General features: G+C 59.6%; 53 protein-coding genes, 1 pseudogene and 1 riboswitch (2 of these 55 cut by a window edge). Of the genes and pseudogenes, 27 read left to right on the top strand and 27 right to left on the bottom strand.

The window, feature by feature from the left end; genetic code table 11:
- From treZ to ASC96_RS24220, 3 genes are all read right to left on the bottom strand, one after another.
- Positions 1-372: the 5' end (the start) of a malto-oligosyltrehalose trehalohydrolase gene (treZ, locus tag ASC96_RS24230; RefSeq protein ID WP_082512239.1), read on the bottom strand. Its footprint begins 1,419 nt before the window's first position; only the first 372 of its 1,791 coding nucleotides appear in the window; it begins with the start codon at positions 370-372; the stop codon falls past the left edge of the window.
- Positions 369-1,145 (bottom strand): SDR family NAD(P)-dependent oxidoreductase, encoded by a 777-nt coding sequence (locus ASC96_RS24225; RefSeq protein WP_060505608.1) that lies wholly within the window; start codon positions 1,143-1,145, stop codon positions 369-371. Before ASC96_RS24225 ends, treZ begins: the two co-directional genes overlap by 4 nt.
- Before the next feature lie 70 nt (positions 1,146-1,215).
- The gene (locus ASC96_RS24220; protein ID WP_060505607.1) at positions 1,216-1,875 is read right to left on the bottom strand and encodes a DUF6766 family protein; all 660 of its coding nucleotides are present in this window, start codon (positions 1,873-1,875) and stop codon (positions 1,216-1,218) included.
- Between the two features lie 838 nt (positions 1,876-2,713).
- On the opposite strand from ASC96_RS24220, the pseudogene ASC96_RS34115 reads away from it, so the two are divergent.
- The 3 genes and pseudogenes from ASC96_RS34115 to ASC96_RS24205 form a co-directional block, all read left to right on the top strand.
- Positions 2,714-2,958, top strand: a pseudogene (locus ASC96_RS34115) (hypothetical protein); the annotation flags it as partial.
- Positions 2,959-3,538: 580 nt separating this feature from the next.
- Positions 3,539-4,898 (top strand): OmpA family protein (locus ASC96_RS34105; protein ID WP_244482288.1); only part of this gene is annotated, 1,360 nt, incomplete at its 5' end.
- Between the two features lie 340 nt (positions 4,899-5,238).
- Positions 5,239-5,961, top strand: coding sequence for a polysaccharide deacetylase family protein (locus ASC96_RS24205; protein ID WP_060505605.1), 723 nt, complete (start codon positions 5,239-5,241; stop codon positions 5,959-5,961).
- Positions 5,962-5,970: 9 nt separating this feature from the next.
- On the opposite strand, the gene mobB is transcribed toward ASC96_RS24205, so the two are convergent.
- From mobB to ASC96_RS24190, 3 genes are read right to left on the bottom strand one after another with little or no spacing between them, the layout of a single operon-like run.
- Complete coding sequence (mobB, locus tag ASC96_RS24200; RefSeq protein ID WP_060505604.1) at positions 5,971-6,504, bottom strand: molybdopterin-guanine dinucleotide biosynthesis protein B; 534 nt, start codon at positions 6,502-6,504, stop codon at positions 5,971-5,973.
- Entirely contained in the window at positions 6,501-7,160 is a 660-nt protein-coding gene (mobA, locus tag ASC96_RS24195; protein WP_060505603.1) for a molybdenum cofactor guanylyltransferase MobA, read from the bottom strand. Before mobA ends, mobB begins: the two co-directional genes overlap by 4 nt.
- 25 nt (positions 7,161-7,185) lie before the next feature.
- A complete protein-coding gene (locus ASC96_RS24190; protein WP_060505602.1) occupies positions 7,186-8,091 on the bottom strand; it encodes a DMT family transporter in 906 nt (301 codons plus the stop codon).
- 451 nt (positions 8,092-8,542) lie between these two features.
- Between ASC96_RS24190 and ASC96_RS24185 the strand changes: the two genes are divergently transcribed.
- Positions 8,543-11,095, top strand: coding sequence for a HAMP domain-containing methyl-accepting chemotaxis protein (locus ASC96_RS24185; protein WP_060505601.1), 2,553 nt, complete (start codon positions 8,543-8,545; stop codon positions 11,093-11,095).
- A gap of 70 nt (positions 11,096-11,165) precedes the next feature.
- Here ASC96_RS24185 and ASC96_RS24180 read toward each other — a convergent pair whose 3' ends face one another.
- Positions 11,166-12,086 carry an aminoglycoside phosphotransferase family protein gene (locus ASC96_RS24180; RefSeq protein WP_060505600.1) on the bottom strand — a complete coding sequence of 307 codons (921 nt, stop codon included), beginning with the start codon at positions 12,084-12,086 and terminating at the stop codon, positions 11,166-11,168.
- Between the two features lie 34 nt (positions 12,087-12,120).
- Positions 12,121-13,170: a GTP 3',8-cyclase MoaA gene (gene moaA / locus ASC96_RS24175; protein WP_060505599.1), complete on the bottom strand. Its 1,050-nt coding sequence runs from the start codon at positions 13,168-13,170 to the stop codon at positions 12,121-12,123.
- 209 nt (positions 13,171-13,379) lie between these two features.
- Here moaA and ASC96_RS24170 point away from each other — a divergent pair, with 209 nt between their 5' ends.
- Positions 13,380-13,754, top strand: coding sequence for a DUF971 domain-containing protein (locus ASC96_RS24170; RefSeq protein ID WP_060505598.1), 375 nt, complete (start codon positions 13,380-13,382; stop codon positions 13,752-13,754).
- 19 nt (positions 13,755-13,773) lie between these two features.
- On the opposite strand, the gene ASC96_RS24165 is transcribed toward ASC96_RS24170, so the two are convergent.
- Complete coding sequence (locus ASC96_RS24165) at positions 13,774-14,259, bottom strand: MarR family transcriptional regulator (protein ID WP_060505659.1); 486 nt, start codon at positions 14,257-14,259, stop codon at positions 13,774-13,776.
- A 47-nt stretch (positions 14,260-14,306) separates the two neighbouring features.
- Between ASC96_RS24165 and ASC96_RS24160 the strand changes: the two genes are divergently transcribed.
- Together ASC96_RS24160 and ASC96_RS24155 are read left to right on the top strand one after the other, a co-directional pair.
- Entirely contained in the window at positions 14,307-15,233 is a 927-nt protein-coding gene (locus tag ASC96_RS24160) for an alpha/beta fold hydrolase (protein WP_060505597.1), read from the top strand.
- Positions 15,234-15,298: 65 nt separating this feature from the next.
- On the top strand, positions 15,299-15,907 hold the full coding sequence (locus tag ASC96_RS24155) for a pyridoxamine 5'-phosphate oxidase family protein (RefSeq protein WP_060505658.1): 609 nt from the start codon (positions 15,299-15,301) through the stop codon (positions 15,905-15,907).
- Positions 15,908-16,071: 164 nt separating this feature from the next.
- Here the strand turns inward: ASC96_RS24155 and ASC96_RS24150 are convergent, their stop codons facing one another.
- The 3 genes from ASC96_RS24150 to ASC96_RS32985 all read right to left on the bottom strand — a co-directional run bounded on the left by ASC96_RS24150 (position 16,072) and on the right by ASC96_RS32985 (position 19,183).
- Entirely contained in the window at positions 16,072-17,139 is a 1,068-nt protein-coding gene (locus ASC96_RS24150; protein WP_060505596.1) for a GGDEF domain-containing protein, read from the bottom strand.
- Positions 17,140-17,322: 183 nt separating this feature from the next.
- Positions 17,323-18,735 carry a class II fumarate hydratase gene (gene fumC, locus ASC96_RS24145; protein ID WP_112834666.1) on the bottom strand — a complete coding sequence of 471 codons (1,413 nt, stop codon included), beginning with the start codon at positions 18,733-18,735 and terminating at the stop codon, positions 17,323-17,325.
- A 22-nt stretch (positions 18,736-18,757) separates the two neighbouring features.
- The gene (locus ASC96_RS32985) at positions 18,758-19,183 is read right to left on the bottom strand and encodes a hypothetical protein (protein ID WP_156393858.1); all 426 of its coding nucleotides are present in this window, start codon (positions 19,181-19,183) and stop codon (positions 18,758-18,760) included.
- Positions 19,184-19,278: 95 nt separating this feature from the next.
- Between ASC96_RS32985 and ASC96_RS24140 the strand changes: the two genes are divergently transcribed.
- Positions 19,279-21,156, top strand: coding sequence for a murein L,D-transpeptidase (locus tag ASC96_RS24140; RefSeq protein WP_060505595.1), 1,878 nt, complete (start codon positions 19,279-19,281; stop codon positions 21,154-21,156).
- A gap of 68 nt (positions 21,157-21,224) precedes the next feature.
- Here the strand turns inward: ASC96_RS24140 and ASC96_RS24135 are convergent, their stop codons facing one another.
- Complete coding sequence (locus ASC96_RS24135) at positions 21,225-21,902, bottom strand: HAD family hydrolase (RefSeq protein WP_060505594.1); 678 nt, start codon at positions 21,900-21,902, stop codon at positions 21,225-21,227.
- Positions 21,903-22,122: 220 nt separating this feature from the next.
- Here ASC96_RS24135 and rpiA point away from each other — a divergent pair, with 220 nt between their 5' ends.
- The 5 genes from rpiA to ASC96_RS24110 all read left to right on the top strand — a co-directional run bounded on the left by rpiA (position 22,123) and on the right by ASC96_RS24110 (position 27,297).
- Complete coding sequence (rpiA, locus tag ASC96_RS24130) at positions 22,123-22,815, top strand: ribose-5-phosphate isomerase RpiA (protein WP_060505593.1); 693 nt, start codon at positions 22,123-22,125, stop codon at positions 22,813-22,815.
- 160 nt (positions 22,816-22,975) lie between these two features.
- Positions 22,976-23,527: a DUF2059 domain-containing protein gene (locus ASC96_RS24125; protein ID WP_060505656.1), complete on the top strand. Its 552-nt coding sequence runs from the start codon at positions 22,976-22,978 to the stop codon at positions 23,525-23,527.
- A gap of 207 nt (positions 23,528-23,734) precedes the next feature.
- A complete protein-coding gene (gene gor, locus ASC96_RS24120) occupies positions 23,735-25,126 on the top strand; it encodes a glutathione-disulfide reductase (protein WP_060505592.1) in 1,392 nt (463 codons plus the stop codon).
- Between the two features lie 276 nt (positions 25,127-25,402).
- Positions 25,403-26,776 carry a 3-deoxy-7-phosphoheptulonate synthase class II gene (locus ASC96_RS24115; protein WP_060505655.1) on the top strand — a complete coding sequence of 458 codons (1,374 nt, stop codon included), beginning with the start codon at positions 25,403-25,405 and terminating at the stop codon, positions 26,774-26,776.
- Positions 26,777-26,898: 122 nt separating this feature from the next.
- Complete coding sequence (locus tag ASC96_RS24110; protein WP_060505591.1) at positions 26,899-27,297, top strand: GFA family protein; 399 nt, start codon at positions 26,899-26,901, stop codon at positions 27,295-27,297.
- A 29-nt stretch (positions 27,298-27,326) separates the two neighbouring features.
- Here the strand turns inward: ASC96_RS24110 and ASC96_RS24105 are convergent, their stop codons facing one another.
- From ASC96_RS24105 to ASC96_RS24085, 5 genes are all read right to left on the bottom strand, one after another.
- Positions 27,327-28,247 (bottom strand): hypothetical protein, encoded by a 921-nt coding sequence (locus tag ASC96_RS24105; RefSeq protein ID WP_060505590.1) that lies wholly within the window; start codon positions 28,245-28,247, stop codon positions 27,327-27,329.
- A gap of 216 nt (positions 28,248-28,463) precedes the next feature.
- Entirely contained in the window at positions 28,464-30,197 is a 1,734-nt protein-coding gene (locus ASC96_RS24100; protein ID WP_060505589.1) for a pilus assembly protein TadG-related protein, read from the bottom strand.
- Between the two features lies 1 nt (position 30,198).
- Complete coding sequence (locus tag ASC96_RS24095) at positions 30,199-30,621, bottom strand: TadE/TadG family type IV pilus assembly protein (RefSeq protein ID WP_060505588.1); 423 nt, start codon at positions 30,619-30,621, stop codon at positions 30,199-30,201.
- A gap of 209 nt (positions 30,622-30,830) precedes the next feature.
- Positions 30,831-31,382: a DUF1003 domain-containing protein gene (locus ASC96_RS24090; RefSeq protein ID WP_060505587.1), complete on the bottom strand. Its 552-nt coding sequence runs from the start codon at positions 31,380-31,382 to the stop codon at positions 30,831-30,833.
- An 87-nt stretch (positions 31,383-31,469) separates the two neighbouring features.
- The gene (locus ASC96_RS24085) at positions 31,470-33,416 is read right to left on the bottom strand and encodes an LTA synthase family protein (protein WP_060505586.1); all 1,947 of its coding nucleotides are present in this window, start codon (positions 33,414-33,416) and stop codon (positions 31,470-31,472) included.
- 272 nt (positions 33,417-33,688) lie between these two features.
- On the opposite strand from ASC96_RS24085, the gene ASC96_RS24080 reads away from it, so the two are divergent.
- Both ASC96_RS24080 and ASC96_RS24075 read left to right on the top strand, forming a co-directional pair.
- Positions 33,689-35,368 (top strand): NAD+ synthase, encoded by a 1,680-nt coding sequence (locus ASC96_RS24080; RefSeq protein WP_060505585.1) that lies wholly within the window; start codon positions 33,689-33,691, stop codon positions 35,366-35,368.
- 22 nt (positions 35,369-35,390) lie between these two features.
- Entirely contained in the window at positions 35,391-36,248 is an 858-nt protein-coding gene (locus ASC96_RS24075; RefSeq protein WP_060505584.1) for a TolB family protein, read from the top strand.
- A 146-nt stretch (positions 36,249-36,394) separates the two neighbouring features.
- On the opposite strand, the gene ASC96_RS24070 is transcribed toward ASC96_RS24075, so the two are convergent.
- A complete protein-coding gene (locus ASC96_RS24070) occupies positions 36,395-37,423 on the bottom strand; it encodes a LacI family DNA-binding transcriptional regulator (RefSeq protein WP_060505583.1) in 1,029 nt (342 codons plus the stop codon).
- Between the two features lie 105 nt (positions 37,424-37,528).
- Here ASC96_RS24070 and ASC96_RS24065 point away from each other — a divergent pair, with 105 nt between their 5' ends.
- From ASC96_RS24065 to bluB, 3 genes are all read left to right on the top strand, one after another.
- A complete protein-coding gene (locus ASC96_RS24065; RefSeq protein WP_060505582.1) occupies positions 37,529-38,722 on the top strand; it encodes a phytanoyl-CoA dioxygenase family protein in 1,194 nt (397 codons plus the stop codon).
- 88 nt (positions 38,723-38,810) lie between these two features.
- On the top strand, positions 38,811-39,632 hold the full coding sequence (locus tag ASC96_RS24060) for an SDR family oxidoreductase (RefSeq protein ID WP_060505654.1): 822 nt from the start codon (positions 38,811-38,813) through the stop codon (positions 39,630-39,632).
- A 42-nt stretch (positions 39,633-39,674) separates the two neighbouring features.
- Positions 39,675-39,888: riboswitch (cobalamin riboswitch) on the top strand.
- Positions 39,889-39,931: 43 nt separating this feature from the next.
- The gene (gene bluB, locus ASC96_RS24055; protein ID WP_060505581.1) at positions 39,932-40,624 is read left to right on the top strand and encodes a 5,6-dimethylbenzimidazole synthase; all 693 of its coding nucleotides are present in this window, start codon (positions 39,932-39,934) and stop codon (positions 40,622-40,624) included.
- Here bluB and ASC96_RS24050 read toward each other — a convergent pair whose 3' ends face one another.
- From ASC96_RS24050 to ASC96_RS24035, 4 genes are all read right to left on the bottom strand, one after another.
- Complete coding sequence (locus ASC96_RS24050; protein WP_156397712.1) at positions 40,625-41,710, bottom strand: DUF2865 domain-containing protein; 1,086 nt, start codon at positions 41,708-41,710, stop codon at positions 40,625-40,627.
- Positions 41,711-41,909: 199 nt separating this feature from the next.
- Positions 41,910-42,554 (bottom strand): acyl-homoserine-lactone synthase, encoded by a 645-nt coding sequence (locus ASC96_RS24045; RefSeq protein WP_060505580.1) that lies wholly within the window; start codon positions 42,552-42,554, stop codon positions 41,910-41,912.
- A 171-nt stretch (positions 42,555-42,725) separates the two neighbouring features.
- Positions 42,726-43,460, bottom strand: coding sequence for a LuxR family transcriptional regulator (locus ASC96_RS24040; RefSeq protein WP_060505579.1), 735 nt, complete (start codon positions 43,458-43,460; stop codon positions 42,726-42,728).
- 171 nt (positions 43,461-43,631) lie between these two features.
- A complete protein-coding gene (locus ASC96_RS24035) occupies positions 43,632-45,944 on the bottom strand; it encodes an NADP-dependent malic enzyme (protein WP_060505578.1) in 2,313 nt (770 codons plus the stop codon).
- Positions 45,945-46,150: 206 nt separating this feature from the next.
- Here ASC96_RS24035 and ASC96_RS24030 point away from each other — a divergent pair, with 206 nt between their 5' ends.
- Complete coding sequence (locus ASC96_RS24030; protein WP_060505577.1) at positions 46,151-46,984, top strand: UDP-2,3-diacylglucosamine diphosphatase; 834 nt, start codon at positions 46,151-46,153, stop codon at positions 46,982-46,984.
- Positions 46,985-47,077: 93 nt separating this feature from the next.
- Complete coding sequence (locus tag ASC96_RS24025) at positions 47,078-48,298, top strand: MFS transporter (protein WP_060505576.1); 1,221 nt, start codon at positions 47,078-47,080, stop codon at positions 48,296-48,298.
- On the opposite strand, the gene dgcA is transcribed toward ASC96_RS24025, so the two are convergent.
- Entirely contained in the window at positions 48,250-49,233 is a 984-nt protein-coding gene (gene dgcA / locus ASC96_RS24020; RefSeq protein WP_060505575.1) for an N-acetyl-D-Glu racemase DgcA, read from the bottom strand. The genes ASC96_RS24025 and dgcA overlap by 49 nt on opposite strands.
- Positions 49,234-49,373: 140 nt before the next feature.
- Here dgcA and ASC96_RS24015 point away from each other — a divergent pair, with 140 nt between their 5' ends.
- The 4 genes from ASC96_RS24015 to ASC96_RS24000 all read left to right on the top strand — a co-directional run bounded on the left by ASC96_RS24015 (position 49,374) and on the right by ASC96_RS24000 (position 53,643).
- On the top strand, positions 49,374-50,516 hold the full coding sequence (locus ASC96_RS24015; RefSeq protein WP_060505574.1) for an ABC transporter permease: 1,143 nt from the start codon (positions 49,374-49,376) through the stop codon (positions 50,514-50,516).
- A gap of 35 nt (positions 50,517-50,551) precedes the next feature.
- The gene (locus tag ASC96_RS24010) at positions 50,552-51,358 is read left to right on the top strand and encodes an ABC transporter ATP-binding protein (protein WP_060505652.1); all 807 of its coding nucleotides are present in this window, start codon (positions 50,552-50,554) and stop codon (positions 51,356-51,358) included.
- 87 nt (positions 51,359-51,445) lie between these two features.
- The gene (locus ASC96_RS24005; protein ID WP_060505573.1) at positions 51,446-52,816 is read left to right on the top strand and encodes an MlaD family protein; all 1,371 of its coding nucleotides are present in this window, start codon (positions 51,446-51,448) and stop codon (positions 52,814-52,816) included.
- Positions 52,817-53,028: 212 nt separating this feature from the next.
- Entirely contained in the window at positions 53,029-53,643 is a 615-nt protein-coding gene (locus ASC96_RS24000) for an ABC-type transport auxiliary lipoprotein family protein (RefSeq protein ID WP_060505572.1), read from the top strand.
- Here the strand turns inward: ASC96_RS24000 and ASC96_RS23995 are convergent, their stop codons facing one another.
- Positions 53,644-53,907, bottom strand: coding sequence for a BON domain-containing protein (locus tag ASC96_RS23995; protein ID WP_060505571.1), 264 nt, complete (start codon positions 53,905-53,907; stop codon positions 53,644-53,646).
- A gap of 156 nt (positions 53,908-54,063) precedes the next feature.
- Here ASC96_RS23995 and ASC96_RS23990 point away from each other — a divergent pair, with 156 nt between their 5' ends.
- Entirely contained in the window at positions 54,064-54,315 is a 252-nt protein-coding gene (locus ASC96_RS23990) for a hypothetical protein (protein ID WP_060505570.1), read from the top strand.
- 72 nt (positions 54,316-54,387) lie between these two features.
- Here ASC96_RS23990 and hemF read toward each other — a convergent pair whose 3' ends face one another.
- A complete protein-coding gene (gene hemF / locus ASC96_RS23985) occupies positions 54,388-55,299 on the bottom strand; it encodes an oxygen-dependent coproporphyrinogen oxidase (protein WP_060505569.1) in 912 nt (303 codons plus the stop codon).
- A gap of 209 nt (positions 55,300-55,508) precedes the next feature.
- Between hemF and ASC96_RS23980 the strand changes: the two genes are divergently transcribed.
- Positions 55,509-55,769, top strand: a complete 261-nt coding sequence (locus tag ASC96_RS23980) for a hypothetical protein (protein ID WP_060505568.1) — start codon at positions 55,509-55,511, stop codon at positions 55,767-55,769.
- Positions 55,770-55,773: 4 nt separating this feature from the next.
- On the opposite strand, the gene soxR is transcribed toward ASC96_RS23980, so the two are convergent.
- A complete protein-coding gene (gene soxR, locus ASC96_RS23975) occupies positions 55,774-56,286 on the bottom strand; it encodes a redox-sensitive transcriptional activator SoxR (protein ID WP_060505567.1) in 513 nt (170 codons plus the stop codon).
- Between the two features lie 74 nt (positions 56,287-56,360).
- On the opposite strand from soxR, the gene ASC96_RS23970 reads away from it, so the two are divergent.
- A protein-coding gene (locus ASC96_RS23970) for an NAD(P)H-dependent oxidoreductase (protein ID WP_060505651.1) crosses the window boundary here: on the top strand, positions 56,361-56,540 show its 5' end (the start). The gene runs 390 nt beyond the window's last position; only the first 180 of its 570 coding nucleotides appear in the window; it begins with the start codon at positions 56,361-56,363; its stop codon lies beyond the right edge, outside the window.

The raw sequence follows: 56,540 nt of genomic DNA, 5'->3' as shown, positions 1-56,540 counted from the left end.
GATTTCATAAAGTATTGTCTCTTCCCAAGGCCGGCCCATCCAACGGATATGCTGCCAAGCAAAACTGTCGGGGTCCGTCAGAATGGACGGTCCATCAAGAGGGCCGGCCTGTTGTCTTGAGGCCGGATCGCCGACAACTCGCCCGTCTCCAAGGGCAAAGGCGTATGCGCTGCCGATCGCCGCTTTCGTCTCTACGTGGTGCCAGCCGTCTTCTGTTCTCGCCATCGGTACCTCAATCCCGTTGAGAACAAGGCCGATCTGTTGTTCCGCAGGAGCCCAAAGTTGGAACCGGTGGTTACCTCCTGAAAGAGCGCGCGGCCCCCAATGGCGTTCGTGCTTATTTGCTGCAAAACTAAGCATATCCGCGTTCATCGCAGCAACCCCTGCCCGCCATCGACCCAAATTGGGGATCCAGTGATGTGCCGGGCCTGGTCCGACGCAAGAAACGTTATGACGTCGGCAACGTCTTCGCTGCGGCCGGGTCGCCCCCCTGTTATGGGCACCTGTCCTTCGGGCCAGACCACAGGGATCGCGGTTTCGTGTTCGTGTCGTAACAAGGTGTTAGACTCGATATTCGTGTCGATCTCGCCGGGACAGACGGCGTTGATACGGATATGATGGCGCGCCAGTTCCAGAGCGAGCTGTTGAACCATGGCTACCTGTCCTGCTTTGGTCGCCGTGTATGCGGTCGCACCAGGTGTTGTGAACGTTCTGGTTCCGTTAATCGAGGATACTACGATGATAGAACCTCCCCCTGAAGCCTTCAAAAGGGGAACAGCGGTCGCGATCGTCAGAAAGGTCCCGGTGAGATTGACAGCGATCGTCTTGTTCCATTCTTCCAAGCTGAGGTCGTCAATCGGTGCCCAGACGCCGTTGATTCCGGCGTTCGCAACAACAACGTCCAGACGGCCATACTGTTTGACGAGCGTGGCAACGGCAGTCCGCATCTGGTCCTCGTCGGAGATGTCTGCATCGAGCGAAATCGCTTCATGGCCGTTGGCCTCGATTTTCAAGACAACTTCTTGAAGTTCATCGCCGCTATGCCCGAGGACGCCGACCGCGTAGCCGTTGGCGGCGAGTGAGACAGCGCAAGCTCGCCCAATCCCGGATCCTGCTCCTGTTACCAACGCAACCCGATTCGCCATTGAGCTTTTCCCCCTCGTGAAGATCAGGGAAACTAACTGGTTTAAGTTTGGTTCCGAGGCGTGAGGTTCATCAAGAGCCCGTCTGCCCGTGGGGCGCGGCGACAGCCTTGGATTCTGGCGATCCTCTGAACCGCAGGAAAATCGACAGCACGACGATGACGGCAGTCGACAGGAACTCGCTTTGCCAGTTCTGCAAGGACTCGAACCAGAATTGCGCGCTCGCTAGGTGATCTATCATCGAGCTCGTAGGTTGACCGTGGATTACTGCTTGGACGTTCTCGGCCTCGGCGCTGTACTTGAGGTGCAAGACGAATGTCAGAACGAATAGGGACGCCAACGCGGTGCCCAGCGAGTAGGAATAAGCCGTCCGCATCCATCCTCCAATTCGCACGGGCCACGGTGCCTCTGGGTCGGCAGCTTTATCCGCTGGGTTCCTGTCCACCTCGGAGGGCCCGTCCGGATCCTTGGATTCCGCCGAGCCCCGCTGGAACAAGAATGCGGTTAGCATCACATACGCCGACATTTGCAAAAATTCGGATTCCCAATTCTCGAACAAAGATGACAGGAAGTGGCCGGATGCAGCGTAAGCACCGAGACCGATCTGCGCCGCCCCGTGCTCGGTCAGCTCGTGATTGTAAACGGACCAGCCCGTCAGCACCATTCCCGACACGGTCGCGACAGACAGGACAATCAGCACGATGGTGAGGCCGTTATCTTTTAAAAATTTCATGGTTCTGCCTGCAAGGTAAGATGCAATCTTGACTGTAGATATGGCCGCTAACGCTCTCGGCAAGAGCGCGGTAGCACCTCTGGAACTAATGTCGCTTCGTAGACTTTCGGTGGCGGAGCCATCAAATCGGGCGGCTCGACGCAATATCGGACCAAGGTCCTATACAAATTGCGCAAAGGTCCCAAACCATGGATTTGCGGAACAGAAGTGCATCTGGGTAGTTGATGTGGCTAGGAAGCAATCGGCAAGCACAGAGATTACAACAATGCAAATGTTTAGGCGCGAAGATCGCGCCCATGGCGCTTTCGGTCGTAATGTTGGCGACCTTATTCGCCCCCGGCAGAAGCCTTTACGGGAGCTCACCTCACAATTCGCTCAACGCGGCCCTGAGATGAAAGTTGCCGACAGCTTGGCGACGATTGGCGCAGGGCCTGCGCCCTCATTTGGAGAAGCCGTTTCTGATCAGCCGGTTTGCGACGGCGGGAGTCACGTTGAATGGTGCGCCACCGGAGCTACCGAGCCTACACAACGGTCACGACGTTAATGCAGTTCCCACACTAAACGCCATAAATATGCAAAGGACGAGGAATCGGCATCGGAGTGAACTCCGGCAAGAAAATTGCAGGCCCGACCTGCGGAGAACGTCATTCAAAACTGGTTGCGTCCCGTGAGTACGATTGATTGCGGGCTTAGGTGACCGCCACTTGGAAAGCCTTTATCTCTGAAGGAGGAGACATTTATGAGCATCCGATCCAAACTTTTCGCGACCGTGGCGTTTCCCATGCTGTCGATATCGATCGCCGTCCAGCCGGCTTTGNCTCTGAAGGAGGAGACATTTATGAGCATCCGATCCAAACTTTTCGCGACCGTGGCGTTTCCCATGCTGTCGATATCGATCGCCGTCCAGCCGGCTTTGGCCGATAGCCTGATGAAACCGTTCGTAGTCGCGCAGGAAGATAGCGTCGCGCAGGCGGATGGTGGTGAACAGGCACCGGAAGAGATCATCAAGAAGCGCCGTCCGCGCGGCGAGCAGTCCGAAGAGCAGCCCGCCCAGGAAGAAGAGCAGCAACCGAGCCGCGCCGANCAGGCACCGGAAGAGATCATCAAGAAGCGCCGTCCGCGCGGCGAGCAGTCCGAAGAGCAGCCCGCCCAGGAAGAAGAGCAGCAACCGAGCCGCGCCGAACGCAGGAAGCAGCGGGCCGAACAGCAGCAGCAAGAGGAGCAGGCCCAGCCGTCCGGCGACGACGAGGCGGCAAAGGCTGCGGAAGAGAGGGCCAAGGCTCGCGCAGAGCGTCGCAAGCAGAAGGCTGAACAGCAGCAGCAAGAAGAGCAGGCCCAGCCGTCCGGTGACGACGAGGCGGCAAAGGCTGCCGAGGAGAGGGCTAAGGCTCGCGCAGAGCGTCGCAAGCAGAAGGCTGAACAGCAGCAGCAAGAGGAGCAGGCCCAGCCTTCTGGCGACGATAAGGCGGCAAAGGCTGCTGAAGAGAAGGCCAAGGCTCGTGCCGAGCGCCGCAAGCAGCAGGCYGAACAGCAACAGCAGGAAGAGCAGGCTCAACCGTCCGACGATGACGAGGCCGCGCAAAAGGCTGCCGAGGAGCGTCGTCGCATCCGTGCCGAAGAGAAGGCCCGGGCACAGGCCGGCCAGCAGGACGACGGCCAGCCNCGATGACGAGGCCGCGCAAAAGGCTGCCGAGGAGCGTCGTCGCATCCGTGCCGAAGAGAAGGCCCGGGCACAGGCCGGCCAGCAGGACGACGGCCAGCCGCCGGTCGCAGAGGAYGAATTGCGTCCCGCAATCGATRGTGATGGTGAACCAGCCAAGCGTCCCGACCGCCGTAAGCCGATCCCGGAAGTGGTCGATACGCGCAGTCAGGAAGAAAAGCAGGAGATTGCCCGCGACCCGTCCAAGAGTGACGAAACGGTGGTGCTTCCTGTCGATAATGGCGCAGCTGTTCTCGATAGCGACAAGGATGCCGACAACGCAGACAGCAATGCCCGTGAAAAGCGCCGCAAGCAGCGTGAACGCGCYCGCGCCGARGACGACAATGTCGAGGTTCCAAAGAGCGATGCCGAAGCCCAATCGAGCCGCAGGGATCGCCGCCCGAGCCGAGAGGAGCTGGGGGCTAATCTGCGGGAAGAGGGCCGCCGYGTCGAGCGCGTGCCGGAATTCGGTGTCAACGACCTGATCGAKGCGTTCACCGGCAAYAACGGCCGGCGCCCGCGTATCGACGAATCCCGCGACAACCGAACGGTTCTCGATTTCGGTGACCAGATCATCGTTCGCAGCGACGACCGTCCGCGTCTGCGCCGCAACGCCCAGGAAACCTATTATGAGGARCTGTCGCGCGGCCGRTCCCGCGAGACGATCGAACGGCCGAATGGCGTGCGCATCGTGACCATCTACAATCGCTATGGCGACATCCTGCAGCGGTCGCGAATCGATCAGGACGGCCGCGAATATCTGATGATCTATGCGCCKGAAGCCGACGAGGGGCCGCGSCCGCCAGCCTATGACGTCGGTGAGGATCTGCCGCCGATGCGTCTGCGCGTGCCTGTTCGTGATTACATCATCGACACRTCGAGCGAGCCTGACCGCGACTATTACGACTTCCTGGCCGAACCGCCGGTAGAGCGGGTCGAACGGACCTACACGATCGACGAGGTGAAGAACTCGGCCCGTATCCGCGACAAGGTGCGCCGTATCGATCTCGATACMATCACTTTCGCCACCGGCAGCGCTGAAGTGCCGATGTCGCAGGCCAAAACCCTGCGCAAGGTGGCGGATGCCATGCTRGAAGTGATCGAGAAGGATCCCGGCGAAACCTTCTTCATCGAAGGTCATACCGACGCGGTCGGCAGCGACGAGTCCAATCTGGTGCTTTCCGACGAACGCGCCGAATCGGTCGCCTCACTGCTGAGTGAAGTCTACGACATCCCGGCCGAAAACCTGGTGACCCAGGGTTATGGCGAGCGCTTCCTCAAGGTCCGCACGCAGTCTGCCGAACAGGAAAACCGCCGCGAATGAGCCAGGTGATCAGCGTGTTCTCACTCTGGGCGGCGTCGAACATCNCGCCTCACTGCTGAGTGAAGTCTACGACATCCCGGCCGAAAACCTGGTGACCCAGGGTTATGGCGAGCGCTTCCTCAAGGTCCGCACGCAGTCTGCCGARCAGGAAAACCGCCGCGTGACAATCCGCCGCGTGACGCCGCTGGTCCGTCCGGTGGCCCAGAAATAGCCATAGTCCAGTCTCTCTGATGGAGATGCCGTTGGAGACGGCCCGGTGCGCAAGCGCCGGGCCGTTTTGCATGGTCTTCACGTCCCTCCGGTATTGCTGCCGGACTGCCTACAGTATTGTGAGTTTCCGATGAAAACCCTTCTCGCCGCCCTTCTGATCAGCGTTTCGGCCGGTCATGCTTCTCTCGCCGCGACCCGGCTGGTGGAACCGCAGTTGCGGCTTGAAAGCCAGGAGAAGGGGGCAGCCCCGCGCGTCGCCCTGACCTTCGATGCCTGCAGCGGCAAGACCGACGAGCGCATCCTGTCCACGCTGGTCGACAATCATATCCCCGCAACCATTTTCGTGACGGCCCGGTGGGTCAAACGCAATGCCGCGACGATGGCCGTCTTCAAGGCCCATCCGGATCTGTTCGAGATCGAGAATCACGGCGCGATGCATGTTCCCGCTGTCGATCGGCCCGTGTCGATCTACGGCATCGCGGCGGCCGGGAGTGCGCAGGCCGTCGAGGCGGAGGTCGCTGGCGGCGCAGCGGCAATCGTGGCGCAGGGATTGCAGCCGCGTTGGTTTCGCGGCGCTACAGCGAAATACACCCTGTCGTCGATCGGACAGATCCGGCAGATGGGATTTCGTGTTGCCGGCTATTCGGTGAATGGCGATGGCGGGTCGCTGCTGGGGGCAGGGGCTGCGCAAAAGCGGTTTGCGTCTGCCCGGGATGGGGACGTCCTCATCGCCCATATCAACCAGCCCGCGCACGCAGCCGGTTCCGGTGTCGTGAAGGGTATCCTCGACCTCAAGGCCAGGGGCTACACGTTCGTTCGCCTGAATGATGGCAGCGACGAAACCACCAACTGAGTCTGTTCGTCAGTTCTGTTTTTTCAGCCCGGTTGTGCGTTCTATGAAATCGGCGATGGCCAGCGTGTCGTTGAGGTTGAAGATGACGAGACTGCTGTCCTCGACCGGATGATCGGCAGCAATCGCCACGATGTGCGGGTCCGTGGGAGCAAGGGGCTCGCGGTTCTGCGCCTCCAGCCGCCGCGCCTCGATCTTCGGGATCGGTTCGCGTTTGTATCCTTCGATCAGTACGAGATCGCACGGTGCGAGGCGGGCAAGGATTTCCGGAAAGCTCGGTTCCGGTGCGCCGCGCAATTCGTGCATGATGGCGTAGCGCATGCCGGAGACGATCGTCACCTCGTGAGCACCGGCTTCACGATGGCGAAAACTGTCGGCGCCGACCTTGTCGATGTCGAAATCATGGTGGGCGTGCTTGATCGTCGAGACGCGGTAGCCGCGCCGTGTCAGTTCTGTGACCAGCCGGACGGCAAGGCCTGTCTTGCCGGAATTTTTCCAGCCGGCGATGCCAAAGATTTTCGGGCTAACGGTCTCTGGCGCTGTCATTTTTCACGTCCCTCGATAAGCTGCAGCCAGCGTTCGGCCGCTTCAAGGTCGGCCGGCGTGTTGATGTTGAAGAACGGATCGATCGGTCCGTCCACGGTTTCAATCACGGGAAAATCGACCCTCCCAACCGGATGACGCTCGATGAAACCGCGCACCCGGCGCTTGCCGTCGGTCAGCAGCCAATGTTCAAGTTCATCCGCAAGGGCAACCGGCCAGAGCGCAAAGACGGGGTGCATGATATCGCCCGAATAGGCAACGGCGATCTGGTTGGGTTCCGTGATCGCCGCCTGAAGGCGCGCCACGAGGTTCCGCGGAAAGAATGGCGTATCGGTCGGGACGGTCGCGACGTGGCTTGCCGCAGGGGAATGCCTTGCGGCATGGCGCATGCCCGAAAGTACGCCTGCCATAGGCCCGACATGGCCTGGAACGGTATCTCCAAAGACGGCAATCGCGGCAGCGAGGTCCAAGCCGGTGCCGATGTTGCTGTTGACGCTGAGACCGGCCGTCTGCGGGGCGAGGCGCTCAATGACATGGTGAACCAGCGGCTTGCCGCCAAGCATCACCGCCGCCTTGTCCTGACCCATGCGCGAAGACAGGCCACCGGCAAGGACGACGCCGCGGGGAAGATGTGCCGATGGGGTCGCCTGTGTGATCATCGCATCTCCTTACGCTTCAATCCCGTCATTTCGGCGATCCCGGTTCCGATCGTTGCGCGAGCGCCATCCGCCGTTTGTTTTCACGGGCGAATGTATAAAGCCCCGACGCGATGATGATCGCCACGCCAGTCACCATCCAGATATCCGGTTCTTCGGAGAAGAACAGGATGCCGATGCTGATCGACCAGAGCAGGCTGGTATAGCGGAAGGGAGCGACGATGGCGATTTCACCATTGCGCATGGCCAGCACGATGCACTGGTAGCCGACAAGAAGCAGCAGACTGGCAGCCGCCAGAATGCCGATCGAAGCCATCGACATTGGCTGCCAGCCGCCGAGCGGCACGATCAAAATCGCCCCGGTCAATGTTATGACCGTTGCCGTGATGACGGAGATGAACAGGGATGGAATGGCGGGATCGATCCGGCGGGTGCAGAGATCCCGGATCGCCGCGAAGACCACCGAGGCCACGACGCTGAGTGCTGCGCCGTTAAACCCTTCAGGCCCGGGCCTGAGAACGATCAGTACACCGGCGAAACCGACAAGAATTGCCACCCAGCGCCGCCAGCCAACCGGTTCACCCAGGAACAGCGCTGCTCCGAGCGTGACGGCCAATGGCAGGGCCTGCAGAATCGCCGAGGCATTGGCGAGCGGGATCTGGCCGAGCGCGTAGATATAGGAAATGGAGGCGCCGACTTCGGCAGCTATTCTGAGCGCGATGATCGGTGAGCGAATCAACCGGAATGAGCGCAGGGCGCCAAAATGGCGGGCGAGCAAGAGGACCAGAACGGATGTGAAGAAGCCGCGCACCAGCATGATCTGGCCGGCATTCATGACGCCGGTGACGGATTTGATCAATGCGTCATTGCAGGTGAAGCCAGCCATCGCCAGACACATGAAGATGGCGCCGCGGAAATTGGCAGTCGGTTGCATTATTTTTGATTGTCCGTTCTCATCGCTATCCGTTTTATCATTCAGCGATGCGGCGTACTGAAAGTCTGCGCTGCTGGTCTTGCCCAAGTCTAAAGCATCGGCACTTCTTTTATGCAACTGCAATCCTTCGCCTGTTCGAATTGATAGCAGAAATGCAAGAATAGCTATTTTCATCAGCGCTGTAGAACCGTGAAATATCGCCTTGCCGTTTTTTTGAGCGCAAGATTAGCCGATTTATCTTTGGCGAAATATTAAGTTTCGCTGCCTATCGTGCCGACATTCCGCTGCCCATCGCATGATGCGAACAAGGTTGACGTAACGGAAAGTATTTCCGCCAAAGTCAATCGGATGACATTCCGGCAAGCGCCATGGATGCGCCCCGGTACGTTCGTTCTCAACCAGAGAGCAATCTGGCGGAAATGTCAGATTTGCTCAATATCTGGAGTTCGGAATGTCCCTGATCGATCGTTCTTTGCAGCGTCTGCGCATCGTCACCAAAGTTTTGCTGTTCGTCGTGCCTCTGGTGGCGCTGATCGCCGGTATTGGCCTTGTCGGTTACTTCACCGCAAGCACGCTGAACGGGCATATGACTGTGACGCGCGAGACGATCAACAATCTCTCTGATTTCCAGTCACTGCGCAGCGGGCTGCAAAGTTTCGTCGATAATCCCACCGATGAGGCGCGCGCGACGCTTGCGAGCCGCATCGACGAACAGGAAAAGGGTATCCGGACGTTGGACGGCCTGCTGACTGCAGGCGAAGACAAGGCCAAGATCCACTCGGTGGTTTCGCTCGGTGAGGCGATGCGAGGACAAGAAAACAAGCTCTGGTCGATCAAGACTGAGCGCGATACCGTCACGGTATCTCTTGATGCGGCCCTTGCGGAGATGACGGCGCAAGGCAATACCGCCTTCAAGCAGATCGATATCCTGCGCAAGGAATCGGGCGAGAAGGAATCCTTTGCCAAGGCGCTGCTGTTTGATGCGGCTGCCTACCAGGGCCTTGCCGAACGGATCAAGAAATTCCGCCTGCCGGTCACCATGGCAATCGCGCCGGATGCCAAGGTCCAGCAGGCCACCACGCTGATGCCGCATCTTTTGAAACAGATTGCCGAGGCCGAAAAGATCGCTTCCGACAAGGTTGTGAAGAGGATCGCCGAGGTAAAGGCCGATACCAAGGTCATTCAGGATATTCTGGCCAGCAGCGATCCGAACGACGTCAAGAAGACGCAATTGAGTTCGGCACTGATCAAGTTTTCGAAATATGAATCCGACTTTGCCAAGGAGGCTGCCACCAATTCAGACACGGCGGCCAAGCGATTCGTCGGCATGGACAACGAAATTTCCACTTTGAAGACGCTGATCGGCCTGATGAACGAGACCTTCAAGGGGCTTGATGACACGCGCCTGCATATCAGCGAACTGCACCGCAGGCTGGATACCGCAAGCCGCGACAATGTGATGACCGATATTGCGGCCGTGCGCGCAAGCGTGACGAAGCTTTCAGAACTCGGGGCGAAGAATGCGGCACTGCGCGATCTGGCCGGCAAGCTGGCGCCATCGCTCGAGCAGATCGACACCGGCACCGCCCAGCTGATCGATGTCGGCGCCCGCTGGCAGGCAGCCAAGGCTGAAGCGGCATCGCTGGTAGCCGATGCCAGCCAGACGCTGGAGAATTTCGTTTCCAGCGCCCAGGAGGCCGGCAAGAAAGACAGCCAGCGTTCCGCCGATGTGTCGATCATCGCCATGGTGGCGGGTACGTTGCTGGCCATCGTCGGTGGTCTGATGCTGATCGAGACCCTGCGCGGTCCGTTGAAGCGCGTTACCGAGACGATGACGCGGCTTGCCAATGGCGACCTTGAGGTCTCTATCGAAGGCCGCAACCGCGGTGACGAGATCGGCGACATGGTGCGTTCGGTTGCCGTGTTCCGCGATAATGCCGTCGAAAATGTCCGGTTGGGACAGGAAGCCGAAGCCGCCCGCACATTGTCGGCTGAGGAAGAAGCCCGCCGCCGCCATGAACGTGCCCGCATCGAGGCCGAACAGATGGAAGCGCTGACGGCTTTGTCCGATGTGCTTGCCAAGCTTGCCGACGGCAATCTGGAAGAAGGCATGGCGGAAGACTTGTCCGAAGATTACATCGTCATGGCCCGGACCTATAACAACGCCGTCGAGGCATTGCGCGCAACCCTGATCGACGTCCGTTCCGTGACCGATGAAATCACCAGCGGAACCGGTAACCTGTCGACCTCGGCCGACGATCTCGCTCGCCGGACCGAACAGCAGGCGGCCGCGCTGGAAGAAAGCTCTCGTGCTCTCGGACAACTGACGGAGATCGTCCGCTCGACGGCCGAAAGTGCGCACAAGACCACTGTATCGGTCGACCAGACCCACAGCTATGCCAAGCATTCCGGCGAAGTCGTCGCCAAGGCGATCGACGCGATGGCGGCGATCAACAAGTCGTCCGACAAGATTTCGACGATCATCGGCGTCATTGACGAAATCGCATTCCAGACCAATCTTCTGGCGCTGAACGCCGGTGTCGAGGCAGCCCGCGCCGGCGAGGCGGGCCGTGGCTTTGCCGTCGTCGCGCAGGAAGTGCGCGAGCTTGCCCAGCGCTGCGCCGGTGCCGCCCGCGAGATCAAGGGGCTGATTTCGGAGAGCTCTGTGCAAGTGCGCGGCGGTGTGGAACTGGTGCAGGAAACCGGCAAGGCGCTGACCGTCATCAACGACCATATCTCGACGATCCATCAGCTGGTCAGCAATATCGAAGCCGCCGCCGCCGATCAGTACCGCGGCCTCAACGAGGTCAATCAGGCGGTGCGCGAGGTGGAACTGATCACCCAGCAGAATGCAGCGATGGTCGAGGAAAACACCGCCGAAATCCACGGCCTGCGCCATCAGGTCGATATCCTCAACGAGAAGATCGAGCGCTTCAAGACGGGCACCAGCCGCTCAATCTCGGGCGGGCGGGTCGAGCAGTATGGCAGAAGTTACGCTGCCTGAGCGAGTAAAACGCTGGAAAAATTCAAGGCCGCCCGACGACAAGTCCGGCGGCCTTTGCCGTTGCAATGGGTCAATTGTTCAATCTGTCCGCATGATCGGCAAGGACCCGGCTGATAGCATGACGCGATATCCCGACCAGGGCCGGGTTTGTGTGAAGATAATAAGGCAGGGCGACGATGGCGACGGACAATGCCCAGCCTCTGGCTCTGCCCCATGTCGCGCCATCCACGGTCTGTTGCAAGCGGAGCGTCGCGCGGGCTTCGGCGGAGAGCAGATTCCAGGCAAACATCAGGTCGCAGGCAGGATCACCGACACCGAGGCCGCCGAAGTCGATGACAGCGGTGATGCGTCCCTGTGCGGTCAGCAGGTTCCCGGCATGGATATCGCCATGGAGCCAGACGGGCGGCTTGTCCCACGGTTCTATTTCAAGGGCGGCATCCCAGGCCTGCGTCAACGGAGCCGTTTCCATGGTGCCGCCCAGGTTTTTGATGGCAGCGCGTGTCTGTGCGTCCCGGCTTGCCAGAGAGGCACCCCGGGAAAAATTGTGCGCGCCGGGTGGCGGGCCGCCCGTGGCGTCGATTTTCCGCAGGGCAGAGATGAGCCGGGAAAGACTGACGGCAGCTTCGTTCAGGTCGAAGATCGGGGTGGTAACAGCGTCTTCGCCTGGCAGCCAACGGCAGACGGACCAATGGAAGGGATAACCGGCGGTGGGCGTGCCAAGCGCCAGCGGAACGGGTACTGCGAGCGGCAGGTCTGGCGCGAGGCGCGGTAGCCAGCGGCTTTCCTTCTCCACCTGCAGGGCGGCGTCCATGCGGCGCGGCAGACGCACCACCATGTCGCTCCCTAACCGGTAGAGAGCATTGTCTGTGCCGGCCGACTGGACGGGTTTGAGCGGAAGGCCGGCCCAGGCCGGAAACTGTTCCGCGATCAGGCGGCTGACAAGGGGCCTGTTGATATCAAGCTCGTCGTCATGCATCCTTGTGGTCGGCATTGATAGCCCGCGCCTATCCGTAAAAGGTTGCCGCTCAGCCGCCGGTAACACTCATATGGCGGGCGACAGCCGGTTTGTTGCGGGTGCGGTCGATGATGAAGTCGTGGCCCTTTGGCTTGCGGGTGATGGCTTCGTCGATGACGGTTGACAGGTAGGCGTCGTCATCGGAGGCGCGGAGCGCCGTGCGCAGGTCGGCGGCATCGTTCTGGCCAAGGCACATATAGAGTGTGCCGGTGCAGGTGAGGCGCACACGATTGCAGCTCTCGCAGAAATTATGGGTCATGGGCGTGATCAGGCCGAGCCTGCCGCCGGTTTCCGCCACCTGCAGATAACGCGCCGGTCCGCCGGTCTTGTAGGGGATGTCTGAGAAGCTGAACTGTTCGGCGAGGCGCTCGCGCATCTCCGACAGCGGCATGTAATGGTCGGTACGGTCCTCGTCGATCTCGCCCATCGGCATGGTTTCGATCAGCGTCAGATCCATGCCACGGCCATGCGCCCAACGCATCATGGCGGGGATTTCCGCGTCGTTGAAGCCTTTTAGCGCCACGGCATTGATCTTGACGTGAATGCCGGCAGCCTGGGCGGCGTCGATGCCTTCCATGACCTTGGAAAACTCACCCCAGCGCGTGATCTGCTTGAATTTTTCGGGGTCCAATGTGTCGAGCGAGACATTGATGCGGCGGACGCCGCAATCGGCAAGCTCGGCGGCAAACTTCGACAGTTGCGAGCCGTTGGTGGTGAGCGTCAGCTCATCGAGCGCGCCCGAGTGCACATGCTTGCCGAGTTCACGCACCAGGAACATGACGTTCTTGCGGACCAAAGGTTCTCCACCGGTCAGCCGCAGTTTGCGTACGCCCTTGGCGATGAAGGCGGAACAGAGCCGGTTCAGCTCTTCCAGTGTCAGGAGGTCCTTTTTGGGCAGAAAGGTCATGTTTTCCGCCATGCAATAGGTGCAGCGGAAGTCACAGCGATCCGTCACCGAAACCCTGAGATAGGTCACGGCCCGCCCGAACGGGTCGATCATCGGTGTTTGGGCGTCTTTCAGCCTCTGGGCGCCGATCCGGTCGATGGTGACGGTATTCAACACAATTCTCCCTGTTTCATCAATGTCGTGACCAAAACGGGCTGCGTCAAGGCGAAAGCGTTCAAAAGCACGAGAAACGGGCGAGAAACACTTTCTTATGATCGGGGGAAGTGCAGGCTATGATCAAGGGAAGGGGCTTTGCTTGCAGACAATTCCATCCGGCGGGAAATTGCGCTAGTGCTCCCATGCACCAATGGAGACTGCAGGACATGAGCGATATCTGGCCGACCGAACTGCGTGTATCAAAAGACCGCCACCGGCTGACGATTGCCTTCAACGATGGCACGTCCTTCGATCTTTCGGCGGAGATGCTGCGGGTTCTCTCGCCGTCTGCGGAAGTTCAGGGCCATGGGCCGGGGCAGGGATTGACGGTGCCCGGCAAGCGCAATGTCTCGATCATTTCGATGACGCCGACCGGAAACTATGCCGTGCGCATCGGTTTTGATGACGGCCACGATACCGGGATCTTCACCTGGACGTATCTGCGTGAACTGGGCGCCACCGGCGAGACGTTATTTGCTGCTTACGAACAGGATCTGGCCGCCAAGGGCATGACGCGGGACAAGGCGGAAAAGCCGCGCTGACCGCGCGCATTTCCTCCGGCTAGTCGAGAACATCTTCCTCCTCCAACAACCGCTGGATCAGCCGCTCCATCGACTGGGCAATCATCAGGCATTCCTCGATGGGTTCGTTTTCCAGCGACTTGTCGATCAGCGCTGTCTGGATCTCCATCGCCTGTTCGGTCAAGAGGCGGCCGCTTGCCGTCAGCGACAGCCGCAACACGCGCTTGTCCTTTTCATCGCCGCGCCGCTCAATCAACCCACGATTTTCAAGTTGCGGCAGAAGCATGCTCATGTTGGAGCGGCCGACCAGCAGCTTTCGCGCCAGTTCCTGCTGCGAAATGCCTTCAAAACGATAGATGTTGACCAGGATATCCAGATGCGGCGGCTTGATGCCGAGGCCGGCGAGCTTGCGGGTCAGTGCCTGCTGGGCCAGTTGGCAGGCGCGGGCAACGGCGATCCAGCTGCGGAAACGGGGATGATCCCAGGGAAAATGATGCTGTTCGATTGTCTCTTGCTTTTCGTTCATCGTTGTACAATATTGTTCATCATTGAACATTTTGTGGGAATCCTACTATGGCATCCTTTGCGATCAAGGTCACTCGCCTTGCGCTCAAAGCGGTTTCGGCTTTCTCGCCGGAGAAGGCAGGGCGTCTGGCGTTTCGGCTGTTCAGCATCACGCCGTCGCGGAAAGCAAAGAGCGGCAAGGAAAAGGCAGCGTTGGCTGCTGCTGAACCCGTCATGGCAAGAGCGCGGCCGGTCACGCTGTCTTTTTCCGATGGCTGGGTAATGGCCAAGCATTTTCAGGCGCAATCGGCCGGGAGCGCCACCAAACGCATTTTGCTCGTCCATGGCTGGGGTTCGCGCAGCAACTATCTGGCGCCCATGATCGATGGGTTGACGGCCGGTGGTGCCGAGGTGGTCGCGCTCGACTGGCCGGGGCATGGCGCTTCGCCGGGGCGTACCTTGACGATGCCGGCAGCGGTGCGGGCGATCGATGCGGCTTGGCGGCATTTCGGCGGGTTCGATGTGGCTGTCGGGCATTCTTTCGGCGGCGCGAGCCTGGCTTGCGCTGCGGGTGGTCTGGTTTGCGATGTGCCGCCGCATAGCGCCAAGAGAATGGTGCTGATCGGTGCGCCGAGCGAAATGACATGGCTTTTCAAAGGGTTTGGAAAGGTTCTTCGCCTGTCTCCGGGAGCGCAGACGGCGCTTGCGGGCATGGTCGTTCGCTTGTCCGGCCGGCGGCTGGAAGAGTTTGATGCGGCCCGTATTGTCGGCATGGTGACCGCGCCGGTGCTGGTGATTCATGCCGAAGACGACAAGGAGGTTTCCGCCGAACATGCGCGCCGCTATGCAGCGGCGGGATCTAATGTCGAACTCCATTGGGCCAATGGGTTTGGCCATCGCCGTATCGTGTCTGCTGCGCCGGTGATCGAGCGGATCAATGCCTTTATCCATGCACCGGAAGCCGCAACTGAGCGAAAATTGCGTATGGTGTCATGAAGGCGTCATGCTATCCATCGAAAGGATCGCCACGCTCGATGGAGCGGGATCCGGTGGAGAACGGCATGACGATCATTCGCACGGTGGAAGAACTGAACGCGCTTTACGGCGGCGCAAGCGAAGCCTCGCTGGTGAAGGTCACCAGCCGGCTGACACCGGACTATGCCAGGATGATCGAGGCGGCCCCGTTTGCAGCGCTTGCCACGGTGGGACCGGAAGGGCTCGACTGTTCGCCGCGTGGTGATGATGCCTGTGTTGTTCGGATTGCCGACGACAAGACGGTGCTGATGCCGGACTGGCGCGGCAATAACCGGGTCGATTCGCTTGCCAATATCGTGCGTGATCCGCGGGTGGCGTTGATGTTTCTTGTACCCGGCTCCGCCACGACGATGCGGATCAACGGCACGGCCGTGGTCAGCGTCGATCCCGAGTTGACCGGATCGTTCGAGGTCGACGGTAAACACCCGCGCAGCGTCATCGTCGTCACCATCGGCGAAGTCTATTTCCAGTGCGCGAGAGCATTGATCCGCTCTCAGATTTGGAACCCGGATCGCTTTGTCGATCCGCAGTCCCTGCCGACGCCCGGCACGCTGCTGAAGGCCGCCAAAGCGGATTTCGACAAGGAAACCTATGACCGCGAATGGCCCGAACGCGCCGCAAAAACCATGTGGTAGTGCGCAGACCTTACGACACCATGCATTTCGAGTACCGTCCCGAACTGATCGCTATCGGCAAGGCGGCCGATGTTTCGGCCTGCAGGTCGTGTCGCTGTTTCCGGCAGCCCAAGAATGACAAAGGGCGCCACTAGGGCGCCATGGTCCAACAATGGGATTGCCGCCTACTTGCGGTAAATCAGCCAGTTTTTGCCGGTATCCTTCTTCATACCCTCTTCAAACAGGATCGTCCTGTTGCGGCCGGCGTTCTTGGCGCAATAGAGCGCGATGTCGGCCTTGTTGTAGAGGTCGGTCGGGTCATCGGCATGCGATGCCTGGCAGACACCGACGGACAGTGTGATCGGACCATAGTTGACGCCGGTCTTGGAGTTTTTGAAGGGCGTGGTCGCCAAGGCATTGCGGATGCGCTCTGCGACCTGCAGGCTTTCTTCCAGGCTGCTATCGCCCAGAATGATGGCAAATTCCTCACCGCCTGTGCGCGCCACAAAGGCATCGCGGCGCAGGTTGGCGCGGATGACCGTACCGACAGTCGCCAGTATCTTGTCGCCGACGGGGTGGCCGTAGCTGTCATTGACCTTCTTGAAATGATCGATATCGGCGATCAGAAGGCCGGTAAAGCTGCGCTGCTGTTCGGAGTTGTAGATCGCGGCGAGTTTTTCGTCGAATGCCCGGCGGTTGGCGAGGCGCGTCAGCGAATCCGTGTTGGCGATGCGTTTGTATTCGTCGAGTTCCTGGCGGATGACTTCCATCTCGAAGGATTTCAGCGATACGTTTTCGGCGCGTTCCTTGCCCTGGTTCATCGTGTCCGCCGTTGCCTCGGTCAGGAGGCTGACGCATTGGCGCAGGATTTCGGCGCTGGAGCTGCTTTTGCCGGTAATGTTCTGATACGTCTCGTCCAGCAGCTTGTTATAGTTCTCGAGCGCGAATTGTTCGTCCTTCAGCAGCTTGAGAAGTTCGACAAGCTCGCTCGTCAGGTGGTTGTGGGCCCGGTCGATGCCTGCGGCATGGTGGACATGGCTGAAATAGCGGGCGCCGATCTCGTCCAGTTCTTCCTGGGTTGCCCGGCTGCCGAGCGCAGCCAGTTCCTTCGTCAGCTTGGGGTTGGAGCCGATATAGGCTTCATAATAAAGCTCATAGTTGCGCGGTAGGGGTGAAATACCCATGATCCGCATCGCATAGGTTACCTGCGCTGCGATATCCGGCATCTGTACCTTGTTCGAAGCCGCTTGCATGGCAAGCTCCTGTTTTGTTGTCTCGGGCCGCTAGTTTTAGGCATCAAAGATTTTGGAAGCCTTAACGTTTGGCAAATTTAGTCAATTAGATTGCACCGAAATAAGGTGTCCGGCCCTGCCAAATAGAAACGGGCAGCCGTGATGGCCGCCCGTATGATCTACCGGAGATTGTGCGGTGACGTATCAGGAAGGGCTGATCATCGTTTCGGGGCGAACCGCCGCATCGAACTCCGCGTCGGTGACGTAGCCGCCGCCAACAGCTTCTTCGCGAAGGGTCGTGCCATTCTTGTGCGCGGTCTTGGCGATCTTTGCGGCGTTGTCATAGCCGATCTTGGGGGCCAGCGCCGTGACCAGCATCAACGAGCGGTCGAGCGCCGCCTTGATATTGTCTTCGCGGGCCTCGATGCCGACAACGCAATTGTCGGTAAAGGAGATCACGGCGTCGGACAGGAGTTGAACCGACTGCAGGAAGTTATAGGCCATCAACGGATTGTAGACGTTGAGTTCGAAATGACCCTGGCTGCCGGCAAAGGTCAGTGCCGCGTTGTTGCCGAAGACCTGGACGCAGACCTGCGTCAGCGCTTCGCACTGGGTCGGATTGACCTTGCCCGGCATGATCGACGAGCCCGGCTCATTTTCCGGCAGCGACAGTTCGCCAAGGCCCGAGCGCGGGCCGGAGCCGAGGAAGCGGATATCGTTGGCGATCTTGAAGAGTGCAGCGGCTGCCGAGTTGATGGCGCCGTGGCTGAATACCATCGAATCGTGGGCGGCCAGCGCCTCGAACTTGTTCGGCGCGGTGACGAAGGCGATACCGGTGATCTTGGCGATCTCATCGGCAACCTTTTCGGCAAAGCCGATCGGCGCGTTGAGCCCGGTTCCGACGGCCGTGCCGCCCTGCGCAAGTTCGCAGAGACCCGGCAGGGTCATTTCGATGCGCTTGATCGAGGAGGCGACCTGGGCGGCGTAACCGGAAAATTCCTGGCCGAGCGTCAGGGGGGTAGCGTCCTGCGTGTGCGTGCGGCCGATCTTGATGATATGATCGAAGGCCTTCACCTTGGCGACGAGGGCTGCATGCAGGTGCTTCAGCGCCGGCAGGAGATCGTGGACGACGCGCTCGGCGCAGGCGATATGCATGGCCGTCGGATAGGTGTCGTTCGACGACTGGCTCATGTTGACGTGGTCGTTCGGGTGGACAGGCTTCTTTGAGCCCATGACGCCGCCGAGCATTTCGATCGCACGGTTGGAAATGACTTCGTTGGCGTTCATGTTCGACTGCGTGCCGGAGCCGGTCTGCCAGACGACGAGCGGAAAGTGCTCGTTGAGCTTGCCGTCGATGACTTCCTGGGCTGCGGCAATGATTGCGTTGCCGACGGTCGGGTCAAGGCCCTGCAATTCCATGTTGGCGCGGGCGGCAGCTTGCTTGACGATGCCCAGCGCGCGCACGATCGACAGCGGCTGCTTTTCCCAGCCGATCTTGAAATTGCCGAGCGAGCGTTGTGCCTGTGCGCCCCAATAGCGGTCGTTGGCGACTTCGATCGGGCCGAACGTATCTGTTTCCGTGCGCGTTGCTGTCATCGTAATCCCTGCTTTCGTCATGCGGTGTTGGACCGGGGCGGTTTCAAGGCCGGGCGGTACGGCACCGGAAGGTGAGTGAGGCCGCCGCGCTGCGACGGACCGAAGCTGTGATGCGGTTCTCTCTGGCCCAGGTGGCCGGTGCTTGTAAAGAGGTTGCGCGGGTGGGTGCCGTGCTACAATCGTTTAAAATACCGCCCGTTCGATGTTTCCTGTGATTGCTGGCCGTGATGATCGTTCGCGTGTCCTGGCGCCGGTTGGCCTGTGCCTTTTCAGACACAAGCGGGTGGATAGTTTGGCCGGTGTTTTCCGCGGTTTTTGCGGGGAAAGCCGATTTTCTTTCGCAGTGAAAAAATAATGCAGGGAATTCAAATTTTTGGATGTTCTGATCCGTCTTCCTCATGCAGGTGCCGTCACGGATTTGTGACGGGCTGTCCGGGCCTTTCGGGGCGCGCGTTTCCTTTTCATTCACCATCCTTTCTTATAAGTACGAAAGCCTGGTGACATGACGGAGCATCAGGCGCGAACCGCTGATGGCGGCAATGCGATACGGGGACGAGTGAACCTATGAAGTTGATGAAGACTGCTGCGATCGTGACACTGATGACCGGGTGCGCGTTCGCCTCTCTCGGTGTGCAGCGCGCGGAGGCGCTGAACCTCCTGGATCTTTTTCGCAAGAAGAAGCCGGTGGTTGAGGAAGTTCAGCCGCTGCCAGGCGTCGAGCAGGTGCAGCCCGTGCAGAAGCAGGCCGCTCGTCCGCTGCCGAAGGTGAGTTCACCGCAATACTATACGTACAAGGCCGAGCCGTTGCGCCGGATCGCCACCGCAAAGCTCGTCGACCCGGTTGTGACCGGTTCCGTCCGCGCTGACGTCCTGCCGCCGGCGCCAGCCGCTGCGCTCGCCGATGCACGCCAGTTTCTTCCCGATGTCACGGCCTATGCGCCGGCCGATGTCGCCAAGGCGATCGAGACTTTCTATACCGGCCGCGATGGGTTCGTCTGGATTGACGGCGATGCCCCGAACGCAGCCGCCAAGGCGGCTCTGACGGTCCTGGGGCAGGCGGCGAGCGTCGGTCTTGATCCGCAGGACTATGCCGTCACCGTTCCGTCCGATACGTTCGACCGCAACGACATGGCTGCGCGTGAAAAATCCCTCGTCGAGTTCGAGATCCAGCTGTCGGCCGCAACGCTGACCTATATCGCCGACACCGTGCGCGGGCGCATCGATCCGAACAAGATTTCCGGTTATCACGATTTCAAGCGCAAGGACGTCAATCTGACCGGCAAGCTGGGCAATATCGCCAGAAGTCACGATGTTGCGGCCTATCTGAATTCCCAGACGCCTTCCGGCGTTGAATTCCTGGCGTTGAAGCGGGAACTGGCGGCGCTGCAGGCGCGGACCGGCGATGCGCCGCGGATCACGATTGCACCGGGCACGCTTCTGAAACCGGGTATCAGCAATCCGGAATTGGCCAATGTGGTCGCGGCTATCCGCGTCAAGGGTTCCGATGCGCTGAAGGTGGAACATGCGCTGACGCTATCAGCATACCAGGGGACGCCGGATTATACGCCGGAACTGGTAGCGCTGGTCGAAGGCTTCCAGAAGGAACACGGCCTGACGCCGGACGGCGTCGTCGGCAAGGCATCGATCCGCATCCTGACGGGTGGGGACACGACCGAAAGCAAGGCCGCCAAGGTACGAATCGCTATGGAGCAGGCACGCTGGCTGCCCGCCGATCTCGGCAGCCGCTATGTCTTCATCAACCAGCCCGCCTATATGGTCTACTATCACGAACAGGGTGCCGAGCAGTTCTCAATGCGGGTTGTCGTTGGTTCCAAGGCCCACCAGACATTCTTCTTCCAGGATGAGATCCAGACGGTGGAGTTCAACCCCTATTGGGGCGTCCCGCAGTCGATCATCATCAACGAGATGCTGCCCAAGCTGCGCAACGATCCGGGTTACCTCGATCGTCTCGGCTATCAGGTTGAGCTCAAGGGGCGGCCGGTGTCCTCCTCCTCTGTCAACTGGAACGGTTCGACGGCTGGCGTCGCCGTGCGCCAGCCGCCAAGTAGCGACAACGCGCTGGGTGAACTGAAGATCCTGTTCCCGAATACGCATGCCATCTACATGCACGACACGCCGTCGAAGAGCTTCTTCAAGAAGGATGATCGCGCGCTCAGCCACGGCTGCGTGCGCCTTGCCGATCCGCGCAGGATGGCGGCTGCCGTGCTCGGCACGTCGGTCGAGGATATCGGCAAGCAGATTGCCGGCGGCCGCAACAAGGGCGTGTCCGTACCGCAAAAAATCCCGGTCTACGTCGCCTATTTCACCGCATGGCCGAACAAGGATGGCACGGTGGAATATTTCCACGACGTCTATGATCGCGACATGTATATGGACCGCGCACTTGAAGCGACGCGTCTTGCGCGCCGCGCCGAAGGGTGACAATCGTCGACTGGACCAGTCCATGAAAAAGGCGGCTTCGAGCCGCCTTTTTCATGTCCGCATGGCTTTTATGCCCGGGCGATAAGGCGCTCGATCAGATCGGGGGTCAGTTCGTCGAAATGGCGGACGACGATGTCCGGCTGAAGGCTTTCGACGGGCACGTCGGAATAACCGAAGGGAACACCGATCGAGCGAACCGAGGCGTTCTTTGCGACGAGAATGTCGTTGAGGCTATCGCCGACCATTACCGATTTTTCCGGCGATCCGCCGGCAAGCCGGATGGTCGACAACAAATGCTCGGCATCGGGCTTGCGCACGGAAAACGTGTCGCCGCCGGTGATCGCTGCGAAACGGGATGTCAGGCCAAGGCCCTCCAACAGGCTTCTGGCCAGCATTTCCAGCTTGTTGGTGCAGACGGCGAGCGTAAAGCCGGCGGCAGACAGGCGATCCATCGCAGTGATGACGCCGGGATAGGGGAAAGAATCACCCGGCATCGAACCATGGTAGAAATCGATGAATTCCTTCATCTGCCAGTCGAGGTCCTTATCGGAAAGCGCCTGACCGCGCAGCGTGAACGTGCGCTCGATCATCGCCTTGGCGCCATGGCCAACGAGATGTGTCAGGTCGTCATAGGTCACTGGCGCTAGGCCGGCCTGCGTAACTGCATGGTTGAGGCTTGCCACCAGGTCGGGCGCTGTATCGACGAGGGTTCCATCAAGATCAAAGACGACAACGGATGCGGACACTGGAACCTCTTGAAACTTGCTGGAAATGTTGCCATCCGGGTAGGGGAAGCGGGCGAGAAAAGCAATCGTAACTTTACGCGGAAGCGCTGGTTTGCTTTTGCATTCTGGCCGCTATTGGGGCTTTTGTTTGCCGTTGCAGCCGTGTAAACGTCTCAACGGAACGAAGGGACGCGATGTTTTGCCGTGGCCCCATCGGTGAGTTTTGAGGAGATTGTGGCGCATGGACGCCCGTCAGATGAAGATCAAGGCTGCAGCGGCAGCGCTCGACTATGTCGAAGATGGTATGAGACTTGGGATCGGCACAGGTTCGACGGCGGAAGAGTTCGTTCGCTTGCTGGCCGAAAAAGTGGCGGCGGGCTTTCGTATCGAGGGCGTGCCGACATCGGAACGCACGGCACGGCTTTGCCTGGAACTCGGTGTGCCCCTGAAATCGCTCGAAGAGCTTCCAGAACTTGACCTGACCATTGACGGTGCGGACGAAGTGGACCCGATGCTGCGCCTGATCAAGGGCGGCGGCGGCGCGCTGTTGCGTGAAAAGATCGTTGCGTGCGCCTCGGCTCGGATGATTGTGATTGCCGACGAAACCAAGGTGGTTGAGACGCTCGGCGCTTTCAAGCTGCCGATCGAAGTCAATTCCTTTGGGCTCGGCGCCACGCGTATCGCCGTTGAAAAGCTTGCCGCCCGGCATGGGCTTTCCGGCGAAATCGCCGTGCGGGCTTCCGGCGACGGGCCGTTCATGACCGATGGTGGACATCTGATTCTGGACGCATCTTTTGGCCGCATTCCTGATGCAGATGCGCTTGCACGCGAACTGAACGCCATTCCCGGCGTGGTCGAACATGGACTATTCATCGGCATCGCATCTCTTGCCATCATCGCCGGTCCGGCGGGGGCAAGGGTGATGACGGTTTGACCGGTTGCGGCCGAAATTGCCGCGCCGGATTGCTATAGCGCCGCCGCCGGTCGGGATTGCCCGATGCAGGTGGCGGCAGCTTTGAAATTGAATTATGCAGGGGTTCGCAGATGCAAGGCATGCGCGCAATCCGGCATCAACTGACAGGAGCGTTACAGACATGATCAAATTCGCAGGTCTCGGCCGTACAATGGCTGCAACGGCCATCATCCTTTCCGCCGTCATGGTTCCGACACTGCGGGCGCAGGATGTAACGGACGAGCAGATCAAGGCCGCACGGGCCGCAATCGCTGCCATCAACGCCACGAACGGCTTTGACAATATCCTGCCGAATCTGGCTGAACGCCTGAAGACGACCCTCATCCAGTCCTCGCCGAACTACGAAGACCTGATTTCCAAGACGGTCGATGCCAAGGCGCTCGAACTGGCTGCGCGCCGCGCCGACCTGGAGCGTGAAGCGGCAACGATCTATGCCAAGACCTTCACCGTCGAGCAGCTGAACGCGATTGCGACCTTCTACACGTCCGAAGCTGGCAAGAAGCTTTTGAACGACGGCCCGATCGCTTCGCGCGAACTGGTCAAGGCCGCCGACATCTGGGCCGCTGGTATCTCCCGCGATCTGAATGCGGCTGCAACCAAGGATTTGAGCGCGACCCTGACCGCCGGTCAGCAGCCGGTCGATGGCACGGCTCCCGTGACGCCTGCCCAATAAGGAGCGCCTGCCGGTTCCTGGCAGCACATTCACGCCGATTTGCTGAAGCCCGGGTCATTCCGGGCTTTTCATTTTGCATCCTGCCACCCTATATCACCATCACACGGCGGAATCGCCGGTGAGGCGCTGTACCGCTGTTTGCGGCCGCAGCCTTACCCCCCGCGTCCCGCTTCCCTTCGCATATGACCCTGCCGGGAGTATTTCATCATGGCTTCTTTCGATTATGACCTCTTCGTTATTGGCGGCGGTTCCGGCGGCGTGCGCAGTGGCCGGCTTGCTGCGGCGATGGGCAAGAAGGTGGCGATCGCCGAGGAGTTCCGCTACGGTGGCACCTGCGTGATCCGCGGCTGCGTTCCCAAGAAGCTCTATGTCTATGCCTCGCAGTTTGCCGAGCATTTCGAGGATTCTGAGGGGTTTGGCTGGACCGTCGGCGAAAGCACTTTCGATTGGAAAAAGCTGGTTGCCGCCAAGGACAAGGAAATCACCCGGCTGGAGGGGCTCTATCAAAAAGGGCTGGCCAATGCCGGCGCGGAAATCCTGCATGAGCGGGCCGAGCTGACCGGCCCAAACACGATCAAGCTGAAGAATAGCGGCAGGACCGTCACGGCCGAACGGATCGTCATCGCCGTCGGTGGTCATCCGACGCCGCACGATGCGCTGCCGGGTCACGAGCTCTGCATCAGCTCGAATGAGGCCTTTGACCTTCCGGAGCTGCCGAAATCGATCGTGATTGCCGGCGGCGGCTACATCGCGGTTGAGTTTGCCAACATCTTCCATGGTCTCGGTGTCGAGACGACGCTGATCTACCGCGGCAAGGAAATCCTGTCGCGCTTCGATCAGGACATGCGGCGTGGGTTGCATGCGGCGATGGAGCAAAAGGGTATCCGCATCCTGTGCGAGGACCTGATCCAGTCCGTCAGCAAAAATGCCGATGGCAGGCTGACAGTGGAAACGAAGAAGCATGGTGCCTTGACCGCCGATCAGGTGATGCTGGCGCTTGGCCGCGTGCCGAATACCACGGGGCTTGGTCTCGAGGCAGCTGGCGTTGCCGTCAACGAGCGCGGTGCTGTTATCATCGATGCATTCTCGCGCACCAGCGCGCCCGGTATCTATGCGCTGGGCGACGTGACCGACCGGGTGCAACTGACGCCGGTGGCGATCCATGAGGCGATGTGCTTCATCGAGACAGAGTATAAGGGTAACCCGACATCCCCGGATCATGAGCTGATTGCCACCGCAGTGTTCTCCCAGCCGGAAATCGGTACGGTCGGCCTCTCGGAAGAGGAAGCCGCGAAGAAATTTGCCGATCTGGAAATCTACCGGGCCGAGTTCCGGCCGATGAAGGCGACGCTTTCGGGGCGGGCGGAGAAGACCATCATGAAGCTGATCGTCAATGCTGCCGACCGCAAGGTCCTGGGCGCCCATATTCTTGGCCACGAGGCCGGCGAAATGGCGCAATTGCTTGGAATTACGCTGAAAGCCGGCTGCACCAAGGACGATTTCGACCGGACGATGGCGGTGCATCCAACCGCATCGGAAGAGCTGGTGACGATGTATAGTCCGAGCTACCGGATCAGGAACGGCGAGCGGACCGTATGAGCCGGTAAGGTGTTGCGCCAAACACTTGGCAACGCAGGGTAGGGCGCGCCGGGGCTGCGCGCACTTTGCTGGCACAATGGCTTTGCAATCCCTATGTTAACGTTTATAAGCCCGCATCCGCAAAATCGCCGTTTTCCCCCGAGGGAAGGCTACGGTTCAGGAATTGTTCCGTTGATACACGGTTCAAAACCGGTTTCAGGCGGCATTGCTAGGGTGTGGATCCGGCGATGCAACTGCTGCTGCGGCGGACCTTGCGCAAGAGAACAGGTGATCGACATGGTAGAGAATTGGACCCCGAACAGCTGGCGGCAGAAGCCCATCCAGCAGGTGCCGGATTTTCCGGATATGGCAGCACTCGCGGCCGCAGAAGCGCAGCTCGCGACCTATCCGCCGCTGGTATTTGCCGGTGAAGCGCGCCGTCTGAAGAGCCAGCTTGCCAATGTTTCGGAAGGCAAGGGCTTCCTGCTGCAGGGCGGCGATTGCGCCGAGAGCTTTGCCGAACATGGCGCGGACACCATCCGCGACTTCTTCCGCGCGTTCCTGCAGATGGCTGTCGTCCTGACGTTCGGCGCCCAGCAACCGGTCGTCAAGGTTGGCCGTATTGCCGGTCAGTTCGCCAAGCCGCGCTCCTCGAATATCGAGAAGCAGGGTGACGTCGAGCTGCCGAGCTATCGCGGTGACATCATCAACGGCATCGAATTCACCGAGAAGGCTCGTATTCCGGACCCGGAACGCCAGATCATGGCGTACCGCCAGTCGGCTGCGACGCTGAACCTTCTGCGCGCCTTCGCGATGGGCGGCTATGCCAACCTCGACAACGTGCACCAGTGGATGCTCGGTTTTGTCAAGGAAAGCCCGCAGGCCGAGCGTTACCGCAAGCTTGCCGACCGCATCTCCGAAACCATGGATTTCATGAAGGCGATCGGCATTACGCCGGAAAGCAATCCGAGCCTGCGCGAGACCGATTTCTTCACCAGCCATGAGGCACTGCTGCTCGGCTACGAGCAGGCGCTGACCCGTGTCGATTCGACGTCGGGCGACTGGTACGCCACATCCGGCCATATGATCTGGATCGGCGACCGCACGCGCCAGGCCGATCACGCGCATATCGAGTATTGCCGCGGTATCAAGAACCCGCTTGGTCTCAAGTGTGGTCCGTCGCTGACGGCTGATGGCCTGATCGAGCTGATCGACCTGCTCAACCCGCAGAACGAAGCCGGCCGCCTGACGTTGATCTGCCGTTTCGGTCATGACAAGGTTGCCGAAAACCTGCCGCGCCTTATCCGTGCGGTCGAAAAGGAAGGCCGCAAGGTCGTCTGGTCCTGCGATCCGATGCATGGCAACACGATCACGCTCAACAACTACAAGACCCGTCCTTTCGAGCGCATCCTGTCGGAAGTCGAAAGCTTCTTCCAGATCCACCGCGCCGAAGGCACGCATCCGGGCGGCATCCACATCGAGATGACCGGCAATGACGTGACGGAATGCACCGGTGGCGCCCGTGCGCTGTCGGGTGCCGATCTTGCCGATCGTTACCATACCCATTGCGACCCGCGCCTCAACGCCGACCAGGCGCTGGAACTGGCCTTCCTTCTTGCCGAGCGCATGAAGGGCGGCCGCGACGAAAAGCGGATGGTCGTCAACGGCTGATCAGCGCTGCTGATCAAAACCTTGAGCACATTGAATTTGACAGAGCCGGGCCGGCTGACGAAGCTGGCCCGGTTTTTTGTTGTCCGCGGGGGCCGGACTACAAGTCGCTTGAGGGGATATTCATGGCAGAAGAAAATACCGGATCGTGCAATTGTGGATCTGTCCGTTTCCGTACACGCGGGACACTGCGCGAAGTGATCGCGTGTCATTGTTCCCAATGCCGCAAGCAGACCGGTCTATACTATGCCGCGACCAATGTTCTCGACAGTGAACTTGCGCTTGAAGGGGCGGAGAGTATCACCTGGTATCGCTCGAGCCCGCAGGCCCGCCGGGGTTTCTGCAAGACCTGTGGTTCGGCTTTGTTCTGGAAGATGGACAGTCTGGACTATACATCGATCATGGCCGGAGCGTTCGATACCCCGACCGGCCTGTCCTTCGGCGTTCACATCTTCTGTGCCGACAAGGGCGACTTCTACGAGATCAATGATGATCTGCCGCAATTTGCGCAGTCAAGCGCCTGATGGGTGTGGCAGGAGGCCCTGTATCTGCCTCAGAAGACGTCTGGGCCGGTCAAAAGTACTGCTTCTTTATAAGCCCGTTCCAGCGCACAGAACTTGATGGATTGCCAGCGCTTGTAGTCGTCCACGAACGAAGCCGTGGCCCAGATCCTGTTCCGGCTGCCGTTGCGATCCTGCCAGCCCAACCAGCCCTGCGCTTCGGCACGGGCAAAAAGGCGGCGGACATGCGTGCGCGAGAGAGAGTAGTGGCTGGAGAGTTCGGAAAAGCGCAGGTTCTCGACCCAGTGGCGGCCGTCCTCCGGTTCGGCATTGGCAATCCGTGAGACGAAATCATCAAGGATCAGCCCGCCATATTCTGTCCAGACGAAGCAGGAGATGCTCAGCGGCGGTTCGCGCCATGCCGGATCGGCGATCAGCCGTTTGGCGGCGAGCGGCTGGGCGTGGCGGAATATGTCCGGATTTGCCTCCAGCTGCGCCACCCGATTACTCCGATCGATCAGATCGAGGCTGCGCATCTGGCCACGGAACCACAACGTCATTGCTTCATGACTGGTTTCGGTCGGCTCCAGCGGGCGGCTGCGTTTGCTCGTTGACCCTGCGACATCGCGGACAAGCTTGTAGGCGCGCAACTCCGCCAGAAACGCTGTGGCGGTGTTGCGGCTCGAAAGGCCTGTGGCTGCGATAACTTCAAGAAGTCTGGCCGCAGTGATGCCGGAGAGCGGATCCGTGGGGTCGCGCTGCAAATGCAGTGCGTAGGCGGCCTGCGTCAGCAGCCATTTCTGCTGGGCGGCAACCAGACGGGCAATCCGCGGAAAGTGATCGTAAAGCTCGATCATATGCCGCGCCGCCTGTTGCAGGACCGGGAACAAGGCAGGATTCGCCGCAAACCGATCAACCTCGGCGGAGAAACCGGCTTCTGTCGTATCGATCGCAGGCGGATGTTTGCCGTTCATGGTTTTGGCGAAAGTCCATACGGGTACTATGTCGGGCCGGGAATCGGCTGAATGGTTATTGTTAAGGCATGTCTGTTGCAAAACGGTATAAGTCCATCAATTGTTTCACCAAAGGCTGCAAATAACAGGACGGTTCGTGCCACTGATCTATTCGAAAAAAAAACCGGACGGCAAGATTGCCATCCGGTCTACGAATGAGAGGGGTGATTGTGACGTTTATTGTACGAGGACTGGCTGCAAGCAGTTGACGCCGGTGACGCGGACATCAGCTTCACCGACCCGGACGCCGACCACCAGAAGAAGATTGTAGATCAGGCTATCGATCGCCGGTGTAACGGCTCCCAGCGTCTGGGCGAGCGCTGCCTGAACGAGCTTGGGGCTGCCGAGCGTCAGAAACAGTACCTGGATATCGACATCGAGGTTGTTGAGCAGTGTCTGCGTTGCCGAGGTCAGAATGTCTTTGGTCGAAACACTCTTGATAGAGTTGGCCGCGACCTCGGACGGGCTGAACGTTAGCCTTTGCGGCTGAAGGTTCTTGGCTTCGACATGGGCGATGCCATCGATCCTGACCAGCAACGAGTCGAGGATCCTCGCTTTTTCAACCCGTGCCTCATCGCTGAAGTCTGACAGAATAGCGGGATTTACGGTACCGATCGCAATCTCCGCGACGCCCGGAACGGTATCGACCGAGACGCTGGCATTGGTGTTTGAACCACCATAGCAGCGAATGTCGGCGAGCTTGGCTTCCGCGTAGGCAACCTCGACATAGATCGGCAGTTTGATCCGCAAACCGGCAAGCAGGGACAGCCCATCGATGTTGACCTCAATTGCAAGCCGGGTCTGCGCGGTGCGCACCGCCGAACCTGGACTGCCCAACCGATGGGCCGGCGTGGTGACGGGCGGCTCACCAACAGCAAGCTTCACGCTGGCCGAGGCAATGCCGGGCAGGCCGGCCACGGTGGCAAGCGATATCTGGTTGGTCCCGTTGGCAAGGGCAGCAGCTGCTGACACGATATCGAGCGCGCTGATCTTCATCGCCCAGTTGGACCCGGCATCGACACTCAATCCTTTTTTGGGATCGATGTTGAGGATCTGCGACAAGGTGAAGGTCTTCTTGTTTTGTTTGGTGGCCGTTTCAAGCGCCTTCAGCGCCGAATTGGCCGTGGCGGAAATCCCGTGAACGGCCTGCATGGAGGCAAGCAGCTGTGGCATGGTGAGGTTTGCCTTCAGCACGTCTTCATAACTCGCCGCCGTCAGGTTCAGGCGGGTGGACACGCCCTTAAGGAAGGGCTGGACGTCGATATCCGCATCCACCAGCGCCCGGTAATCCATGACTTTCAGGGAAATCGTCGTGCCCAGCATCTGGCCCAGTAGCTGATTGAGGATGCCGTCATTGAGGCTTGCGAGCCGTGAACCGACGGAGAAGGACGCGAGCTTGGTGCTTGCAGCGGTGCCCACTGCACTCATCGTTGGCGGTGCGCTGAATATGGCGGCGAGATGAAGCGCGCCTTCCTTCTCGATCGAGACCTGGGCTGCATCCGCCGGCGTGGCGTTCGGGATGAAACGTTGACCGGTCGCTAGTGCGGGATCGGGGACATAGCGTCCCTTGACGATCGTGACGATGCCATTCTTCATGGCGACACTATCTTCCGGGATGACCTTTCCATCCGGATTGATCAAGCCGCCCTTGGTTGCAAGCGCGAGAGGAAGGCCATTGATCTTGAAGTGATTGCGCGCAGCAGACTCGACATTCGGCAGATCGGATGCGGCGACGATGGCGGTCAGGTCGGCGATGCCCTGCATTTCCCGTTTCTGCAGCGTGAGGTAACCGAAATCGATGCCAAGCCCAAGCGACAATACGACAAGAGGCAGAACAATGGCTGTGGAGATGCCGATATTACCTGAAGTATTGGCCAGAATATTGCGGCGTTTCAGCGTTTCGCGGACCATATCAGATACCTCCCAGCCGGATGGTTGCGTAACGTTTGATTTCTTCGTCGGGCAGCGCGAAGGAAAATAGATTCCAGATCGGCAAATCGCGTGCATCGTAGACGATGGTGACGGTGAATTGATTGAGGTTCTTGACGTCATCGGCGACGTCCACCGTGAGCTTCGCCTTGTTGATGAAGGCGTAATCCAGCGTCGATGACTGGATGAACGATTGGGCCAGGCTCTTTCGTTCGGTCGAGGACAGTCCCGCCACAGCGGTGCGCGCTGCGTCAGCGGCGATCTGCTGAACTGCATGCGTCGCGCTCAGATAGATGCCGTAGCCGATCATGGTGAAAATCGTCAGGAAGAACAGGGGGGCTACAATCGCAAATTCCAATGCGGCCGCCCCGTCAATATCTCTACGCATCTGCGATATGAGAGACATGGAACACACCTCCAGGTTTGTATCTGGTCGATATGGCGATCCAGTTACACCTATATCGTGTGCTTCATTTGTTAATTTTTCCGTACGCTAATAAATCGTCTTTTACGTTTTTACCGCTAATTACTGCGAATAATCGATTTTAAGTTGTGCCATTTCTGGTTGGTTGTGTTTGCGCAGTGGACTCCCGCACCGGAATGGGACAGGCGAAGTCAGGCTTGCGGATTTCCCGCATCCTTGTATTGCGCGAGCTGTCCCTGCAACCGGCCGACATCGGCACGCAGTTCGGCGATTTCCCGCAATAGCACCGTGTCGATCTTGTTGTGCAGCGAGATCAGTTCCAGCTCGGATTTGAGATTGACCTCATAGTCCTTCGAGGCATCGAAGCGATCCTTCATGGCTTGCCGGTTCTGCGACATCATGATGATCGGCGCCTGGATGGCGGCGATCATCGACAACAGCAAGTTGAGGAAGATGAAAGGGTAGGGGTCGAACGCATCTCGCGTCAAAAGCACCGTGTTGGCGATGGCCCATGCGGCAAGGAAGATCAGGAAAGCGATGATAAAGCCCCAGGAGCCGCCGACACGGGCGATGCTGTCTGCCATCCGGTCACCATAGCTCTGTCCAGCAACGAAGGCAGCGTTGGTGTCCTGCGACACGATCTTGCGTTCTTTGGCGCGGTGGAGAACCTGACGCTCTATAGCGCCAAGTTCACTGCTCGATTTGCCGAAAAGGATGTGGGAGATTTCGTCAAGGTGCGACATGGGCAGGCTCCGTCAGAAAACGCTGCCCTGTTCTAGCCTACCCCGGTGATTTGCGGAAATGCCGGAACCCGGCATCCCCGCTTCTTTTTACATGGCGCCGGCAAAGAGATCGGCGTGGCTCTCGAAGAACCGTTCGGTGCTGAAGCGCTGGCCGAACATCATGTCGTGCTGCAGGAAACGATAGTCGCGAATGAGCGGCGGGATTGTCTTCTGGCGTCCCCAGGAGGCTGTTTCCTTGCCCTTTGTGTCGACGAGCATGTAGCGGTCGATGATACGGTACTTGTCGAAGATATTGCCGAGGAAGCCCGTATAATAGGGATGCTCGAAGCCGCCCTGCTTGAGGATCTGGTAGGACAGGAAGGCCGGGCTGATCGTGCCGATATCCTTGACCGGGCCGGTCTTGTTGGACCAGACGACCAGAGGCGTTTCGTGCTGTGCCTTCATCTGCTCGAGCGAGCCTTTGCGCGAAGCGGTGACGTCGTTCATGAAGCCGGTGTTCGGATAGACGGTGTTGAGCGGCGGCAGATGGTCACCGAACAGCACGATGATGGTTTCGCGGTCACGTTCCTTGGCCCAGTCCATCAGCATCTTCAGGCTGTCATCCGCTTCCTTGATGCCCTGTGCATAGGTTTCAAGAACTTGCTTGTCGGCAGCGGGAAGGTTGCCTTCGACCTTGATGGTGTTCTTGGCATAGCGGTTGGCTTCATAGGGGCCATGACCCTGCAAGGTAACCGTGAAAAAGAAGAACGGATCACGCAGCTGGTCAGCCTGGCGGATGATTTCCTTGGTGAGCGACTCGTCCGAGGCGAAGATGCCACGCTTCTGCATTACCGGCAGGTTCTCTTCCGACTTGAACTGGTCAAAGCCGAATGCCTTGTACACGGCGCTGCGGTTCCAGAACCACTTCTGGAAGGGGTGCACGGCGCGCGACACATAGCCCTCGCCACGGAAGAAGGTGGCAAGCGAAGGAATGGGATTACGGATATACTGCTGATACGGGATGCTGCCATAGGGTAGGAAGGCGTTGGAGAAACCGGTCAGCGCCTCGAATTCGACATTGGCCGTCATGCCGCCGAACTCCGGCGAGAAGACGTTGCCGGACTGCATTTCGCGGATCGTCGGCATCGGATCGGGCGACAGTTTGACGTTGGGCAGACGGGTCGGATCCCAGAAGGATTCGCTCATCAGAACGATAACGTCAGGTTTGCTGCGATGGGATGTACCAGCCGGCATCGGCTTGGTTGGAATCTTGTCGATCGCATCGGACATATAGCCCGCCGGTGCCGTCACGTTCGCCATTGGCAGGTTGAGCGCAAACGCCATGGTGAAACCGTTGTGACGGTAGTTTTCGGTCTGGTCCCACATGATCGGAATGACCTGCAGGCGGTCACGCACCCATGAGAAATTGTTGTAGTCCATCAGGTGATAGAATGCGCCGAGCAACGGCAGGGCGACGGCGAACCGCGCCAGGCGCTGGCGCCGGGTGAGGGCCGGAAAGCGCCGCCAAGCGAAACGGACAAGCCAAACCAGCGCGGCCACCGCCAAAACGATACCGGCGACGATGCCAACGGCTGTCCACGGGCGGTCGCGGACCAGAACCGGCATCAGCTCCATGATCTGGCGGCCGAACAGAAAATCCGTCGGGTAAAGCGGATCGGAGAGGAAAATCTGCTTCTGCCGGCTGACGAGCGCCGGGATGAGCGCCAGCGGCGCGATCAGGATGACCCCCAAATTTTCGCGTGCGAAGAGGGCGTCGATTGCAAGGAAAAGCAGGAAGAATACGCCAGCGGTCGTCCATGCGGGGCGCGCCGGGTCGAGGAAGAACAGTGCAGATTCCATTGCGGAATTGCGGGCAATCCATTCGACGAAGAAAATCAATGTGATCGACAGAAGCAATGACAGCGAGAGATGCCGTGCAACCGAAAGCGCCTTGGCATGGCGTGCGCCGAAACCGATTTGCGGGCCATAGGCCCTAGAAGCGGTGGCAGCGATTGCTGCCGATTCAAAAATGGCCAAGGCCGTCTCCGATTTCATAAAACTGTCGTCCTAATGTCATACAGACGTCATCTTGAACGGAGGATGAATAATTCAAGTGGTGTTCTCCACCGACTTTTTCGGCACCTGTTGCCGATCCGACATGGCCTGAAAGGCGGGGTTGCGGGTGGCAGTGCGCAAGCCATCTGACGGGCAGGGCGTATTTTTTTCCAACTTCATCGCAAGCACGGGGTATTTTGGTGCGGAATGCGATAAACAGCATCCTTGGATGCCTCGCATCCGCGATAGCAAGATCAAGCACAGGCCTGTTCATGACCGCGCAAAAGACCATTTCCACGACGTTCCGTATCGCTGTTGCCCAGCTCAATCCCACCGTCGGCGACATTGCCGGTAACCTCGCCAAGGCACGCGAAGCCCGCGCTGATGCGGCACGCGGCGGCGCCGACCTTCTTCTTCTGACCGAATTGTTCATTTCAGGCTATCCGCCAGAGGATCTGGTCCTGAAACCGGCATTTCTGAAGGCCTGCCAAAAGGCTGTCGATGCGCTTGCCGCCGATACCGCGGATGGCGGTCCGGGGGTCATCGTCGGTTATCCGCGGCAAGGGGAAACGGGACGCCATAATTCGGTTGCTGTTCTGGATGGCGGTCAGGTTCTGGTCATTCGCGATAAGGTCGATCTGCCGAACTACGGCGAGTTCGACGAAAAACGTGTTTTCACCGAGGGCGCGATGCCTGGACCGGTCAATTTCCGCGGTGTGCGGCTCGGTATCCCGATCTGCGAGGAAATTTGGAATGACATGGGCGTTTGCGAGACGCTGGCGGAAAGCGGCGCCGAAATCCTGCTGGTGCCCAATGGTTCTCCCTATTATCGCGGCAAGATCGATGTGCGCCACCAGGTGGTGCTGCGCCAGGTGATCGAGACCGGTCTGCCGATGGTGTTTGCCAACCAGCTCGGCGGCCAGGACGAACTGGTGTTCGACGGCGCCAGCTTCGCCTTCAATGCCGACAAGCAACTGGCTTTCCAGATGAGCCAGTTCGAAGAGAGCATTTCCATCTCTGAGTGGCGCAAGAACGGCGAGGGCTGGGTTTGTCAGCAGGGGATGATGTCGCGCCTGCCACAGCAGGAGGAAGCCGACTACCGCGCCTGCATGCTGGGCTTTCGCGATTACGTCAACAAGAACGGCTTCAAGAATGTCGTGCTTGGCCTTTCCGGCGGTATCGATTCGGCGATTTGTGCCGCACTTGCGGTCGATGCGCTCGGCGAAGAACGCGTCCGCACCGTGATGCTGCCTTATCGCTACACATCGTCGGACTCGTTCAAGGATGCCGAGGATTGCGCCAAAGCGCTCGGGTGCCGCTATGACGTCGTGCCGATCGAGGAGCCGGTGCAGGGCTTCCTCAACGCCCTTTCCGATATGTTCGAGGGAACGGAATCCGGTATTACCGAAGAAAACCTGCAGAGCCGGACGCGCGGCACGATCCTGATGGCGCTGTCCAACAAGTTCGGCTCGATGGTGGTGACCACCGGCAACAAGTCGGAAATGTCGGTTGGTTATGCGACGCTCTATGGCGACATGAACGGCGGCTTCAATCCGATCAAGGACCTCTACAAGATGCAGGTCTACGGGCTGTCGCGCTGGCGCAACACGACGGTGCCGCCCGGTGCGCTCGGTCCGTCAGGCGAAGTAATCCCGAAGAACATTATTGACAAGGCACCGTCGGCCGAGCTTCGCCCGAACCAGACGGACCAGGATTCGCTGCCCCCCTATCCGGTGCTTGACGATATCCTCGAATGCCTGGTCGAGAAGGAAATGGGGACCGAGGAGATCGTCGCGCGCGGTCATGACGAGGCGACGGTGCACCGGATCGAGCACCTGCTCTACATCGCCGAATACAAGCGTCGCCAATCGGCCCCGGGCGTGAAGATTACCAAGAAGAACTTTGGCCGCGACCGTCGCTATCCAATCACCAACCGGTTCCGCGACCGGTAGACTTGCAACTGGAGACGACGGCATGCGCAGTTCGGTCGAAATCTACACGGTCGCCACAGGCGAAACCCGCATCGTCTGGCAGACGGAACAGCTGGTGGAGGCACCGAACTGGTCGCCGGACGGGCAGTCGCTGGTGATCAATGGCGACGGCCTGTTATACCGCCTGCCATTGCCGGGCGGCGAGCCGCGTTTGATCGATACGGGCTTTGCTCGCACGTGCAACAACGACCATGGCATCTCGCCTGATGGCAGGACCATCGTCATCAGCGACAAGACCGAGTATGGCGCATCAACGATTTATACGCTTCCGGCCGATGGCGGACTGCCCAAGCAGGTGACGCAGAACCGGCCGTCCTACTGGCATGGCTGGTCGCCGGACGGAAGGACGCTGGCCTATTGCGGCATCCGCGGTCAGGTCTTCGATATCTACACCATCCCCGTGAACGGCGGCGAGGAAACGCGGCTGACCTTCGGCGAGGGGCGTAACGATGGCCCGGACTACAGCCCGGACGGCGAATGGATCTATTTCAATTCCAGCCGTACAGGCCGGATGCAGATCTGGCGTGTCCGCCCGGATGGTTCGGATGTGACCCGTATTACCGACAGCGAGTATGGCGACTGGTTTCCGCATCCGTCTCCCGACGGCAAGCACCTGCTGGTCATCTCCTATGACGGGGATGTCTTCGATCATCCGCGCGATCTCGATGTGCGGTTGCGGCTGATGGACCCGGATGGCGGCAATGCCCGAACCCTGTTTGCGCTGTTTGGCGGGCAGGGCACCATCAACGTTCCCAACTGGTCGCCGGATGGCCGGGAATTCGCCTTCGTGCGCTACCAGCCGGCCACGGGCAATGATCGGATTGCCAACCAAGTTCGTTGAACGAAGCGTCCGACTGAAAGACAGTTGTTGTGCGTCGTCGGCGGCCTTTCAGGGGTGATTTCCGGTCGAGCGTAGGGAGATGGCGCGTGAAACCGTATCCTGGCTGACTTGGTGATGTATCCCGAACACCGGCCAGGCGGCGTAGTTCATCGAAGCGATAACGGGATGTTGTAGGGCGTGATGACTTCCACCGCGGAGAGGCGCGCGATACCCGGTGCGGCCAAGGCACCGCGGCGGCTCATGATCGCCCTAAACACGGTGCGCACATCGGCCTTCAGATCGTGATGCAGGACGAAATGGATTTTACCCATCCGGAGAAGATCGAGATTCCCGGCATCGAGATCGTGTGCCACGAATATCGCACACGTTCGCTCGGCCGCGGCAAAGGCAGCCACCACGGCGCGATTGCCGCCGCCGATTGAATAGACGGCGTTGATGCCCGGATTGTTTGAAAGGGCGGCCGCAGCTAAAGCCCCGGTTGGATCATCGCGGCCAAGACCCTCGCTGATTTCGACGATACCAATTGATGGATAGCGGTTACGCAATATGCGTCGAAAGCCGATTTCCCGCTCTTCTTCCCCACGGAAACGGCTACTCGACAGGGTCGCCAGTACCGTTGCCGGCTGACCGGCAAAGCGTTCGCCGATCAGGTAGGCGGCGGTTTCGCCGGCTGCCCTGTTGTCCGCTCCGGCATAAGCCGTGCGGGGTGCATTGGGCAGGTCGGTGACCAGCGTCACAACGGGAATGCCGGATTGTTCGAGGCGCGTGACGGCGGAACTGATCTCGGGGACATCCGGCGCCTTCAGGACGACGCCATCGGTGCCACGCAGGCGCACCCGGTCAAGCAGTTGGACGATCTCCTGCGGCCGCATCGATTCGGCGAAATGGAAACGGGAGCGGAAGATTGTCGGCAGAAATGTCAGGCTCTCGCTTTCGAAGGCATCGCGCACGGTATCGGTGAAGCGGTCTGGCGCTTCCATGATGATGTCGATGGCAAATTTGCGGCCCTGTATTTCGATTCCGGCCTGCTGTTTTTCCAGTTCGCGGATGGCGGCGTGGACACGCAGTTCCGTCTGTTTGCGTACGCCGGGGCGATTGTTGAGAACGCGGTCGACGGTGGCGATGCTGAGGCCTGCCTGAAAAGCGATGTCCTTGACCAGAAATTCGTGGGCCATCGTGGGTCCGTTCTGATGGTTTTTTGAGGTGTTTCTGCTCTATATCAGCTTTTCCCTCCGCGTATAGTGCGGTCATCGACAGACATCCGGCGGGAGGAAAACGGGATGAAGACCGACAATATTCTAAAACAGCGAGCTGACCGGGTCTGGCTGACGGAAGCTGCCTGCGATCTTGAGGATTTTCGCGCTGAGGTGGAGTGCACGACATCGCTTGCCGACTATCCGCATGCGGCGGCCGTCGAGAAGAATGTTCTGATTTATGACAGCGCAAATGTGCTGAAGGCGGCTCAGACCGGCGAAGGACGCCGGGCGGTGCTGGCTGAAATCTGCGAAGCCTTTGCGACCGGGCCGGGCGTCGTCGTGCTGAAGCGGGCATTCGAGGATACGGCTGTCATCGATGCGGCGAGCGGCATTTTCGACGATATCATCAATGAACAGCACCGGACCAATAGCGGTGGCGGCGACCATTTTGCCAAGCCGGGCGCCAATGACCGCATCTGGAATTCACTTGAAAAGCACTGCCTGCGTGATCCGCGTAATTTCGCCGCCTACTATGGCAATGCCCTGATCGCGCTGGTCAGCGAAGCCTGGCTCGGACCGAGCTATCAGATGACGGCGCAGGTCAACCGGGTCAATCCGGGCGGGGCAGCGCAATCGGCGCACCGGGATTACCATCTTGGTTTTCAGACCTCATCCGTCATCGAGCAGTTTCCGGCACATGTCCATCGCCTGTCGCCGGTCCTGACGCTGCAGGGGGCGGTTGCTCATTGCGACATGCCGCTGGAAAGCGGACCGACCTTGTTCCTTCCTTATAGCCAAACCTATGTTCCGGGCTATCTGGCGCTGAAACGTCAGGAGTTTCGCGATTATTTCGATCGCCACCATGTGCAGTTGCCGCTGTCGAAGGGCGACCTGGTCTTCTTCAATCCGGCCCTTTTCCATGCTGCGGGCACCAATCGTTCCGAGGGTATCAAGCGGGTGGCAAACCTCCTGCAAGTGTCCTCGGCGTTTGGACGCGCGATGGAAACGGTCAACCGGGAGCGCATGAGTGCCGTTCTCTATCCAGCCTTGAAGGCAATGCTTACCGATGGCCGTTTGACTTCTGCGGAAGCCGCTTGTGCGATTGCGTCCTGCGCCGAAGGATATTCCTTCCCGACCAATCTCGACCGGGATCCGCCAGTCGGCGGGCTTGCGCCGAAAACGCAGGCGCAGTTGATGCACGAAGCGCTTTCGGGTGGCTGGGAGGAAGCCGCATTTGCAGCGGCGCTTGCGGCTCAGTCGGAGAAGAAGCTCAGCTAACGGAAATATTCCTTGCAATTTGAACTCCTGCCCGAATGCCGGGCGGGAGTTTTTTGGCATCAGCGATATCGAAAATGGAGGAAAAACAATGAGCAATGACTATGGCCGTCTCGACGGCAAGATCGCGATCGTCACCGGTGGCACGCAAGGGCTAGGCGCCACGATCGCAACGCTGTTTGCCGCGCGCGGCGCCGCAGGCATCGTTATCTGCGGCCGCAATGCCGCCAAGGGCGAAGCCAAGGCCGCCGAGATCGGCAAGGCGACCGGCACCAAGGTCGTCTACGTACAGGCCGATCTGGAACAGGTGGAGGATGCGCGCAAGGTGATAGACGCCTGCGACAAGGCGTTTGGCCGTGTCGATGCGCTGGTCAATGCGGCTGCGATTACCGATCGTGGTACGATCCTCGACACCAGCCCGGAACTGTTCGACCGGATGTTCGCCGTCAATGTGCGTGCGCCGTTCTTCCTGATGCAGGAAGCGATCAACGTCATGCGCCGGGAAAAGATCGAGGGGACCATCGTCAATATCGGCTCGATGTCGGCCAAGGCCGGCCAGCCGTTCATTGCGGCCTATTGTGCTTCCAAGGGGGCATTGGAAACCCTGACGAAGAACACCGCCTATGCTTTGCTGCGCAACCGGATCCGGGTCAACGGCCTGAACATCGGCTGGATGGCCTCGGAAGGCGAGGATCGCATCCAGCGCGAATTTCATGGCGCCGCCAGCGACTGGCTGGAAAAGGCAGCGGCAAGCCAGCCTTTCGGCCGTCTGGTCGATCCGGCCGAAGTGGCGCGTGCCTGCGCCTATCTGTCGTCGAGGGAGTCCGGCTTGATGACCGGTTCGGTGATCTGCTTCGATCAGTCGATCTGGGGCGCCTATGACGGTTCGCCGCATCCGGTCGCTGCGATGTAAGGAGATCAGGCGGGCCATCTTGCATTTGGCGGCCCGCCATGCCCATATCGGTCCTGCTCAGGTGCCCGTGAAAACGGGAGAATCGGGAACCCGGTGAAAGTCCGGGACGTGCCCAACGCTGTGACGGGGACGATTTTGCATTGATGAATTTCTGAATTCTTTCAGAATTCTGCCACTGGATTTTCATGTGATCCGGGAAGGCGGCAAAATCGGTTGATCCGCAGTCAGAAGACCGGCCTGACGAGATAGACCAGCCCCGCGCGGACGGCGGGAGGTTTCGCATTGTTGGGGATCAAACGATGCAAGCTGAACCGCAAGACCGCCTTGTGAGGGCGGACGCATTTTCACCGGACGAGCGCGCCGCCGTCTACCGCGCCATCGAAACCCGCCGCGACGTGCGCGATCAATTCCTGCCCGCACCTTTGCCGGATGATGTCATAGCGCGGCTTCTTGCCGCCGCCCACAGCGCACCCTCCGTCGGCTTCATGCAGCCGTGGAATTTCATCGTCGTTCGCGACGAGGAGAGGCGGGCGCGTGTCTTTGAGGCTTTTCAGCGGGCCAATGAAGAGGCAGCGCTGATGTTTGAGGGCGAGACGCGGGACAAATACCGGTCGCTGAAGCTGGAGGGCATCCGCAAGGCGCCCGTCAGCATCTGTGTCACCTGTGATCCGGCGCGTGCGGGCAAGGTCGTCCTCGGCCGGACGCACAATCCGCGCATGGATGCGTTTTCCACCGTCTGTGCGGTGCAGAACCTGTGGCTTGCGGCGCGGGCCGAAGGTGTCGGCGTCGGCTGGGTCAGCATTTTTCACGAGCGCGAAATCAAGGATGTGCTTGGTATTCCCGATCATATCGAGATCATCGCCTGGCTGTGCCTTGGTTATGTCGATACGCTCTATGCCGAACCGGAACTGGCCGTCAAAGGCTGGCGCCAGCGTTTGCCGCTTGAAGATCTGGTGTTCGCGGATGCGTGGGGCATCAGGCCGGATGATTGATCAATTGGTCTGCTGCGGCTGGTATCCGGGGCCTGCCGGATGCCTCAGGTCGATCGAGGTTTCCTGCGACGGCAGATAGCTTGGGCCGACGACGCGGACCTTGTTGTCCTGAGGATTGTATGGCCTGTCCGCGACGGCGCTTTTCACTTCGACCGGGTCCGCCTTCTTGCGGGTGAGAATCTCAAGGACGCCCTTGCCGTTGTCGTGCGTGCTTTGTTGCGTCGCCGTGCGTCCGGCTGGAGAGCAGCCGCATTGACCGGGCTGGCTGAGGTCCCGGGTCTTGTAGGCGAAAGCCGAGGGCAGGTCGGCATAGGGTTCGCCGGTGGCGGCGGAGACCATCTGGTTTGTCTCTTCTGTCGCCATCGCATGATAATAGAGCGCCGTTTCTGTCCCGGGGCAGCGCCGTTGGCAGGTTTCGGCATCGCGCTGGAAATCGGCCGGCGATGAGTTCGACGAGATTGGGAAGAATGCCCCATCGCAGGTTCTTACGCACATGGTGCGCAAGCTGCCGGGATATTCTGCGCTCGGGCCAAATCCGTCTTCCGGCGTGGCGAAGCCGGCGTTGCCGTACGGATCCGAATACCCCTCGCTGATCGGCGGCAGGTCATTGAGGATATTGCGGTGGGTTTCCGGTTCTTCGACCGCGGCACTGAGGACGTCACTCTCCTCCTCGTTGCAGCGATTGGCGGCAAGCGCGGCGTTAATACGCCGCCGGGCAATATCGCTATCGTTGCCGTCCAGCAGGCTTTGCCGGCGGGCTTTCAGGGTTTCCAGATCCATTTGCATCTGTGAAATTTCGCTGCTCAGGCTTTGGCAGACCTCTTCATTCGGGCCGCCGACAATGATGACGCTGCCCGTGCTGCATCCCATGCGCCTCAGATCACTGCGTGCCTGCCGCAGGTCCAGATTCTGGCGGGATATCGCCCCTGTATAGTCGCGCAGATTGGCATTGGAGGCGACGATCTTCGGCAGGCCGGCAAGATGGGCATTCAGGCGTTCACACACCGCCGAGGCGTCGGCCGTGGCCGTCATGACCAGAAGAAGCGGAACTGCTCGCGCCGCAAGGGATATGGAACGGAAGATCACGTGTTTCTCTCGCCTGAGCATACCGGCACCGCGCCGGGTGCGAAGGAACATCCCGCGCACTCTGACTTTGCCCTTATCATACCGTCATTCGACGGGGCTGCAACGCACTCCGCATAGCAGCGTTAACGGGCGGCGGGAGAAACATGCCGGGCGAGGCGGGAGAGCCACAATCGGCCGAACTCCCGCCAGGCTGGATAGTTTAAGCAGCCCTGGCCATTTCAAGCGACATCGGCCGCTCCAGCACGGAACCGGCGATTTCGGCGACCGCCTTCATCCTGTCCAGAAGGCCGGCTGTGACTTCCCAGGCAACGGCGACAGCATAGACGGAGCCGATCCGCTGTGGCTCGCCAATCCGTTCACCGGGGCATCCCATCCGCCGGAACATCCGCTCCAGAAAAACGTCGGTGACTGTGACGATATGGCTGAGACCGGACGACAGCCCAAGCTCGCCGACGCCACACATCAGTTCGGCGGCGGCGATGGTTACCTGGTTGGAACCGCGATCCTGCGAGATGGCCGGATCGATGCAGAAGCGGCTGGATTCCCAGACGGACGCGCTGCGCACCTGTGGGTTGTCGCCAAGCAGGATCGGAAACGTATCATCCAGCATGTTCGGCCCAAGCGTCGGCAGGAGGCGCAGCGAGCCGCGCAATTTGCCTGTTTCATCCGAGTAAGACAGCACATAGAGCGGATTGACGTCGTCGTAATTGTCGATTTCCCAGTTGCCGCGGACCGACACATCCCATTTCAGCAAGTCGTGAAAGACACGCTTTCGCAACTGGAACATGGCGTCGATAGCGTCCGGATGTTGCTTGCCGGTGTTGCGGTTGAAAATCCTGATCATCGTTTGCTCCTGTGTATGAATGCGGAGAGCAAATGCTGTCAGGTATCGGCGGCGGGCATAACTGTCGGTAGTGACAGGTTTCTAATGCACGCCGATATGCAATGGACTCGGACGTCCGGAAGGACGTCCGAGTCCATTGCATTCACGGGAGAGAAGGGGAGCGGGAAATGATCAAAAGGCCGGGATGAGATCGCGCCGGACGGCTTGCGCGACCGCCTGGGTATTGGAAACGACGTTCAGCTTGCGCCGGGCATTGGTCATGAAGAAGCGGACGGTGCGTTCTGAAATGCCCAGGATCGTGCCGATCTCCCAATAGCTTTTACCCGCGGCGGCCCAGCTGAGCACTTCGGTTTCCCGATGGGTCAGTGTCTTGGCGCAGTCCGTAAGCTCTATTCTGCTGTCGCTTTCCAGCAGAGACGCGTGGAAAAGATTGGCGAGCAATTGGAAATCACGCAGATGGCAACGCCGGTAGGCAGGCCATTCGTCGGACGGAACATCAGCCTGGATTGCCAGGAAAGCCAGCCGCCGAGTGGGGGTCGCGAGAGGCAGGGTGATGCCGTCGAGACCAAGGCCGAGTTGTGTCGCTGCGGAAAAAAGCGGCTCGCTATCGGGATGAAGTTTGCGGGCCGTCGCCCAATCCACCGGCCTGACGCCACCCAAGGTCATGCGCAGGATCGGATCGATGCGCTGATAGCGCTTGTCAACATAGGTTGTGAGACTGCGTGCGCTGAAAGTGTGGTGCAGCCTGTGGATAACAAAACCCGCGGTCAGGATGTCGACGTCGAGATAAAGCAGATTTGCGATACTGAAAGTGCTGCGCATCAGGTCGAAAAACCGTTTTGGTTCAACGATTTCCTCGTTTTCCATAATGTCCAGCAGGTCAAAGAATGCCTGTTGGTCAGCCATGCTGCAAAACCCTGTTATTTGATGGGGGCAGCATGATAACGGTTTAAGTCTTTGTCTAGTGCAATCTTTGGTTATCCGTGTGTTTTTACAAATCTAAACTATAAGCTGTAATTAAAATCACTTTTATATTTGGATTGAGCCGGCTGTGAGCCGGCTCAATCTATACTTCTACTAGGCGGGGTATGAGGCTTCCACAACCGCCAGTGCGGCCATGTTGACGACGCCGCGCGACGTTACCGATGGCGACAGGATATGTGCAGGCAGGGCCGTTCCGAGCAAAATCGGTCCGACATGCAGGCTGTCGGTCATCGTCTTGACGACGCCCAGCGTGATGTTGGCGGCATCGAGGTTCGGGAAGACCAGCAGGTTGGCTTCACCCGCCAGTGTGCTGTTGGGCATGACGCGGCGGCGCAAGGCTTCCGAAATGGCGGAATCGCCGTGCATTTCACCGTCAGCTTCGAGATCGGGCGCGAGTTCGCGGACGATCTGCATGGCCTTGCGCATCTTGAAGGCGCTTTCCGAATCCCGCGAGCCGAAATTCGAATGCGAAACCAACGCTGCGCGCGGGGTAATGCCGAAGCGGCGAATTTCCTGGGCGGCCATCACCGTCTTCTGGGCGATTTCCTCTGCCGTCGGATCGAAGGTCACGTAGGTGTCGGTGAGGAAGGTGGCACCGCGCTGCGAGATCAGCAGGCTGAGGGCCGAGAAATCCAGCACACCCTCGCGCTTGCCGATGATCTGGGAGACAGCCCGAAGATGGGCGCTGTAGCGGCCTTCGACGCCGCAGATCAGCGCATCGGCTTCGCCGCGCCGGACGGCAAGCGCGCCGATCACGGTCTGGTTGGTACGAACGATTGTCCGGGCTGCTTCCGGAATGACGCCGAGACGGCCGACAAGCGCAAAATAGTCGTCGACATAATCGCGGAACCGCGGATCGCCTTCCGGATTGACCACTTCAAAATCGACGTCCGGCCGGATGCGCAGGCCGTAGCGCTTCAGGCGCGTCTCGATGATATTCGGACGGCCGATCAGGATCGGGCGGGCTGTGCCGTCCTCCAGCAGTACCTGGGCGGCCCGCAGGACGCGCTCGTCCTCGCCTTCGGAAAAGATCACCCGGTTTTTCTGGGCATTCTTTGCGGCGGCAAAGATCGGCTTCATGATGAAGCCGGAGCGGAAGACGAAGCGGTTCAGCTGGTCGAAATAGGCATCGAAATCGGTGATCGGCCGGTTGGCGACGCCGCTATCGGCAGCTGCCTTGGCAACAGCCGGTGCGATGCGCAGGATCAGCCGCTGGTCGAACGGCGAGGGGATCAGGTAGTCCGGGCCGAAGACCGGCGTTTCGCCGGAATAGGCGCGAGCTGCGACGTCAGACGGCTCTTCACGGGCAAGCGCTGCGATGGCGCGCACCGCCGCCATCTTCATGTCCTCATTGATCGTGCGGGCGCCGCAATCAAGCGCTCCGCGGAAGATGTAGGGGAAACACAGGACGTTGTTGACCTGGTTGGGGAAATCCGACCGGCCGGTGCAGATCATCGCGTCGGGACGGGCGGCGCGCGCCACTTCCGGCATGATCTCGGGATTGGGGTTGGCGAGCGCCATGATCAGCGGCTTTTCCGCCATCTGGACCAGCAGTTCAGGCTTCAGGACGCCTGCGGCTGAAAGCCCCAGGAAGACGTCGGCACCGGCAATGCTGTCGGCGAGGATCCGGTTGGCGCTGTCCTGCGCATAAACGGACTTCCACTCATCCATCAGCACTTCGCGGCCGAGATAAACGAGGCCTTCGAGGTCGTGCACCCAGATATTTTCACGCTTTGCACCAAGCGTCACCAGCAGATTGAGGCAGGCGAGCGCCGCAGCGCCGGCGCCTGACGTGACGATCTTGGCATTGGCAATGTCCTTGCCGGCCAGTTCCAGGCCGTTGAGGATGGCGGCGGCAACGATGATCGCGGTTCCATGCTGATCGTCATGGAAGACCGGGATATCCATCTTCTCGCGCAACCGGCGTTCAACCTCGAAACATTCGGGCGCCTTGATGTCTTCAAGATTGATGCCGCCGAAGGTCGGTTCCAGAGCCGAGATGACATTGACCATCTGGTCGATTTCGGGCGCATCGATCTCGATGTCGAAGACGTCGATGCCGGCGAATTTCTTGAACAGGACGGCCTTGCCTTCCATCACCGGCTTAGAGGCGAGTGGGCCGATATTGCCAAGACCGAGAACTGCCGTGCCATTTGAGACAACCGCGACCAGATTGGCGCGCGCGGTATAGTCGGCGGCGGTCGATGAATCGTCACGGATGGCAAGGCAGGGGGCGGCAACACCCGGAGAATAAGCGAGCGCCAGGTCGCGCTGGTTGCCGAGTGGCTTGGTCGGCTGGATCTCGAGCTTGCCGGGGCGTGGATAGCGGTGGAAGAACAGCGCCTGTTCATCAAGGTCGCCGCTTGCTGGAACCGCTGGGGTCTTGGCTTTGTCGCCGGTGCTCATATTCGTAAATCCCTACTTATTCGTCGCGGCTCTTTTTGCATGAAACGATGGCTCCGTACAGTTTGGAAACGGCCGTATACCTCCGGTTTTCAGGAACAGGTGTTTATCCAGCGTGCCGGGTGGTTCCACAGGCTGTCATTCTCCTGAAACAAGAGTCTGTTCTTGAAAGCACATAAGAGAGGCGCGATAGACCGTTGCGAGGCAGCATGACCGAGAAAGAGCAAGAACCCCGGCGTTTCAGGACCCTGTTCATTTCTGACGTTCATCTGGGATCAAAGGCCGCAAAGACCGATTATCTCCTCGATTTCCTGCGGGTGAGCGAAGCGGAGACGATCATCCTCGTCGGCGATATCATCGATGGATGGCGGTTGAAGCGCAGCTGGTACTGGCCGCAAGCCTGCAACGACGTGGTCCAAAAGCTGTTGCGCAAGGCGCGCAAGGGCAGCCGCATCATCTACATCCCCGGCAACCATGACGAGTTCATGCGTGACTTTCCGGGCGTCCATTTCGGCGGTATCGAGGTGGCCCAGCGCCATATGCACGAGGCAGCCGACGGCCGCAAATACCTGGTGCTGCATGGTGACGAATTCGATGTCGTGGTGCGCAACGCGCGCCTGCTCGCCTATCTCGGCGACTGGGCCTACGATACCGCGATCGTCATCAATATCGGACTGGCCGCCATCCGCCGCCGTCTTGGAATGCCTTATTGGTCGTTTTCTGCCTGGGCGAAGCTGCAGGTCAAGCATGCGGTGAACTTCATCGGCGAATTCCAGCGGGTGGTAGCTGACGAAGCTCGCCGGGAAAATGCCGATGGGGTCATCTGCGGTCATATCCATCACGCTGTGATGGAAGACATCGGCGGCATACGCTACATCAATACCGGCGATTGGGTGGAAAGCTGCACGGCAATTGCCGAGCATCACGATGGCACGATGGAACTGATTACCTGGCGGGAACTGAGCAACGTACCTGCGGTGCGCGAAGACACGGCCGAAGTGGAAATGTTGATGGCGCGGGCTCTTTCGCAACAGGCGGCATAATACCGCAGGGGTTGAAGAGTGTAGGGAAAACTAGCGGCTGGCGCTGCTCTTGGCTGCCGTGATAAATCATGGACGCAACTGTCAGGTCCTTCCATGATTCCGTCATCTCCGCCTCCCTTTCGCGAGGAAGCGCCGCGCTATTTCGTGCCGCGTATCGCCTTGCTCTTCTGCGCGCCGCTCGTCGTTAACGGGTTTGCCATGCCGTATTTTCCGGTCTGGCTGAGCACTCTGTCACTGAGCGATTTCGAAATCGGCATCATCCTTGCCGTGCCGATGTTCGTGCGCGTCATCACGGCACCGCTGGTCGGGTTGCTGGCGGACAGGATCGGCGAGCGGGCGGAAGTGCTGATCTGGTCGGCGGTGCTGTCCTTGCTGACGGCGCTGGCGCTGTTCGTCTCCCACAGTTTCTGGTTCGTGCTGATCATCTATGCCATCCAGGGCGGCGTCTATGCGCCCTACGTGCCAATCGTCGAGGCCATCGCGCTAACTGGTGTGCGGCGGTGGGGCTATGATTATGCCACCATGCGTGTCTGGGGCTCTGTCGCCTTTATCGGGGCGACGATGCTGGGCGGGGTGATGATCGGCCTCTATGGTGGCTCGATGGTGCTGCCGGCGATGGCTGGCGGCTTCCTGCTGATGATTGCTCTGACCTTCATCGCGCCGCGCGTCGGCAAGCCGCGCCGGCCCTCGACGCTGACGACGCTGACAGAAGCGCCGCCGAAGGCCCTGCGCAAACTCGATCTGCAACTGCTTTTGATCGGTGTGACGCTGGTCAACGGCAGCCACGCGATGCTGTTCGCCTTCTCGGCGATCTACTGGCAGCATATCGGGTTTACCGGCACCGAGATCGGTCTTCTCTGGAGCGCCGGTGTCGCTGCTGAAGTCGCGATGTTCTTCTGCGCCAAGATGATCATCCGGCGCTTCAGCCTGTGGACGATGATCTTTTCGGGCTGCGTCCTTGCGGTCGTGCGCTGGATCATCTTTCCGATGGATCTCGGCTTCGGCGGCTATTTCGCCCTGCAGTGTTTCCACGCCTTCACCTATGCCATCATGCATACGGGCATGCAGAACATTCTGGTGCAGCGGGTTCCGGAAGAGCAGGAATCCTCGGCGCAGGGGCTGTATTTCTTCTACACTGGCGTGTTCTCGGCGATCTTCACCTTCACATCCGGCTATTTCTACACCTGGTTCGGTGTTCACGGCTTCTATTCGATGTCCGTCGTTGCCTTCATTGGCTGCTGTTCCGCCTTTGCTGCGTGGCATCTTCAGCCCCAGAGGGCGGGCAGAGGCGGAAAGACCAGCGAATCGGCGTAGCGCAGGCCGGGCTCGCGGTCTCGGGCCAAAAGCAGCGGGCCGTCTAGATCGACGAAATCGGCACCTTGCGCCAGAAGCACCGCCGGTGCCATGCCGAGCGAAGTGCCGACCATGCAGCCGACCATGATCTTGAGGTTGAGCGTCCGGGCCGCGTCGCGCATGCTCAGGGCTTCGGTCAGACCGCCGGTCTTGTCGAGCTTGATGTTGACCGCATCGTAGAGGCCCGCAAGATTTGGCAGGTCTTCGGTCTTGTGGACGCTTTCATCGGCGCAGACGGGAACCGGGCGATGGACCGAGGCGAGCAGGGCGTCCTGCCCGCCGGGCAAGGGCTGTTCGATCAGGGCGACACCCGATTCGGCGCAGACATCAAAGTGATAAGTCAGATTGGCTTCGCTCCAGCCTTCATTGGCATCCAGAATGATGGCGCTGTTCGGGGCGGCTGCCCGCACCGCACGGATGCGCGAAGCGTCGTCGGGCGTTCCGACCTTGATTTTCAGCAGCGCCCGATGGGCATATTGTGCTGTCTGCGCGGCCATCGCCTCCGGTTCGCCCAGCGAAATCGTGTAGGCGGTGGTGAGCGGCGCCGGTTCGGCAAGTCCGGCCAGCGCAAAGGCGCGGCTACCGGATTTTTTCGCATCCAGATCCCAGAGCGCACAATCAACGGCGTTGCGCGCCGCACCGGCCTTCATGGTTTGCCGCAGTTTTTCGCGGTCAATGCCAGCCTCGATCTGCGGCCGGATCGTCTCGATCTCAGCGAGCACGCTGTCGATGGTCTCGCCATAGCGCCCATAGGGGACACATTCGCCCATGCCGGAGAAGGCACCGTCCGAAATTTGGCAGGTGACCACGGAGGCGGTGGTCTTGCTGCCGCGCGAAATCGTAAAGCTGCCGGCGATCGGGAAATGTTCGGCGACGGTTTTCATTTGGCGGGTCATGGCTTTCTCCTGTGGCTTCCATATCTCAGCAGCCAACCGTTTGATCCGGAAACGTTTCAATCGGTGACAGACCGGGCTCTAGCGGCTATGAGTCGCTGACGTTTTATCAAATGCAGCCATCTCCGGAAGACCAAACAGACGTGACGCGTTCCCAAGTGAAAACCGAAACCGACGTGCAGCTCGCGGAAGCTGACGATGGCAGCACCCGGGCTTATCGGTTCAGCGGCGATTGGCGCAGTGTATCCATTCATCTGGCGACGCCGAAGCTGGATGCGTTCGCAGCCAAGGGTGGCGAAGCGGGCGAGGTCGATCTGAGCGAGGTCACCGCCATGGATACGGCGGGCGCCTGGGTCATCCGGCGTTTCATGACGCAGGTCGGCAATGTGAAGCTGACAAGCGACAAGCCACGCTATCTCGAATTGATGAACGCATTGCCGGAGAAACTGCCCGAACCGGCGGCCGACAAGAAGAAATCCGGTTCGCTTTTCGTGCGCATTTTTACGCCTGTCGGCAATTCGGTCGTCTCCGCCTGGGAAGACACTGTCGCGGCCATGTTCATTCTCGGGTCCGCCGTTCGCGGCGCGCAGCTGAAGCTTGGCCGCCATAGCGGCGTGTCGCCGGCGGCGATCGTCAACCAGATCGATCGCATGGGCGTCCAGGCGGTGCCGATCATCCTTTTGATGTCGTTCCTCATCGGTGCGATCATTGCCCAGCAGGGTGCGTTCCAACTGCGCTATTTCGGCGCGGAGCTCTTCGTCGTCGATCTGGTCGGCATTCTTCAATTGCGTGAAATCGGCGTGCTCTTGACCGCGATCATGATTGCTGGCCGTTCCGGCAGTGCGATCACGGCCGAGATCGGCTCGATGAAGATGCGCGAGGAAATCGATGCACTGAAGGTAATGGGGTTGAGCCCGATCGGCGTGCTGGTGTTTCCAAGGCTGGTGGCGCTGACCGTGGCATTGCCGCTTCTGACCATCATCGCCAATTTTGCTGCCTTGAGTGGAGCCGCCGTGGTGGCCTGGAGCTATTCCGGCATTACCTTCTCCACCTTCCTCGCGCGTCTTCAGGAGGCGGTAGATTTTTCGTCCGTTCTCGCCGGTATGATCAAGGCGCCGTTCATGGCGCTGATTATCGGCGTCGTCGCTGCCGTCGAAGGCTTGAAGGTGGGTGGCAGCGCCGAATCGCTCGGCAAGCAAGTGACGCAGTCTGTGGTGAAATCGATCTTCGTGGTCATTCTTGTCGATGGCCTGTTCGCGATCTTCTATGCGGCGATCAATTTCTGATGGAAGAGGTTTTGCCGGTGAATCCGAGGGAAGACATGACAGCGGGCGGAACCGGTGAAAACGGCACGGAAGTCATCCTGTCGGTGAAGGATCTGACCGTCGGTTTTGGGTCGAACATCGTTCTCGACAAGCTGAATCTCGATATCTATCGCGGCGAAATTCTCGGTTTCGTCGGCGCGTCCGGCACCGGAAAATCCGTGCTGATGCGAACCGTGTTGCGACTGTTGCCACGCCGGTCGGGTTCGATCCAGATTCTTGGGGTCGAATATGATGCGGTCAGCGAAGAGGAGCGTATGGCGCTCGACATGCGTCTCGGTGTCTTGTTCCAGCACGGCGCGCTGTTTTCCTCTTTGACGGTCAAGGAAAACATCCAGGTGCCGATGCGGGAATATCTGAACCTGCCGCAGGAACTGATGGATGAACTGGCGCGGCTGAAGATCGACATGGTGGGACTGGCGCCGGAAGCGGCTGACAAGTTCCCTTCCGAATTGTCCGGCGGCATGATCAAGAGGGCGGCTCTGGCGCGTGCGCTGGCGCTTGATCCAGACCTCGTCTTCCTCGATGAACCAACCTCCGGGCTCGATCCGATCGGGGCGGCGGAGTTCGATAACCTGATCGCCAAACTGCGCGACACCCTGGGATTGACCGTGTATATGGTGACTCACGACCTCGACAGCCTGTTTTCGGTCTGTGACCGGATTGCAGTGCTCGGCAAGAAGAAGGTTCTGGTCGAAGGCACGATCGCGGACATGCTGGCCTGCGACGACGAGTGGGTGACGTCCTACTTCCAGGGCAAGCGTGCGCGTTCCATCGTTCGCGACGACGAAAAGTTGGTTTCCTGACAGCGCTCAGTCACTCAGCCGCTGCACGAAAAATTTGATTGAAGCAAGGAGCCGCGTTGGCGGCGTCCCCCAAGGGTACCGGTAGCAATGGAAACAAAAGCCAATTACGCCATCGTCGGGTTTTTCACGGTCGCCGTCATTTTCGCGGCTTTCGGCTTTGTCTATTGGATGTCCCAATATGGCCGCAGCGGCGAAATGGCGGAACTTGTCATCAGCATTCCGGGTTCAGCCAATGGCTTGAGCGTCGGGTCTCCGGTGCGTTTCAACGGTATTCCCGTCGGTTCGGTACGCAGCCTGGCCATCAATTCCAACGATCCACGCTATTCGGTTGCCGTGACCGAAGTGTCTGCTGATGCACCGGTGTTGAAATCGACGACGGCGACCCTGGAAATCCAGGGGTTGACCGGCGCCGCCTATATCGAACTCAGCGGCGGCAACAAGGGTGAAGAGAATATTCTGCGCAAGGCACTGGACACCGGAACGTCAGCACAACTGACCGCCGACCAATCCAGCGTTACCAGCCTTCTGGCCACCGCCGACAAGATTCTGGACCGCGCCAATGATGCGATCGGCGACATCCAGGGGTTCGTCAAGGATGTTCGCGGGCCGTTGACCAATACGATTTCCAATGCCGACCGTTTCACCAAGTCGCTGGCCGATAATTCCGAAGGAATCGATCAGTTCCTGAAGAGCGTCAGCGCGCTGTCGACTTCGATCACAGCTGCGGCCGGTAAGCTTGATTCGACGCTGTCCGCGGCAGATATTCTGGTGAAATCGGTCGATCCGAAGAAGATCGACCATATCGTCAGCAATGTCGAAAAGATGAGTAATGACTTGAGTGCTGCGTCCACGGGCGTGGCCGATACAATTGCCTCGTTCAAGAAGACGGCGGAAACCTATGAGCGGTTCGGTGAAAAAGCAACGGCTTCTCTCGACCGAGTCGATACGTTGATCGCTTCCATCGACCCGCAAAAGGTGACCGGCGTCGTCAATGACGTTTCTGCCGCTAGCGCCGATGCTCGCAAGGCGGTTGCTTCGGTTGCCGATTTCGCCGAGCGGATCAAGGGCCGCCAGAATGATATCGATCAGACCATCACCGACGTCACCCAGATGGCCAGCAAGCTGAATGCCGCGTCCAGCCGCGTCGACGGGATTCTCGTCAAGCTCGACGGTTTCCTCGGCGATGCCGATGCGCCGTCCCTGTCGGCTGATGCCCGCGCGACGCTCGAATCCTTCCGCAAGGTTGCCGACAACCTGAATGCCCAGATAGGCCCGATCGCCGAAAACCTGAAGCGCTTCTCCGGCTCGGGCCTGCGTGATATCGAGGCTTTGGTCAGCGATACGCGCCGGACGGTCAATACGCTTGATACGACGATCTCGACCTTCGACAAGGATCCACAGCGGCTGTTGTTCGGTGGAGAAACGGTCAAACAGTATGACGGACGCACGCGCCGCTAAATCAAAGCTGCGGCGCGGTTAGCCGAAGCAGGAATTGCTGCTGCCGGTGCTGGCGAATCGGGTATTGCTTCCATTGGCATGATGTTTGCGTGGCAAGGCTGCAAGCCTGGGCGGTTTTTTGCCGTGTCTGCGCTGGCGTGACTGCTTTTTTGGCTTGTTTTGACCGGGTCAGCCTCTACGTTGCTGCTGATTGGCGAAGGATAGTGTTTGAAATGAATTTTCCCGGTGTGTCGTTTGGTCGAAAGGCAGGTTTGGTCCGGGCCTGTTTTGCATTCCTTCTCCTCGCCGCGCTTTCCGCCTGCGCCGGCAAGGCCAACAACGACACCTATAGCCTGTCAACGTCGCCTGTTATCGAAGGTCCGTCGTCAAGCCGCAAGCAAATCCTTGTTCCAGAGCCGACCGCGCTGAAAGCGCTCGACAGCGATCAGGTGGTGATCCGGCTATCAGGTTCGGAAATCCAGTATCTCGCCAAATCGCAATGGAGCGACCGCCTGCCGAAGATGGTGCAGGCAAAGCTTGTCCAGGCTTTCGAGAACACTGGCAAGATCGGTGGCGTCGGAAAGCCGGGCGAGGGGCTTGCTATCGACTACCAGGTGATCACCGAAATCCGGTCTTTCGAAATATCGACAGCAGGTGCGGATACCGCCGTTGTCGAGATTTTCGCCAAAATCCTCAACGACCGCAACGGCACCGTCGGCGCGCAGAAGGCGTTCCGCGCGACTGTTCCTGTTCGTGGTAGCGGAGCGCCGGCATTTGTCGCTGCCCTTGATGGCGCATTTGCGCAGGTTGCCGGCGAAATCGTCGGCTGGACGCTGAAGGCGATCTGATCAGGCAACCGCGATCCGGTTGACGATTTCGGCCACGCCTTCGACCGTTCGCGCCGCTTCTTCCGCGCGCTCGGCTTCCTCGATGCTGGCGACAGCGCCGCTCAGCACAATTGTATTTCCTTTCGAGACCACCACAACATCCGAGGCATCGAGCCCGTCCACCGTGGCCAGGCAATTGGCGACCCGTGTTTCGAGGTCTGCCTGATCTCCCTCGAAAAATTCCTCCGGGGTTTTTCCGAAAAAAGTGCGCTCCTTGAAAACCATGGCTGCGTTCTCCGATCCGTCTACTGGCCGATAACGCAGCGGAAACGCTTTTGTTCAGCTCTGTTCCATTCGAAACAGCGCGGATAAGCGGTGCGTGAGATCGTTGGGTCACTGGATGAGACGAACTCATCAGGAGCCAACAGAGGGAACATCAATATGCGCAAGCTCATCATCTCCGCCGCCGTCGCAGTCCTCGCCGCCGTCTCGTTTGCCGCACCGTCGCAGGCCGGCGGCCATCACGGCCATCATCACGGCGGTTTTTCAATCGGCTTCTACAACACCGGCTATTATGGCGGTGGTGGCTATTACGGCGGCGGTTATTACGAACCGTCCTGCTACATCAAGAAGGTGAAGCGCTGGGACAAGTGGGGCAACCTGCATATCCGCCGCATCAAGATCTGCGACTGACACCCACGCACCAGACACAAAAAATCCGGCCGTTTACGCGGCCGGATTTTTGTTTGTGCAGGGATATTGCTCTCAGGGCCAGCGGACCACGGGCGGCAGCGACGACAGGATCGAATCGACGTTTCCGCCGGTTTTCAGGCCAAAGATCGTGCCGCGGTCGTAGAGCAGGTTGAACTCGACGTAGCGGCCGCGGCGGACCAGCTGTTCGTCGCGGTCTTCCTCGGTCCAGGGTTTGTTGAAATTGGCGCGCACGATCTTTGGATAGATCAGGCTGAACGCCTTGCCGACGTCCTGGGTGAAGGCCAAGTCAGCCTCCCAGCCGCCCTTTTCCTCGTCAGAATGCAGCCAATCGTAAAAGATACCACCGGTGCCGCGTGGTTCGTTACGGTGCTTCAGGAAGAAATACTCGTCGCACCATTGCTTGAAGCGGGTGTGGTCGGCAACCGGGTGCCGCTTGCACGCAATCTCCATGCCCTTGTGGAACAGCATCGTATCCGGATCGGTCTGTGTCCGGCGGCTGTCGAGCACAGGTGTCAGGTCCGCACCGCCGCCGAACCAGTGGCTAGTGGTGACGACCATGCGGGTATTCATATGCACGGCCGGGACGTTCGGATTGACCGGGTGGGCGATCAGCGAGATGCCGGAGGCCCAGAAGGTGGGGTCCTGTTCGGCACCGGGAATCTGGCTGCGGAATTCCGGCGAGAATTCGCCGTAGACGGTCGACGTATGGACGCCGACCTTTTCGAAGACGCGGCCTTCCATCATCGACATGCGGCCGCCGCCGCCCGCACCCTGGTCGCGCACCCAGTCCTTGCCGATAAAACGGCCTGGCTCGCGATCGGAGAGCGGGCCGGTCAACTCGTCCTCGATGGTTTCGAACGCGGTGCAGATGGTATCGCGCAAGGATTGGAACCAGGCGGTGGCTCTGGCTTTCTTGTCTTTGATATCCGCGGGCAATCCCTGCGGCAGGTTGGGTCGTTCCATGAAAGTAATCCTGTTTGGCGGAGCCTGAAGCGGCAAAGAGCGCGCCGATTCGCATATTGTCCGACAGTTCATATTTTTGCCACGGCTGCAACGGCGCAGAGATAAGCGGGGCAGTCTGCCGCAGATGCCCCTGTTGTGATTCCGACTCGCAAAAGCAGGAATATCTCCCTATCTTGATCATAGAGGCTCGACTGGTGAAAGGTGAGCTCATGGCAAGGATCCCGGCAGGCCCGCCGCTCGACGGCCTGAAACGTCAGATCGACCGGCATCGCAGCGGCAATCCGCGCGGAAATGACGGGCTGTTTGTCCGCGAGACATTCAGGCTCGATCGCACCGATGCGCGCCAGAAGGCGCAGGAATGGTTCGATGCCTGGCCGAAGGCCGCCTATTGGACCGAAGTGGAGAGCTGGCGCCAACTCGATGGCGGCCAGATCGAATTCACTATGCGGCGTCTGCCGAGTGCCGATTGACGTCTCAGTCTGGTGATCCCTTGATGCAGGCCGCCGCTTCGTCCTGCTCCTCGCCTGCATGCTCGATGAGATAGGCGCCGGTACCTTTTTCAGACAGTTCGTCATAGGGGTTGCGCAGCGGACAGTCGCGCATCGACAGGCAGCCGCAACCGATGCAGGACGTCAGCTGGTCGCGTAACGCGGTGAGCTTGGCGATGCGCTCGTTCAGATCGGTCTTCCAATGTTGCGATAGGTGCTCCCAGTCGCTCGCCAGCAATTGCCGGTCGTTCGGCAGGGCGGAAAGCTCCTTTTGAATGTCTGCCAACGGAATACCGGTGCGTTGGGCGATCTTGATGACGGCGATGCGGCGTAGGACGCTGCGGGGATAGCGGCGCTGGTTTCCCCGGCTGCGCATGCTCTGAATCAAACCTTTGGCCTCATAGAAATGCAGCGTCGAAACGGCGACGCCGCTGCGTGTGGCGACCTCTCCCACAGTCAGTTCGCGGCGCGGCAGATCGGTACGATTTTTTTCCGGCATGTCTATTGACCTCAACTTTAGTTGAGGTTCTATACCATGTGCTCCATCGCATCTACAACGGAGCTTTCGCAGACATGAACGAGAAAATGACCATCGCCGTCGTCTATGGCAGTGCACGGCAAGGCCGCTTCTGCGACACGGTCGTCAACTGGACCTTGACGGAATTGTGGGCCGAAAGCGGTTTTCGCATCACGCTCATCGACCCTCTTGAGCTCAAGGGAACGGCCGGGGATGCGGCGCTGAACGCCGAAGCG

Origin of the sequence: Rhizobium sp. Root1204, assembly GCF_001424965.1 — a bacterium.
Classification (GTDB): Bacteria; Pseudomonadota; Alphaproteobacteria; order Rhizobiales; family Rhizobiaceae; genus Pararhizobium.
The sequence above is the reverse complement of the archived record's forward strand: the minus strand, read 5'-3'. Positions and strand labels throughout refer to the sequence as shown.

Bases quoted from the DNA above. Each gene is read 5' to 3' on its own strand.
- ASC96_RS24225 (WP_060505608.1), bottom strand. From the start codon at position 1,145: ATGGCGAATCGGGTTGCGTTGGTAACAGGAGCAGGATCCGGGATTGGG.
- ASC96_RS24220 (WP_060505607.1), bottom strand. From the start codon at position 1,875: ATGAAATTTTTAAAAGATAACGGCCTCACCATCGTGCTGATTGTCCTG.
- ASC96_RS24205 (WP_060505605.1), top strand. From the start codon at position 5,239: ATGAAAACCCTTCTCGCCGCCCTTCTGATCAGCGTTTCGGCCGGTCAT.
- mobB (WP_060505604.1), bottom strand. From the start codon at position 6,504: ATGACAGCGCCAGAGACCGTTAGCCCGAAAATCTTTGGCATCGCCGGC.
- mobA (WP_060505603.1), bottom strand. From the start codon at position 7,160: ATGATCACACAGGCGACCCCATCGGCACATCTTCCCCGCGGCGTCGTC.
- ASC96_RS24190 (WP_060505602.1), bottom strand. From the start codon at position 8,091: ATGCAACCGACTGCCAATTTCCGCGGCGCCATCTTCATGTGTCTGGCG.
- ASC96_RS24185 (WP_060505601.1), top strand. From the start codon at position 8,543: ATGTCCCTGATCGATCGTTCTTTGCAGCGTCTGCGCATCGTCACCAAA.
- ASC96_RS24180 (WP_060505600.1), bottom strand. From the start codon at position 12,086: ATGCCGACCACAAGGATGCATGACGACGAGCTTGATATCAACAGGCCC.
- ASC96_RS24170 (WP_060505598.1), top strand. From the start codon at position 13,380: ATGAGCGATATCTGGCCGACCGAACTGCGTGTATCAAAAGACCGCCAC.
- ASC96_RS24165 (WP_060505659.1), bottom strand. From the start codon at position 14,259: ATGAACGAAAAGCAAGAGACAATCGAACAGCATCATTTTCCCTGGGAT.
- ASC96_RS24160 (WP_060505597.1), top strand. From the start codon at position 14,307: ATGGCATCCTTTGCGATCAAGGTCACTCGCCTTGCGCTCAAAGCGGTT.
- ASC96_RS24155 (WP_060505658.1), top strand. From the start codon at position 15,299: ATGACGATCATTCGCACGGTGGAAGAACTGAACGCGCTTTACGGCGGC.
- ASC96_RS24150 (WP_060505596.1), bottom strand. From the start codon at position 17,139: ATGCAAGCGGCTTCGAACAAGGTACAGATGCCGGATATCGCAGCGCAG.
- fumC (WP_112834666.1), bottom strand. From the start codon at position 18,735: ATGACGAAAGCAGGGATTACGATGACAGCAACGCGCACGGAAACAGAT.
- ASC96_RS24140 (WP_060505595.1), top strand. From the start codon at position 19,279: ATGAAGTTGATGAAGACTGCTGCGATCGTGACACTGATGACCGGGTGC.
- rpiA (WP_060505593.1), top strand. From the start codon at position 22,123: ATGGACGCCCGTCAGATGAAGATCAAGGCTGCAGCGGCAGCGCTCGAC.
- ASC96_RS24125 (WP_060505656.1), top strand. From the start codon at position 22,976: ATGATCAAATTCGCAGGTCTCGGCCGTACAATGGCTGCAACGGCCATC.
- gor (WP_060505592.1), top strand. From the start codon at position 23,735: ATGGCTTCTTTCGATTATGACCTCTTCGTTATTGGCGGCGGTTCCGGC.
- ASC96_RS24115 (WP_060505655.1), top strand. From the start codon at position 25,403: ATGGTAGAGAATTGGACCCCGAACAGCTGGCGGCAGAAGCCCATCCAG.
- ASC96_RS24110 (WP_060505591.1), top strand. From the start codon at position 26,899: ATGGCAGAAGAAAATACCGGATCGTGCAATTGTGGATCTGTCCGTTTC.
- ASC96_RS24105 (WP_060505590.1), bottom strand. From the start codon at position 28,247: ATGAACGGCAAACATCCGCCTGCGATCGATACGACAGAAGCCGGTTTC.
- ASC96_RS24100 (WP_060505589.1), bottom strand. From the start codon at position 30,197: ATGGTCCGCGAAACGCTGAAACGCCGCAATATTCTGGCCAATACTTCA.
- ASC96_RS24095 (WP_060505588.1), bottom strand. From the start codon at position 30,621: ATGTCTCTCATATCGCAGATGCGTAGAGATATTGACGGGGCGGCCGCA.
- ASC96_RS24090 (WP_060505587.1), bottom strand. From the start codon at position 31,382: ATGTCGCACCTTGACGAAATCTCCCACATCCTTTTCGGCAAATCGAGC.
- ASC96_RS24085 (WP_060505586.1), bottom strand. From the start codon at position 33,416: ATGAAATCGGAGACGGCCTTGGCCATTTTTGAATCGGCAGCAATCGCT.
- ASC96_RS24080 (WP_060505585.1), top strand. From the start codon at position 33,689: ATGACCGCGCAAAAGACCATTTCCACGACGTTCCGTATCGCTGTTGCC.
- ASC96_RS24075 (WP_060505584.1), top strand. From the start codon at position 35,391: ATGCGCAGTTCGGTCGAAATCTACACGGTCGCCACAGGCGAAACCCGC.
- ASC96_RS24070 (WP_060505583.1), bottom strand. From the start codon at position 37,423: ATGGCCCACGAATTTCTGGTCAAGGACATCGCTTTTCAGGCAGGCCTC.
- ASC96_RS24065 (WP_060505582.1), top strand. From the start codon at position 37,529: ATGAAGACCGACAATATTCTAAAACAGCGAGCTGACCGGGTCTGGCTG.
- ASC96_RS24060 (WP_060505654.1), top strand. From the start codon at position 38,811: ATGAGCAATGACTATGGCCGTCTCGACGGCAAGATCGCGATCGTCACC.
- bluB (WP_060505581.1), top strand. From the start codon at position 39,932: ATGCAAGCTGAACCGCAAGACCGCCTTGTGAGGGCGGACGCATTTTCA.
- ASC96_RS24045 (WP_060505580.1), bottom strand. From the start codon at position 42,554: ATGATCAGGATTTTCAACCGCAACACCGGCAAGCAACATCCGGACGCT.
- ASC96_RS24040 (WP_060505579.1), bottom strand. From the start codon at position 43,460: ATGGCTGACCAACAGGCATTCTTTGACCTGCTGGACATTATGGAAAAC.
- ASC96_RS24035 (WP_060505578.1), bottom strand. From the start codon at position 45,944: ATGAGCACCGGCGACAAAGCCAAGACCCCAGCGGTTCCAGCAAGCGGC.
- ASC96_RS24030 (WP_060505577.1), top strand. From the start codon at position 46,151: ATGACCGAGAAAGAGCAAGAACCCCGGCGTTTCAGGACCCTGTTCATT.
- ASC96_RS24025 (WP_060505576.1), top strand. From the start codon at position 47,078: ATGATTCCGTCATCTCCGCCTCCCTTTCGCGAGGAAGCGCCGCGCTAT.
- dgcA (WP_060505575.1), bottom strand. From the start codon at position 49,233: ATGACCCGCCAAATGAAAACCGTCGCCGAACATTTCCCGATCGCCGGC.
- ASC96_RS24010 (WP_060505652.1), top strand. From the start codon at position 50,552: ATGACAGCGGGCGGAACCGGTGAAAACGGCACGGAAGTCATCCTGTCG.
- ASC96_RS24005 (WP_060505573.1), top strand. From the start codon at position 51,446: ATGGAAACAAAAGCCAATTACGCCATCGTCGGGTTTTTCACGGTCGCC.
- ASC96_RS24000 (WP_060505572.1), top strand. From the start codon at position 53,029: ATGAATTTTCCCGGTGTGTCGTTTGGTCGAAAGGCAGGTTTGGTCCGG.
- ASC96_RS23995 (WP_060505571.1), bottom strand. From the start codon at position 53,907: ATGGTTTTCAAGGAGCGCACTTTTTTCGGAAAAACCCCGGAGGAATTT.
- ASC96_RS23990 (WP_060505570.1), top strand. From the start codon at position 54,064: ATGCGCAAGCTCATCATCTCCGCCGCCGTCGCAGTCCTCGCCGCCGTC.
- hemF (WP_060505569.1), bottom strand. From the start codon at position 55,299: ATGGAACGACCCAACCTGCCGCAGGGATTGCCCGCGGATATCAAAGAC.
- ASC96_RS23980 (WP_060505568.1), top strand. From the start codon at position 55,509: ATGGCAAGGATCCCGGCAGGCCCGCCGCTCGACGGCCTGAAACGTCAG.
- soxR (WP_060505567.1), bottom strand. From the start codon at position 56,286: ATGCCGGAAAAAAATCGTACCGATCTGCCGCGCCGCGAACTGACTGTG.